The following is a 56,020-nucleotide window of genomic DNA, read 5'->3' as shown; positions in this document are numbered from 1 at the left end:
CCGCGCTGAAGTGGATGAAATTTTCATCGGGCGTATCTTGCACCACTCGCAGGACGTTAGCGCCGAGTTTTGAAAACAAAAAAGGGACGATCTCTCGTCCCCTTTGTTTCGTAGCATCGCCATTCATGGCGACCACGCCAATTACTGCAGCAGCGAAATATCCGCCACCTGCAGGAACAGCTGGCGCAGCTGTGCCAGCAGCGTCAGACGGTTAATTCGCACCGCCTGATCGTCAGCGTTCACCATCACTTTATCGAAGAAGTTATCTACCGCTTCACGCAGCTGCGCCAGTTCAACCAGCGCATCCTGATAGCGACCTTCTGCAAAGTACGGCTGCAGCTTGTCGCCCAGCGCGGTCACGAAGGTCGCCAGTTGGATCTCTTCGTTCTCTTTCAGCAGGGAAGCCTGCACGCTGTCGTTCAGGGTTTCGGTCGATTTCGCCAGGATGTTCGACACACGTTTGTTGGCAGCAGCCAGCGTGGCGGCCGCTTCCAGCGTACGGAAGTGCGAAACCGCCTTCATGCGCGCATCGAAATCAGCCGGACGGGTTGGACGACGCGCCAGCACCGCCTGAATGGTGTCAACGCTGTGGCCCTCTTCCTGATACCAGGTACGGAAACGGCCCAGCATAAAGTCGATCACTTCATCGACCACTTTGGCGTTGCTCAGCTTGCTGCCGTACAAACGCACCGCTTCTTCGGTCAGCGTTTGCAGATCGAGCGGCAGATTTTTCTCCACGATGATACGCAGCACGCCCAGCGCAGCACGGCGCAGTGCGAACGGATCTTTGTCGCCTTTCGGATGCTGACCGATACCGAAGATACCCGCGAGGGTGTCCATTTTGTCGGCAATCGCCACGGCGCAGGCCACAGGATTTGACGGCAGATCGTCACCGGCAAAGCGCGGCTGATACTGCTCATTCAGCGCAACCGCCACATCTTCCGCTTCGCCATCGTGGCGCGCGTAGTGCATGCCCATCACGCCCTGCGTGTCGGTGAACTCGAAGACCATGTTGGTCATCAGGTCACATTTCGACAGCAAGCCCGCGCGGGTAGCGTGGTTCACATCAGCGCCAATCTGCGCGGCAATCCAGCCAGCCAGCGCCTGAATGCGATCTGTTTTATCACGCAGCGTACCCAGCTCTTTCTGGAACAGTACGGTTTCGAGACGCGGCAGATTATCTTCCAGACGCTTTTTGCGGTCGGTGTTGAAGAAGAACTCGGCATCCGCCAGACGCGGGCGCACCACCTTCTCGTTACCGGCGATGATCTGCTGTGGATCTTTGGATTCGATGTTGGTGACGAAGATGAAATTCGGCAGCAGCTTGCCCGCCGCGTCGTACACCGGGAAGTACTTCTGGTCACCTTTCATGGTGTAAACCAGCGCTTCAGCTGGCACCGCGAGGAACTTCTCTTCGAATTTCGCCGTCAGCACCACCGGCCACTCCACCAGCGAGGTCACTTCTTCCAGCAGGCTTTCGCTCAGATCGGCGATGCCGCCAATTTTCTGCGCTGCCGCTTCCGCATCCGCTTTGATTTTGGCTTTACGCGCCGCGTAATCCGCCACCACTTTACCGCGCTCCAGCAGCAGCTGCGGATATTGATCGGCGTTGTCGATGGTGAATTCTGGCTCGCCCATAAAGCGATGACCGCGAATCACGCGATCGGATTTAATACCGAGAATCTTCGCGGGAATCAGCTCATCGCCGAGCAGCAGCGTAACGGTGTGCACCGGACGCACAAACTGCACGTCGCTCGCGCCCCAGCGCATCAGCTTAGGAATTGGCAGCTTGCTCAGCGCGGTAGCCACCATAGCGGGCAGCAGCGCCTGCGCGCTTTCGCCGGTGATGGCAGCGCGATGCACCAGCCATTCACCTTTATCCGTGCTCAGACGTTCAGCCTGCGCCACGGTGATGCCGTTACCACGCGCCCAACCTTCGGCCGCTTTGGTGGCGTTGCCATCGGCATCAAACGCGGCGGCGATAGCCGGGCCACGTTTTTCAACTTCGCGATCCGGCTGCGCGGCAGCCAGCTGGGCCACTTTCAGCGCCAGACGGCGCGGAGCAGCAAACCAGCTCACTTCGCCGTGCGCAAGACCGGCGCTATCAAGTTCAGCGGTGAAATGCGCAGCAAAGGCTTCCGCCAGACTGCGCAGCGCTTTCGGAGGCAACTCTTCGGTGCCAATTTCCACCAGGAAAGTTTTATCGGTCATGGCTGCCTCTTACTTGTTTTTATTGCACATCGGGAAGCCAAGCGCCTCACGGGACGCATAATAGGCTTCCGCCACGGCTTTCGTCAGGGTGCGGATACGCAGGATATAACGCTGGCGTTCGGTAACCGAAATCGCTTTGCGGGCATCCAGCAGGTTAAAGCTGTGCGCCGCTTTCAGAATGCGCTCGTAAGCCGGCAGCGGCAGCGGTTTTTCCAGCGCCAGCAGCTGCTGCGCTTCTTTCTCATACTGCTCGAAGCAGGTGAAAAGGAAGTCAACGTCAGCGTATTCAAAGTTATAGGTCGACTGCTCCACTTCGTTCTGATGGAACACTTCGCCGTAGGTGGTTTTACCGAACGGACCGTCGCTCCACACCAGATCGTAAACGCTGTCTACACCCTGAATGTACATCGCCAGACGCTCCAAGCCGTACGTGATCTCGCCGGTTACTGGCTTACACTCGAGGCCGCCAACCTGCTGGAAGTAAGTGAACTGCGTCACTTCCATGCCGTTCAGCCACACTTCCCAACCGAGTCCCCACGCGCCCAGCGTTGGGTTTTCCCAGTTGTCTTCGACAAAGCGAATGTCGTGGATGGTGGGATCCATACCCAGCTCTTTCAGCGACCCAAGGTACAGCTCCTGAAGGTTGTCCGGGTTGGGCTTAATCACCACCTGGAACTGGTAATAGTGCTGTAAACGGTTCGGGTTTTCACCGTAACGTCCGTCGGTCGGACGACGAGATGGCTGCACGTAAGCGGTCGCCATCGGCTCTGGGCCTAAGGCACGCAGACAGGTCATCGGGTGTGAGGTGCCGGCGCCCACTTCCATGTCCAACGGTTGGACAATGGTGCAGCCTTGACGCGCCCAGTAATCCTGCAAGGTCAGGATCAGGCCCTGAAAGGTCTTGGTATCAAACTTTTGCATGTTGAATTCGCACGCGATACGGATCGGTTAAAAAAAGAGTGCGCCAGTATACCCTTTGACCGCGGATTGTGCAGCCGGAAATCCAGGCCAATGCGCAGGCGATTACGGCAAGGTTTAGCGGGCAAAAACAGAACAATAAGAAAATCGTATACGATTCACACTCATCGCGAGCACTCAACATAAAATTTTCATTAAAATCTTACATATCAAAATCTTGATCGATATATCAGCAAATCCTATTACGTGATGAATATCACCTTTTTGACCCAATGGTTAAAAATCGCGCGTTGACACTCGTATAATCGTATACGAAATTGCGGTGAAACAGTTTTGCTTGAGATTTCACCATGAAGATTGCGTTGAGTTATCCCGGCATGAACGCCAGCGACCGCCCAATGGGGCCTGCGCCGCTCTCCGCCGCCGTGCTGCACGAACCGATGTTGTTCATTTCCGGCCAGGTGGCGATTGAGCCCTACAGCGGCGAGATTATGGGCAACGACATCGCCAGCCAGACGCGTCAGGTGTTGAAAAACGTCGGCGATCTGCTGAGCGAAGCGAATATGACCTTCGACAACGTGGTCCGCGTCACTGTTTACCTGACCGATCTCAGTACGTTCAGCGCGATGAATGCCGCTTACAGTGAATTCTTCCGGTTCCCCTTCCCGGCGCGCGCCACCGTGGGCATTCAACTCAACCATCCTGACCTGCTGGTCGAGATGGAAGTGACGGCGATGCGCTGATGCATATTCATATCGAGAACGACGCCAGCGCACCGCGCGCACTCCATCTCTCTGTCGAGCAGCTGCAACTGCAGCTCGACGCGCATCCGCCGTTGCGCAGCCACTTCACGCTGAGCGAAAACCGCGATCCGGCACACACCGCCGACTTTCTCGCCCGCTGCGACATTCTGTGGAGCGGCCGTAAGCTGGCGCTCGATCAGTTCAGCACGCCGCGTCTGGGTTGGGTGCAGGTGATGTCCGCTGGCGTTGAGCAGTGGCTGGCGCACTGGCCGCAAGGCGTGACGCTCACCAATGCTTCTGGCGTACACGGCGATAAAGGTGCCGAGTTCATTTTGATGGCGGCGCTGATGTTCAACTTCGGCATTCCCGGTTTTCTGCAGGATCAGGCGCAGCGTGTGTGGCGTCCGACCTTTGGCGGCTGCGCACGCGGCAAAACCGTGCTGCTGCTGGGCGTGGGCGGCATTGGCGCCGCGGCGGCAACTCTGCTGACGGCACAAGGCTATCGCGTGATTGGCGTGACGCGCAGCGGCCAGTGCGATGCCAACGTGGCTCGCTGCATCCGCATTGATGCGCTAGACGAGGTGTTGCCGCAGGTGGATGTGGTGGTGTCGACGCTGCCGCTGACACCACAAACCCGCAATCTGTTCGATCGCCGCCGTCTCAATCTGCTGCCCGTACGCGCTGGCATCGTGATTGTTGGCCGCGCTGATGTATTTGATTACAGCGCGATGCGCGAAAAACTCAACGCAGGCGAACTGGCCGGCGCGGTGCTGGATGTCTATCCGCAAGAGCCGCTACCGGTCGACGACCCGCTGTGGCACACGCCCGGCGTAGTGATGACGCCGCACTGCAGCCTCGACGATCACAGCGCCTACCTCGCCGGTTGCCTTGACGTGTTTATCGATAACCTGGCGCGCTTCCGCCACGGACAACCGCTGCGTAATCAGGTTGATCCGGCACGAGGTTATTAACCCCCGATATTTCCGTAGGGTCGCCATTCATGGCGACCACCTAAAAAAGCACCAAAGACGTTCATAAATCACAAGGTCATCGCTTTCTCATTCACCAGCATCAGGGGAACCTTATTATGAAATTTGCACGCACTGCTTTGTTAATCTCTGGTCTCAGCGGCAGCTTACTGGCGGGCATCTCCAGCGCCCACGCAGCCAGCACCGATCCCATCACGCCTGCCGCCAGCGACTTCGCGGCGATGGCGCAGTGCAAAGCACTGCAAACCAAATATCCCTCGCTGAAAGGCAAAGATCTGGTCGTCGGCCTCGGCGGCTACACCAAAGGCTTTGAAGCGCCATCGGAAAAAGATCCCAGCATCATTGAAGGACTCGATCCTTCCCTGTTCGAGCGCATCAGCAGCTGCCTCGGCGCGAAACACAGTTACCAAAGTGGCTCGTTCAACGTGCTGCTCACCTCGATCGCCAGCGGACGCGCGGATATCGGTCCGATGCTGTACGTCACCGAAGAACGCATGAAGCAGATCGCCTTCGTCGCCTCGATGCAGGTGCAGGATGGTTCGGTGCTGGCACAGGGCAACCCGAAGAAAATCAACAGCGTCGATGATCTGTGCGGCCAAACCGTCGCCGCCGCTGCGGGTTCGTACGAAGCCAACAAACTGGTGCCGGAACAAAGCGCCAAATGCAGCGCCGCCGGTAAGCCCGAAGTCAGCATGTTGATGGTGCAGAACACCGACAACAGCATTCAGGCGGTGAAAAGCGGTCGCGCGGACGTCTATCTGACCGAAGCCGGTTCCGCCGTTGCCATCGCCAAAGCGGACAAATCGCTGCAAAGCGGCTTCACCGTGGATCTGCCGATCATGGTTGGCTTCCCGATCGCCAAAGACAACGCCACGCTGCGCGCGGCGGTGCTGGACGCGATGAAGGTGATTCAGGAGAGCGGCGCACAGAAAAAACTGCTGGATTACTGGGGCCAGGGCAGCGCTGCCGAACGTCCGGTGGTTGCGCGTGGTTAATGCATAAACTCAGCCGCCTCGGTGACTAATCCGAGGCGTTGAGGAGGATAACGCCTTGGATGATTTTCTTAAGTATCTGACTTTCCCCTACTTATGGGAAGGCGCTGTTATCGCCGTGCAGCTGCTGGTTGGCGCGCTGGCGGGCGGCATTGTGATTGGTTTTTTCCTGGCGTTAGCCAGCAGCTCAAAGCACGGGTTTATTCGCGTGCCGGTGAAAATTTACATCTATACGCTGCGCGGCACGCCGGTGCTGCTGCAGCTGATTTTGCTGTACAACGTGCTGCCGGAATTTGGTCTGCGTTTGAGCCCATTCACCAGCGCGCTTATCGCCCTGATGATCAACGAAACCGCCTTCTGCGCCGAAATCATTCGCGGCGGCATTATGGCGACCGATCGCGATCAAAGCATGGCGGCGCAGGCGTTCGGTTATTCGCGCAGCAAAGAGATGATTCACGTGGTGATCCCGCAGGCGCTGCGCGCCATTCTGCCCACCATGGGCAATGAAACCGTCGGGCTGCTGAAATCCACCTCGCTGGCTTCGGTGGTGGGCGTCAATGAGCTGACGATGCGCGGCCAGGCGATTGTGTCGCAAAACTTCCTGTTTATTCCGGTGCTGGTCGCGTCGGGCGGCATCTATCTGATTCTTTCCACGCTGCTGGCGGGCGGTCAGTGGTGGCTGGAGAAGTTCTACAACCTTGATGAACGTGCGCGACGGGCACGCGCGCGCCTGGCGAAACTGCCGCCGGAAGCAGACGTGATGCCGATGCAGCTACCAAAACGGCGCTGGGATACGCAAACCGCTGCGCCGGTGCTGGAAGTGAATCAGCTGTGCGTCGACTACGCCGGTAAAGCGGTACTGAAATCGCTGTCGTTAACCGTCCGTCGCGGCGAAGTGGTGGTGCTGCTTGGTCGCTCCGGTTCGGGCAAAAGTACGCTGCTGAAATCGATTCTGGCGCTGACGCCACGCAGCAGCGGCACCATTCAGACTGAAGGCCACTTCATGGGCAGCGACGAAAACGGTCGCGCGCTGGCGCAGCGACATCTGCCGGTGAACCGCGCCAAGTCGGGCATTGGCATCGTGTTCCAGCACTTCGCGTTGTTTGATCATCTTACCGCGCTGGAAAACGTGATGAGCATTCTGCTGCGCGTGCAGGGCGCACAGCCGGAAATCGCGCGCGGCAAAGCGATGCGCGCGTTGAAAATGGTAGGACTCGGTGATTTCGCCGCCTCGCTGCCGCACGAACTCTCTGGCGGACAGAAACAGCGCGTCGGCATTGCGCGCGCGCTGGCGGCAGAACCGCAAATCCTGCTGTTTGATGAACCGACTTCCGCGCTCGATCCCGAACTGGTGCGCGAAGTGAACCAAACCATGCGCAGCCTGGCACAGACCGGCATCACCATGATCATCAGCACCCACGACATCGCGTTTGCGGCGGGCGTTGCCGATCGCGTGGTGTTCCTGCAGGATGGCGCGCTGATTGAAGAAGGCCCGCCGACGATTCTGCAAAATCCGCAAACGCCGGCTTTTGCCACCTTCCTTGAACATGAAAATGCTGCGGAGGCGCCACATGCCAACGCGCTTTGAACTCACGGCACGCGAGCGCCTCGGCGATGCGCTGTTCCGCTATATGCAGGGCCAACCGGCCGATGCGCTGGGTAATGAACCCGATGCCAATCAGCAGGCGCTACGCCGCTTTCGTCTGTTACCGCGCGTGTTGCAGGGCAATGAAAGCATCGACACGCAGATTTCCCTGCACCAGCAAAACTGGTCCGCGCCGATTGGCGTCGGCGCGTTTGCCGGTGACCGAATTTTTCACGAAGAAGGGGTGCTGCCGATTGCGCGCGCCTGCAAACGTCTGCAACTGCCACTGGTGATCTCCGAAGAGAGCGTCACGCCGCTGGAGCAGATTGGTGCCGAATACGACCGCTGCTGGCTGCAACTGCGCGCGGCGGGCGATGTCGGCCGCATCAAAGCCTTAATCGATCAGGCCGCGCAGGCCGGATTCAAAAATATCGTGCTCACGGTGCTGGCGCCGGTGCATCCGGTGGCCGGATTACAGCCCGGCGGCTTCTCTATTGGCGATGCCCTGAAACAGCGCGGCTGGCACACCATCGGCGGCACGCAGCCGGGCGTTGCGCCGCTGCCGGCTTTCCCGGTGTGGCGCTGGCAGGAGATTGATGAGGTGGCGGCGCACTGCGCCGATCGCCAGCTTCCGCTGTGGCTGAAAGGCGTTCTGCATCATGACGATGCGGCACAGGCCGCGCAGCACGGCGTCAGCGGTTTGATTGCCTCTAACATTGGCCTGCGCCAGAGCGCGCGCTGGGCTACGCCGGTCGATCAGCTGCCCGATTTGCAGGCGGTGACGCGGCTGCCGCTGCTGCTGGATGGCGGCGTACGCTGCGGCAGCGATGCGGTGGTGGCGCGCTGTCTTGGCGCGTCGCTGTCGCTCAGCGTGCGCCCGATCATCAGCGCGTTAGTGGCGGGCGGCGAGAGCGCGGTGTTCGATCTGCTTTCCGGCTGGATCAATGAAGTTACGGCCATTAGTCACTGGTGCGGCGTCAGCGATATGGCGGCACTCAACGGCAGCTTTATCACCGAGGAGCGCCACTGATGCAGACACTGATTTTCAATCAAGGCGATGCCAGCGAATCCCGCATCTATTACTGCGCGCACTATCTGGCGCACAGCCTCGGCCTGTTCGCCGCACAGCAGCTGCAGGTGATCTTCACCACCAGCGAATCAGGCGGGCATACGGTACAAGGCGGCCAGGTTCCCGCAGTGCTGAATCGCGACGCCGATCTCACGCTGGGCGGCCCGATGGTGGTGATGAAGCATTTTCAGCAGCACGGCGCAGAGTTGCAGTGTTTCTGCGCCTCGGTGGCGGCCAATCCGTGGTTTCTTGCGGCGGCGCAGGCGCAGCCCGATTTTCAGCTCAGCGATCTGCGCGGCAAACGTGTGCTGGATGTCGGTAATGTCGGCACCGCCACGCTGACGTTCCGCTGGCTGCTGGCGCGTCACGGTTTGCAGGATGACGTTGAGCTGATCGCCGGCAGCGGCGATCAGGCGCGGGATTTCGCCGCAGTTGCCCAAGGTGCAGCCGATTATGCGCTGCACGCCATGCATATGCTGGCGCCCGCCATCGCCGCCGGACAACTCCACAGCATCAGCAGCCTCGCCAGCGTGTGCGGCCACCTACCCTGGAGCGCCTACATTGCACGCGCCGATGTATTGCAGGAGAGAGCCGCCGCTTTCGCCGCCTTCTCCCGCGCCATTGCCCAGGCGCTGACGTGGATCGCCAACCATGACGCCACTGCACTGGCGCAACAGGTGCAGGCGTTTTACCCCGATTATCCGCGCGAGGCGCTGGTGCGCGGCCTCGCGGCCTATCAACAGGCCGGTGTCTTTGCGCCAGATGGCGTCATTCCGCGCGCCGAATTTGCGCATTTTAGCCAGCTGTTAAGTGCTATCGGCTGGCTCGATTCGTCACAGCCGGTGCCGTACGCGGCGCTGGTGACGCAGGCAGGAGCAGAGCAATGAAACAGCTAATTATTAATGGTTTGGTGGTCGGTGAAAGCGGCGCGGCGCCTGCCGATCTGTTACTGGAAAACGGCAAAATCAGCGGACTGCTGACGCCTGCCGCGCTTACCGACGGCGTTGACGAGGTAATCGATGCACGTGGCTTGATCATCGTGCCCGGCGCCATTGACGTGCATACCCATTTCACCGGCTCGCACGATTTTCCCGAACAGGAGCTGCGTGAAGGCACGCGCGGTGCGGCGGCGCACGGCGTCACCACCATCGTCGAGATGCCGCATTCTCTGCCACCGGCGACATCGCTGGTTAACTTCAGCGCCAAAAAAAGCTGGCTGGCTGACAACTGCTCGGTGGATTACGCCCTGTGGGCTGGGTTAGACGGAAACAACGTGCATGAACTGGCGGCGCTGAATCAGGCGGGTGCGCTGGCCTTCAAAGCCTTCCTGTGCAGCGGCGCACCCAACGGCGACGCCACCGACGAGAAAGGTTTGCCGCGTCTCGACGATGACGGCCTGCTGCGCGCCATGCGCGAGCTGGCCACGTTCGACGGGCTGATTGGCGTGCACGCTGAGAATCACGAGATTTTGATCGGTGCTGGCAGCGAACAGCGCCGCGCCGGACGCAAAGATGCGCGCGCTCATGCGCTGGCGGGGCCGGAAATCGCCGAGATCGAAGCGGTAGGACGCGTGTTAGCGATTGCCGAAGAGACCGGCGCGCGCTGCCATATCGTGCACGTCAGCTCGGCGCGCGCGGCGGAAACCATTGTCGCTGCCAAAACCCGCGTACGCGCCAGCTTCGAAACCTGTCCGCACTATTTACTGCTCGACGAAGACGATCTGGTGCGCATCGGCCCCAACGCGCGCTGCGGCCCGCCAATCCGCCCACGTCCGGTGGTGGATGCGCTGTGGCAGGTGCTGCTGCGCGGCGATATCGACATGATCGCCTCTGACCATTGTCCGTACACGCCCGCACAAAAACAGGCGGGTGAAGCCAGCATCTGGGAGGCGGGCATGGGCCTGACCGGCGTGGAAACCCTCAGCCCGATGTTCTTCAGCGCGGCCCATATTGAACGTGGCGTGGCGCTCAGCGAGTTTGCGCGCATGACCGCCAGCGGCCCGGCCAAAGCCTTCCAGCTGTGGGGCAAAAAAGGGGCGATTGCGCCCGGCTTCGACGCCGATTTGGTGTTCTACGACGCCAGCCAAAGCTGGACGGTGCGCGGCGCCAATTTTCAGGGACTCGGCAAGTGGAGCGCATTTGAAGGGATGCGCTGTCAGGGTAGAGTGGTGCGCACATTGATTCGTGGCGTCACGGTATTCCAGGATGACCAGATGCAGGTTGAACCCGGCTTCGGTCAGTTCGTGACCCGACAGGTTTAAACAGGATAAACAACATGGCAGGAAAACCCTCTACCGCTCGTCGTAAAAACAGCGCCCCGCTGGCGCAGGACGCGGCCACCGATAACAGCTGGAATAGCGCGCGTCCGCGCACGCTGGTCGATCACGCCGTGGATGCCATTCTCAGCGCCGCCTCGCGCGGCCTGATCCTGCCCGGCGACCGCATCGCAGAACCCGAGCTGGTGGCGAAACTCGGTATGAGCCGCGTGCCGATCCGCGAAGCGCTGCGCATTCTGGAGAGCCAGGGCATTGTCACCAGCGAGCCGTATAAAGGTATCCGCCTGATGGAGATTTCGCATCAGCGGCTGGAGCAGATTATCGATGTGCGCATCCCGCTGGAGACGCTGGCCTGTCGCCGTGCGATTGAGGCCGGACGCAACAGCGCTGAGCAGCTTAATCAGCTCTATCAGGGCGTGGCGCAGATGCAGGCGATGATGCAAAGCGATAACGTTTACGGTTTTGCCTCCGCCGATACCGATTTCCACCGCACGCTGTGCAGCTTCGCGCACAACCCGGTGCTGAGCAATTTGTGGGAGTCGATTGCCCGTCAGCTGACGGTGATTTTCGGCCTCTCCACCATGGGCAAATCGATGAGCGACATCATTGAGGAGCATCAGCGGCTGATTAATGTCTTTGCCGATGGCGACATCGCCAAAATGACCGACGAGGTTGAGAACCACATCCGCATTCAGGCGCTGGACGTGGATTACGAAACCCTGATAACACAGCGCCGACAGCACCGTTCCGCTCTCGGCTAATTTCGCCTTGCCTTTACACCAGGGAAAACACCATGAAAATCATTAACGTTGAGGCGTTTTACCTGCGCCTGCCAGTGATTGAGCAGCGCACCGACAGCTCTCAGGATGCGCTGCTGATCAAAATCACCACCGATGCCGGCATCACCGGCTGGGGCGAAGTGGATGGCAGCCCGTATGTCACCAAAGCCATCATTGAAGCGCCCTATTCGCACACCATGGTCACCGGCCTGAAGTCGCTGTTAATCGGCGAAAACCCGCTGGAAACCGGCCGTTTATGGAAGAAGATGCACAAAGCCACCCTCTATTACGGCCGCAGCGGCGCGGTACTACAGGCGATGGCCGGCATCGACATCGCCTTGTGGGACATCAAAGGTAAAGCACTCGGCAAGCCGATTGTTGAACTGCTGGGCGGCGCCATGCGCGACAAAATGCGCGTTTACTCCTCCAACATGTTCCAGTTCAGCGTCGAAGAGACGGTCGCGCGCGCGCAGCATGCGATGGATACCGGCCATAGCGGCGTGAAGTTTGGCTGGGAGCCGTTTGGCACTGACGAAGCGCTGGATCTGCGCTATCTCGACGCCCTGCGTAAAGCGATGGGCGACGATGTGGATCTGATGCTGGATGTCGGCCACGTGTGGGATGCCAAAACCACCATTCGCCGCAGCCAGCGCTATGAACACCTCAATCTGTTCTGGATTGAAGAGCCGCTGCATCCCGATAACTACGCGGGTTACGGCCAGGTTTCCGCCGCCTGCCAGCAGCATATCGCCGCCGGTGAGCAAGAGTGTTCGGTAACGGGTTTCCAGCGCCTGATAGATGAAGGCGGCATCGATATCGTGCAGATCGACCTGACGCGCACCGGCTTTACGCAGGCAATGGAGATCGCCAGCTACGCGCACAGCCGTGGACGCAAAGTTTGCAACCACAACTTCACCACCGACATTAATACCGCCGCCTCGCTGCATTTCCTGTGCGCGATTGAGAATGCGCTGGTGATGGAGTATTGCGTCGAGCCGGGCGAAATCAGCCGCTCGCTGGCGAAGAATCCGGTGCGCATCGCCGACGGTTACGCGTGGCTGCCGAGCGAGCCGGGGCTCGGCGTTGAACCCGACGAAGCGGTGATCGAGAAATTTTTGGTGCGCGGTTAACCAGGTCGCCATGAATGGCGACCCTACGGCGCATCGGCACTGTTTTTGTAGGGTCGCCATTTATGGCGACCTGGTAACAGAGTGATCTGAATTACAACGCAAAAGGTTGTTGGCGCGCGGCTCACTGGCTACCCTTCTTCGCAGCGAATGCAAGAGGGTGCCATGCAGCAAAAAATTTACTGGATCGACAACTTACGTGCGGTTGCCTGCCTGATGGTGATCGTCATTCACACCACAACCTGGTACATCACCGGGCCGATGGCGGTGACAGGCCTGAGCTGGGATGTGGCGAACCTGCTTAACTCAGCGTCACGCGTCTGTGTGCCGCTGTTCTTTATGATTTCAGGCTATCTGTTTTTCGGCGAACGCAGCGCACAAGGGCGGCATCTGCTGCGCATCGTGCTGTCCCTGCTGTTCTACAGCGCGGTGGCGCTGGCCTATATCACCTGGTTGACGCCGATCAGCGAAGGACGGTCGCTGCTCAAACTGCTGCAAAAACCGGTGTTCTATCACCTGTGGTTCTTCTTCGCCATTATCGGCATCTACCTGTTATCCCCGCTGATTCAGGTGAAAAGCGTGGCACCGCGCTATGTCGCGATACTGGTGATCGTGCTGGCGGTGCTGGCGAATCCGAATACCGTGAGCCAATCGCTGGGACCGTTCCACTGGCTGCCGGTGAATCTCTATGTCAGCGGCGACAGCATTTACTACCTGCTGTATGCGCTGCTCGGGCGTGCGATTGGCTGCATGGAGACCGACAAGCGCAGCGTCAGCTGGCTGGCGGGATTGGGCTTTGTGGCCTGCGTGATTGGCATTGCGCTCGGCACCAAACAGATGCTGAAAATCAACGGCGCGTTCAACGATACCTGGTATCTCTACTGCGGGCCGCTGGTGTTTGTTGCCGCCATCAGCCTGTTGATTCTGTTCAAAAACACCCTGAATCAGCGCGCGCTGCCGGGGCTCGCCACCCTCTCACGCTATTCCCTGCCGATCTACGGTTTTCACGCGCTGTTTATCCACTTTCTGCGTACCCATCACTACGACGACATGTCGCGCCCGTGGCTCGATTTGCCGTGGGTGATGGGCACGACGCTGATTGGCAGCCTGCTGCTGGCGATGGGATTACAACGCGTGGATAAGCGTCATCTGGTGAGCTGATCGTCCCAGCGCTGGTGCGCGCGGCGCAGCTGGCGTGCTGAGGAGAATCCAGCGGCCAGCGCCGCCTTCTCCGCCGCTTCGCCCTGCTGCTGGCGTTGCCGTGCAATCACTAAGCGCAGCTGTTCGTGGTACTCGCGCACGCTGATGCCCAGATGCTGGCGGAACAGGCGCGTCAGATGGCGCTCGCTGACATGCGCCCGCTCGGCCAGTGCGGTAAGCGACCAATCGTGTTCGGGGTGAGCAATCATTACATCCTGCGCGCGATGAATCGCCGGATGCATGTGATTGCGATAGCGCAGCCACGGCGACAGCTGTGGATCGTCGCCGGAACGGCGGAACCACACCACCATTTCGCGCGCCACTTTCAATGCCTGCGGCGCGCCGCACAGCCGATTGATGAGATGCAGCGCCAGATCGATGCCCGCAGTAATGCCCGCGCTGGTCCAGATGCCGCCATCTTCGACGAAAACCCGGTTATCTTTTACCAACGCCGCTGGCGCTGCCGCTTTCAGGCGCGGTAACACATCGTGATGCGTGGTGCATTGGATGCCATCCAGCAACCCCGCCTGCGCTGAAAGCAGTGCGCCGGAACAGATGCACACCAGCGTGATGCGCTGATCGGTAATCGCCGCCTGCTGCTGGCGCAGCCAGTCACGCGCTATCGCGGCCGGTGCGGTATCAAAACAGACGCGCGAATCGTGTACGCCAGGCACCACCAGCAGGCTGTTTGCCGGCAGTTGCGCGGGCAAGGGCGCGATGTCGGCGAGGGTCATGCCGGTGGAGCACAGCACGCTTGGCTGCGGACCGATGTAGTGCAGCGCGAAGTGGCCGTCGGCCAGCTGCAGGGTTTCAGCGGGGCCAGTGAGATCCAGCGCCATCACGCCGGGAAGCACGAGAAAGAAGACGGACTGCGGCATGTTGGGCTCCGGTTGGTGCGGCGTTCGGCCAGGTTGGCATAAATGCCAACCCTACATGTAGGGTCGCCATTAATGGCGACCAAATCAGGCCACTCGATTCAACAGAATCACCCAATCATACCCGATAAAAACCCCAACACCCTGCCAAATCCAGCCATCACTCCTCCACATCAAGACATCAACGGCTGCAGCTGCTGATACAAACGCGCAAACACTTCGCGCTGTGGCTGATACGCCTGATGCCGCGCCGCATCCGGTTGATGCCGCTGCGCCAGTTCCAGCGGCGGCCATTCGCTCGCCGGATCTACCGCCAGCTGCGCCAGTCGCGCCGCACCCAGCGCCGGGCCGACTTCGCCGCCGTGGCAATAATCCAGCGTTTGCCCGCTGATATCCGCCAGCATCTGACGCCAGTACGCACTTCGCGCGCCGCCGCCAATCAGCATCACGGTTTTCGGCTGCACACCGCACTCATGCACCGCATCCATGCCTTCGGCCAGCGCGAAGCCCACGCCTTCCAGCACCGCGCGCGCCAGTTCTGGTCGGCCATGCTGATGCGTTAAACCAAAGAACGCGCCCTGCGCCTGCGGATTGTTATGCGGCGTGCGCTCGCCAGAAAGATAGGGCAGGAACCACACTGGCGGCACATCGCTGCGCGCTTTTTCCGCCTCACTTAGCAGTTGCGGCACATCGGCACAGCCGGTTAGCGCCGCCGCCCAATGGAGGCAGGAAGCCGCGCTCAGAATCACCGACATCAGATGCCAGCGCTGCGGCAGCGCGTGGCAAAAGCTGTGCACCGCACGCTGTGGATTGCTGAGATAGCCGTCGCTCACCAGGAAATAGACGCCCGACGTGCCGAGCGACAGCATGCCTTGTCCCGGCTCAACCATGCCGACACCCACCGCGCCCGCCGCGTTATCGCCGCCGCCTGCCACCAGCGGCACGCTTGGCATGCCCCAGCGCGCGGCGACATCTGGCAACAAGGTGCCGGTGATCTGATTGCCTTCAAACAGTTGCGGCATCTGGCTGCGTTGCAAATCGCAGGCGTTGAGCATCTCATCGCTCCAGTCGCGCTGCGCCACATCCAGCCACATCGTTCCCGCCGCGTCCGACATGTCGCTGGCGAACTCACCGCTCATGCGGAAACGCAGATAATCTTTTGGCAGCAGCACTTTAGCTACCTGAGCAAACACCTGCGGCTCATGCTGTTTTACCCACAGCAGCTTAGGCGCGGTAAAGCCAGGCATCATCAGGTTACCGGTGATGCGACGCGAATCCGGCACGCGCTTCTCCAGTTCCTGACACTGCTCGCCGCTACGCCCGTCATTCCACAAAATCGCCGGACGCAGCACCCGATTCTCGCTATCCAGCAAGGTGGTACCGTGCATCTGCCCGCTCAGGCCAATCGCCTTCACGCCGCTGAGATCGTGCTGCTGGGCCAGCGCCTGCATGGCACGATCGGTCGCCCGCCACCAGCTTTCGGCATCTTGCTCGCTCCATAACGGCTGCGGCCGCGACACCTCCAGCGGCGCACTCTCCACTGCAATCACTTTGCCGTGCGCATCCAGCAACGCCACTTTCACGCCGGAGGTGCCTAAATCGATGCCGATAACCATGCTGCGCTCCTGAAAAGTTAAAAATCAAACAAGTAGTGATTCACCAGATTCTCCAGCTGTTCCTGGCGTCCACTGCGATGCTGTGGATTAAATTGCTGTTGCTGTGCCTGATCCGCCAGCGCGGCGAGAGAAAATTCCCCCTTCAGGATCTGCTGTCCGAACTCGCCGTTCCAGCCGCTGTAGCGCTGCGCCACACGCTTATCCAGCTCGCCGTTCGCCACCATGCGTGCCGCGACTTTTAACGCCAGCGCCATGGTATCCATTGCGCCAATATGGCCGTAGAACAGGTCGTATTTATCAGTGCTCTGGCGGCGGACTTTGGCATCAAAGTTTAAGCCGCCGGTGGTGAATCCGCCCGCTTTGATGATTTCGTACAACACCAGCGCATTCTCTTCGACGCTGACCGGGAACTGGTCGGTATCCCAGCCACACTGCATGTCGCCACGGTTAGCATCCACCGAGCCAAAAATGCCCAGCGCGATGGCCGTTGCGATCTCATGATGGAATGAGTGCCCCGCCAGCGTCGCATGGTTGGCTTCCACATTCACTTTGATCTCTTTCTCCAGCCCGAACTGCTTCAGGAAGCCATAAACTGTCGCGACATCATAGTCATACTGATGTTTCGTCGGCTCCTGTGGCTTGGGTTCAATCAGCAACATGCCGTGGAAACCGATCTTATGTTTGTGCTCCACCACCATCTGCATAAAGCGGCCAATCTGCTCGCGCTCCTGACGCAGGTCGGTATTCAGCAGGGTTTCATACCCTTCACGCCCGCCCCACAGCACATAGTTCTCACCGCCCAGAGTTTGCGTGGCCTGCATGGCGCTGCACACCTGGCTGGCGGCCCAGGCAAAAATTTCCGGATCCGGATTGGTCGCCGCACCCGCACCGTAACGCGGATGGGTAAAGCAATTGGCAGTCCCCCACAGCAGTTTCACGCCGGTTTCCTGCTGTTTTTCCAGTAATTTATCGGTCATCACCGCGAAGTTTTCACGATAGCTTTTCAGCGAATCCCCTTCCGGTGAGACATCCACATCGTGGAAGCAGTAATAAGGCACATTCAGTTTATGGAAGAACTCAAAGGCGACATCGGCCTTTTGCTTCGCCAGCTCAAGCGCATCACCCGGCTTCTGCCATGGACGATCAAACGCGCCAACGCCAAACATATCCGCGCCGTTCCAGCAGAAGGTATGCCAGTAACAGGCTGCAAAGCGCAGATGCTCCGCCATGGTTTTACCGAGAATCACCTCGTCCGGGTTGTAATGACGAAACGCCAGAGGATTGCGGTTATTACTCCCTTCATAACGAACGCGATCAAGCTGGTCGAAATAGGCGTGCATAGTTAGCTCCTTAGCATGAGGACCCGAATGGTCAGCTTTGAGCGGTTATTGTGATGATGTAATTTACTGCTGCTCAATTACGATATTTAACACTCAACGTAAGATAATTATTATTTGTGCGCCAGCTCGCAAAATAATGTCGTTATTTTCATTCAGCCTCTCTCACGTCGTTTTTTCTGAAAGCGTTGAAATATCGATCGCGCTCATAAAATCGCAAATAAACCAAAAAACGTAATAGCCGGATAAAAATCAGTAATTGATGTCATCTGAAACTCAGGGCAACAATTCATCGGCCTGGTTATCAGCCTTACAACGACAACAGCCTCAACCTACAGGATTAATACCATGAACATGAAAAAATCACTGTTGGCCGCCTGCGCGGCTCTGGCCCTGTTTAGTCACGCGGGTAGCGCTAAAGAAGTCAAAATCGGTATGGCTATTGATGATTTACGTCTGGAACGCTGGCAAAAAGATCGCGATATCTTTGTGAAACAAGCCGAATCGCTGGGCGCCAAAGTGTTTGTGCAATCGGCCAACGGCAACGAAGAAACGCAGATGTCGCAAATTGAAAATATGATTAATCGCGGCGTCGATGTATTGGTCATCATCCCTTATAACGGCCAGGTTTTAAGTAACGTGGTGGCGGAAGCGAAACGTGAAGGCATTAAAGTGCTGGCGTATGACCGCATGATTAATAACGCCGATATTGATTTTTATATCTCATTCGATAATGAAAAAGTGGGCGAATTACAGGCCGAAAGTATTGTGAAGCAAGTACCAAAAGGTAATTACTTCCTGATGGGCGGCTCGCCGGTGGATAATAACGCACGCCTGTTCCGTGCCGGCCAGATGAAAGTGTTAAAACCTTATATTGATAATGGCAGCATTAAAGTGGTCGGCGATCAGTGGGTTGATGCCTGGCTGCCGGAAAATGCCCTGAAAATAATGGAGAACGCCTTAACGGCAAACAGCAACCACATTGATGCCGTTGTAGCGTCGAATGATGCCACCGCAGGCGGTGCGATTCAGGCATTAAGCGCGCAGGGCCTTTCCGGCAAAGTCGCGATCTCCGGCCAGGATGCCGATTTGGCCGCCATCAAACGCATTATGAACGGCACGCAAACCATGACGGTTTACAAACCCATCACTGAACTGGCGACCGAAGCGGCCAAAATCGCGGTGGAACTCGGTGACAACAAACAACCCGCCAGCAACAGCAAGCTGAATAATGGCCTGAAAGATGTGCCATCGCGCCTGCTGAATCCTATTCCGGTGAACAAAGACAACATTGAAAGCACGGTAGTCAAAGACGGCTTCCACAAGCAGAGCGAACTCTGAGGCGCAAGCCCGCAAAGGAGAGAGGCCGATGTTGCTGGAAATGAACCATATCACCAAACGTTTCGGCGTGGTGAAAGCACTGGATGACGTGAGCCTGCAGCTGGAAGCCGGTGAAGTGATGTCGCTGTGCGGCGAAAACGGCTCGGGGAAATCGACCCTGATGAAGATCCTGTGCGGGCTGTATCCGCACGGTGACTTCGAAGGCAGTATCCATTTTGCGGGCGACGAGATTCAGGCGCAGACCATTCGTGATACCGAACGCAAAGGGATCGTGATCATCCATCAAGAGCTGGCGCTGGTGCGGCAGCTGACGGTGATGGAGAACATTTTCCTCGGCGCAGAGCTGGGACGTTTCGGCATGGTAGATGACGAAACCATGACGCTGCGTTGCCAGCAGCTGCTGGAGCGGGTCAAGCTGCAGGTATCGCCGGATACGCGCGTCGGCGAACTGGGATTAGGCCAGCAACAGCTGGTGGAAATTGCGCGCGCCCTGAATAAACAGGTGCGCCTGCTAATCCTCGACGAGCCGACCTCTTCGCTCACCGAACAGGAAACCGAGGTGCTGCTGAGCATCATCAAAAACCTGCGTGAACACGGCATCGCCTGCATCTACATCTCGCACAAACTCAATGAGGTAAAGGCGATTTCGGACACCGTCTGCGTGATCCGCGACGGTCAGCATATCGCGACCCGCGCGGCCGCCGGGCTGAGTGAGGATGACATCATCACCATGATGGTCGGGCGCGAGCTGACGGCGCTCTATCCGCATAGCCCTCACGAGATTGGCGAAACCGTGTTGCAGGTGGAGAACCTCACGGCGTGGCATCCCATCAACCGCCATATCCGCCGGGTGGATAACGTCTCTTTTAGCCTGAAGCGCGGCGAAATTCTTGGCATTGCCGGGCTGGTCGGTGCCGGGCGAACCGAAACCGTGCAGTGTCTGTTTGGCGTTTGGCCGGGACGCTGGCAGGGCGATATTCATATTAACGGCAAGAAAGTCCGTATCAAGGACTGCCGCGCCGCCATCGCGCACGGCATCGCGATGGTGCCGGAAGATCGCAAAAAGGATGGCATCGTGCCGCTAATGGGCGTGGGCAAAAATATCACGCTGGCCGCGCTGGACCAATTTAGCCCCCGGCTTTCGCTGCTGGATGACGCGCAGGAACAACAAGCAATTAATCAGGCCATTGCGCGCCTGCGGGTGAAAACCTCGTCGGCGGAACTGCCGATTGGTCGCCTGAGCGGCGGCAATCAACAGAAAGCGATCCTCGCTAAATGCCTGCTGCTCAATCCAAAAATCTTAATTCTTGATGAGCCTACACGCGGCATTGATGTGGGCGCGCGCCAGGAAATCTATCTGCTGATCAATTCGCTAGTGCAGCAAGGGATTGCCGTGATTGTCATTTCGTCTGAGCTGCCCGAAGTGTTGGGCCTGAGCGATCGGGTTTTGGTGATGCATGAAGGCAAAATCAAAGCCGATCTGATTAACGATAACCTGACTCAGGAGCAGGTGATGGAAGCCGCCCTGCGGAGTGAACACTATGTTTAAGACCGAAAGTACGCAACGCGGCCTCACTACGCCGGGTAAAGGTGCGCCAGGTAAATTCTCGCTGCCAAATCTGCAGGTGCTGGTGATGCTGGGGGCGATTGTGCTAATCGCCCTGTTCTTCACCTGGACCACCGACGGTGCCTGGCTCAGCGCACGTAATGTTTCCAACCTGCTGCGCCAGACCGCCATCACCGGCATTCTTGCGGTCGGCATGGTGTTCGTCATTATCTCTGCGGAGATCGATCTCTCGGTGGGTTCAATGATGGGATTGCTCGGCGGTGCCGCGGCCATTTTTGACGTCTGGCTCGGTTGGCCGCTGCCGCTCACCATCGTCGTGACTTTGGTGATGGGTTTGCTGCTCGGCACCTGGAACGGCTGGTGGGTCGCCTATCGCAAAGTCCCGTCGTTTATTGTCACGCTGGCGGGGATGCTGGCGTTTCGCGGCATTCTGGTCGGCATCACCGACGGCACCACGGTGGCGCCCACCAGCCCGGCGATGTCGCAGATTGGCCAAAGCTATCTGCCTGGCGGGATCGGATTTGGCTTCGGCTTTGCTGGCCTGGCGCTGTTTATCCTCTGGCAATGGCGCTTGCGCCTGCGTCGCCAACAGCTTGGTCTGGCGCAAACCTCTGTCAGCGGTGCGCTGGTGCGACAGGTCATCACCGCTGTTCTGGTGTTAGGCGCGATCTGGCTGCTCAACGATTATCGCGGCGTGCCAACGCCGGTCTTGCTGCTGGCGCTGCTGCTGCTCGCCGGCATGTTTATGGCGACCCGCACGGCCTTTGGTCGCCGGATTTATGCCATCGGTGGCAACCTGGATGCCGCGCGCCTTTCCGGCATTAATGTGGCCCGCACCAAGCTGGCGGTTTTCGCCATCAATGGCGTGATGGTGGCGATTGCTGGCCTGATCCTGAGCTCACGCCTTGGCGCGGGTTCGCCTTCGGCAGGCAACATTGCCGAGCTGGATGCTATCGCCGCCTGTGTGATTGGCGGCACCAGCCTGGCGGGCGGCGTTGGCTCGGTGGCGGGCGCGGTCATCGGCGCATTTATCATGGCGTCGCTGGATAACGGCATGAGCATGATGGATGTCCCGACCTTTTGGCAGTACATCGTCAAGGGCGCCATTCTGCTACTGGCGGTGTGGATGGATACTGCGACGCGCCGACGGGTGTAATCGCGTGGGGGATCACAATGTGGTGCAAATTCTTTCTGCTGTCCGTCGTGCCATGCTATGCAAGGTGCTGTCGATTTAGGAGAGTGCGCCACGATGCATGAGAAACGCTTTCGCATTACGTTGCTGTTCAACGCCAATAAGGTCTATGACCGCCAGGTGGTTGAGGGCGTCGGTGAGTATTTACAGGCATCACAAACGGATTGGGACATTTTCATTGAAGAGGATTTTCGTTGCCGCATCGACAATATCCGTGAATGGCTGGGCGATGGAGTTATCGCCGATTACGACGATCCCTCGATTGAAAAACTGCTGGCGAACGTGTCGGTGCCGATTGTCGGCGTCGGCGGATCGTACCATCAGCCGCAGGACTATCCGCCGGTGCATTACATCGCCACCGACAACGCCGCGCTGGTCGAGAGCGCCTTTTTGCATTTGAAAGAGAAAGGCGTGAACCGCTTTGCTTTCTATGGCTTGCCCGCAGCCAGCGGCAAACGCTGGGCGCAGGAGCGTGAACATGCGTTTCGCCAGCTGGTGGCGCGCGAGCGTTATCAAGGCGTGGTTTATCAGGGTATGGAAACCGCGCCGGAAAACTGGCAGCACGCTCAGAACCGCCTGGCTGACTGGCTGCAAACCCTGCCGCAGCAAACCGGCATCATCGCCGTCACCGATGCCCGTGCGCGCCATCTGCTGCAGGCCTGTGAATACCTCAAAATTCCGGTGCCGGAAAAGCTCACGGTGATCGGGATTGATAACGAGGAACTGACGCGTTATTTGTCGCGCGTGGCGCTCTCATCCGTGGCGCAGGGTTCACGCCAGATGGGTTATCAGGCGGCAAAACTGCTGCATCGCCTGCTGGATAATCAGCCTCTGCAACTGCAACGAATTCTGGTGCCGCCGGTAAAAGTGATTGCGCGCCGCTCCACCGATTTCCGCTCCTTGCACGATCCTGCGGTGATTCAGGCGATGCATTACATCCGCTTTAACGCCTGCAAAGGCATTAAAGTTGAACAAGTGCTGGATGCCATCGGCATCTCGCGATCGAATCTGGAAAAACGCTTTCGCGATGAAACCGGCGACACCATTCACGCCATGATCCACCGCGAAAAGCTGGAGAAAGCGCGCGAGCTGCTGGCGTGTTCTTCATTGAGTATCAATGAGATCTCACAAATGTGTGGCTACCCGTCGCTGCAATATTTCTATTCGGTTTTTAAAAAGAGTTACGCCAATACGCCGAAGGAGTATCGGCAACTTCACGGTGAAAACGTGCTGTGACGCACGGCTGAGATCAAGAATTCCGCCGCGATTGTCGCTATACTCCTGCGGCATCTTCAAAGGAAGATCGTCGTCTCCGGTGAGGCGGCCGGATTTCAAATCCGGTTGGGGCCGCCAGCGGTCCTGGGCAGGTTCGACTCCTGTGATCTTCCGCCACTTTTTTGTTTCATTCAGCTAACTCAACAACCCCGCCCCCACATTCACTGACAATCCCAAAATCGCCAGATTGAATACAAACGAAATCACCGACTGTAACAGAGCGATTTGCCGCATATCCGTGGTGCCCGTTGCCACATCGGCGGTTTGCGATGCTACCGCGATGGTGAAAGAGAAGTAGAGAAAATCCCAGTATCCCGGCTGCTCGGGCTTTTCAGGAAAGATCATCGGCGTGACATCCTTGCTGCGCCGCAGATAGTGATGATGCGCGTAATGCATGGCGAATGACGTCGGAAGCAGCGCCCAGGAAACCACCAAGGTTGCCGCGGTCAGCAGCAGATGCAGAATGCGCGGCGTTCCCGTTAGGCTCTTCAGCGTGGTGAGTTCCATCAGAATCGCCAGAATGCTGACCAGGCAGGTGAGCGTTACCATACTCAACACCAGCGTCGCGCTTTCATCCTCGATTTTAGCAATATGCGGAATATCTTTGGCCTCGGTGCCTAGCATGCGCAGCCACAGAAAAGCGAGATAGAGCCATGCCAGCACGTTCCAGCCAATCAGCAGACGCTGCAACATGCCCAGGTGCGCAGGCAGGAAGAAATAACAGGCCACGCCAGCCACAATCGAAATCAGCAAACGCAGACGCGCGCGAAGGTAATGCATCAGAGAAAGGCTCATGGTGTCAGAGGCTTAGTGAAGGAAGGTGGATAGGTTAACTGTAGACGCTGATAAAGAGGTTGTAATTGCGGAGCACCCCAACCACTTATCAAATCTGCTGCGCTGCAGTTGATAAAATAATCGCCAATCGACTAATGAGCTTCATTGCGTCTCTCTGGCATACTGTGCACCAGATCCTAAAAGAGCGGAGGCGACATGTCAGAGGAGCAATCCACACCATCACCAGCAGGCGAATTTGTCATGTTCGCAAGCGGCGATGGGAAAGTGCGGGTTGAATGTCGCTTTGAAAACGAAACTCTGTGGCTTTCTCAGGCCATGATATGTGAGCTGTTTAATAAAGCGAAAGCGACCATCAGTGGGCATATCAAAAACATCTTCGAAGAGGGTGAACTGCTGGAAAATTCAGTTGTTCGGTTTTACCGAACAACTGCCAGCGATGGAAAAAATTATCAGGTTCAATACTTTAGCCTGCCAATGATTCTCGCCATCGGTTATCGCGTCCGCTCTGCTCGCGGTACTCAGTTCCGCCAATGGGCAACGCAAACCCTGCAAGAATATTTGGTCAAGGGCTTCGTGATGGACGACGAGCGGCTGAGAAATCCGCCGGTTGGTTCATCCGCAGTACCTGACTATTTCGATGAAATGCTGGAGCGTATTCGCGACATTCGCGCCAGTGAGCGTCGGATGTATTTACGCGTTCGCGAGATTTTTGCCTTAGCGGCTGACTATCAACCTTCCCTGAAAGAGACAACGCAGTTTTTTCAAACCATTCAGAACAAATTGCACTTTGCGTGTACCGGTTATACCGCGGCCGAGCTGATTCATTTGCGCGCCAACGCCAGCCAACCTCATATGGGTTTGACCAGTTTCAAAGGTGAAGAGGTGCGCAGAAGCGATGTCACCGTGGCTAAAAATTATCTGGTTCAGGACGAAGTGAGCGAGCTCAATCGCGTGGTCACGATGTGGCTGGATTTCGCCGAAGATCAGGCGCGCCGCCGCCAGCAGATTTTTCTTAGCGATTGGCAGAACAAACTCGATCAATTTTTGCAATTTAACGATCGCGATGTGCTGCAAGGTGCGGGTTCAATCAGTAAGAAAATGGCCGATGAAAAAGCGCAGGCTGAATACGGTGAATTCGCCGAGCAACAGCGTCGTTTGAAAGAATCAGAAGGTGAAAACAACATTGCCAGTCTGCTGCAGTGGCAGACAAGCCCTAAGAAATCGAAATGATCGCCGCTGGGCCGCATCCCGCCATTTCGCTCCTCAACTTATACGCGCCCACTCTTTACTTCCCCACCAATCTCCGCCACTTTGCTCCTTCATCGCTTTGTGGAGCCTGGCATGCTAATCCATCCAACCGATACTCTGACTTTTTCAGGTAATCCGCGTCAGGCTGAGCTGCGTCAGCGCCTACTGGAGCCGGATGCGCCGAAAGTGATTGCCGCTGCGTTAGCGAAACAGCTGGACCGTGAAACCTTCACCCATCGCCACGCTGCGGGGCAACTCTTCTGTTTGAAGCAGGGATTGATGACGGTAAAAACGCCGTCCGGTATTTTCGCCAATCCGCCGCGACTGGTTGGCTGGATTCCGCCCTACTTTGAACATGCAATCATCGGGCCGGGCCCGGTGCTTGGCTGGACGGTATTGGTGGACGATGCGCTGGCCGCGCCATTGCCGGATCATCCCGTCCTGCTTTCCTGCCCGTCGGTGCTGGAGCCGCTGGCGGAAAGACTGGCAACCTTGTCGCCCGAACACTGGGGCAGCGCGCGCTACAATCGCCTGTGCGAGGTATTTCTGGATGAGTTATATGAATCGACCGAACATCCGCTGACGTTACCGCTGCCGGCAGAACCGCGCTTGCTGCAGATTGCGCGCCTGTTGATGGACGATCCCGCCGATACGCGTACCGGACCCGAACTGGCGCGCTGGGCGGGGCTCAGCCCGCGCAGTCTGAGCCGTCATTGGGCCAGCGCGGTCGGCATGAGTTTGACGCGCTATCGCCAGGTTTCACGTTTACTCAAATCACTGGAAGGATTGGCGGCAGGCAAAAGTGTGCAGCAAGTGGCGTGGCAGGTCGGATTCGACAGCGTTAGCAGCTACATCAGCGCTTTTCGCAGCGCGTTTGGCTCAACGCCCGGCAAATACTTTACGCCGCCAGCCGACTCTGCGGATGCAAAAACAGCAAACTAGCAGGCCCATCAATGTCCGGCAAACTGTGCTGATATTTGCGTCGGAACGCGCCGGGCGGCAGATCGCACATGCGGCGGAAAGTGCGGCAGTAAGTTTGCTGCGAGTCGAAGCCATATTTGATGGCGATATCCATCAGCGGCATATTGCTGTTCAACAGCGCAATCACCGAAGCCGTTAACTTGCGCTCGCGAATATAGGTACCCAGCGCGACGCCGGTGTAACTGCGAAACAGTCGCTGCAGATGCCACTGCGAATAGCCGGCGCGGCGCGCCACGGTTTCCAGAATGAGTTTCTGCTCAATGTTGTCCTCAATCCAGAGCATCAGTTGTTGCATAAAGGCGGCGTGCATATCCATCTTTCCTCCTGATGTCGAAATGAATACCGTGATACCGATAAATCGTCGCACTGATCGTAGCGGCGCGATTTATCGCGCAATAAATTGCGCCGCTACGATCAGTGTGCTCTGAAACTTCGGTGTCAGCGATTAACTGATAAGCATTATAAGAAGAAGCTAACTGGCTATGTGATGGTCAAAAGCCAATAAATAACGATAACTCGCCAATTTGGCGCTTTATCATTCAGGCCGAATATTTCATCATCTTTGCTGATCAAGAGAATGGAGAACACCATGAAAGGAATTTACCCCGCGCAGAGGAGCGATTTTGCGGCGATAACCATTGTGTGGGAAGCCTCGGTGCGGGCGACGCATCATTTCCTGCAAGATGCGGATATCCGCGCTCTGCGCCCGTTGGTGCGCGAGCAATATTTGCCGATGGTTGAGCTGCGTGTTTATCGCGATGAACAACAGAACATCGTCGGTTTTCTCGGCGTAGCGGAAAATCGGCTGGAAATGCTGTTTGTCGCGCCGCAAGTGTTTGGTCTTGGCATAGGCAAACAGCTACTGCGCTACGCCATCGAACAAATGAATGTCAGCGAACTGGATGTGAACGAGCAGAATCCGCAGGCGCTGGGTTTCTATCAACATCAGGGATTTGTTATCACCGGCCGCTCGCCGCTGGATGGTCAGGGAAATCCTTTTCCGCTGCTTCATCTGCGCTATGCGCCGTGATTTAAATGGTCGCGCCCATTGAAAGGCGATAATGCAGGTCGACCTGCTCGATGGTGGGCTGCTGGTTGATCTTTTTCAGGATGATCTCCGTCGCCACTTTTCCCATCTCAAAGCGCGGCGTGATCACGCTAGCTAAGCGTGGCGTGGTTGCCTGACCAATTTCCAGCCCGTGAAAACCGGCAATCGCCATCGCTTGTGGCACGGCAATGCGCGCCGCCTGACACTCCTGTAGTACGCCAACCGCCAGATCGTCATTGGTACAAAGAATCGCATCCATCTCCGGATAGAGCTGGCGCGCCAGCGTCATCATGCCGGTGCCAATCGATACCGAAGAGACCTTGTTCGGCACAATCCGGCCCGCAGGCAACCCGGCCGCTTCAACTGCATCGCGATAACCGGCGTAGCGTTGCTCATCACGGCGATCGGACATCGAACCAAAATAGATAACGCGCTGTTTGCCGCTGGCCAGCAGCATCGCCGTCATGTCGTAGCCGGCGCGATAGTTGTCGAAGCCCACATTGATGCGTCCACGCGCCTCGGTCAGCCCCATCACTTCCGCCACCGGAATGTTGGCGGCGTTTAGGTATTTTTCTGCGCGCACGGTGTGCACAGATTCGGTCAGGATCAGCCCTTTGATGTTAAAGGCCAGCACCGTGGCGATCTGCTCCTCTTCACGCTGGGCGTTGTAGTCGTAATTGACCACCAGCGTTTGATAACCGTGCGCGCTGGTCACCGATTCAATACCCGCCAGCAAGTCGGCAAAGATTTGATTATTAAAAGAAGGAATTAACACGCCAATGCGCGGTGGGTTCTGTTTGGTCGCTGCGACATTTTCGCTATCCGCGACGTAGCCAATTTCGGCAATCACGCTGGCGATTTTCTCCGCCGTTTCCGTTTTGACCTTTTCCGGCGTGCGCAGATAGCGACTTACCGTCATTTTGGTGACGCCCGCCAGGGTAGCAATATCGTCCAGAGTGATGCGCTGCGTTTTCATTACGGCGTCCGCAAAGAGGGGCTGATAATCAACGTATTATGCCCGTTGCCTGTTAAAAAATGAAACGCACCCGTGCGCTCCGTCGGGTGAAATAAACTCGGTAAACCCGCGTGTTTAACAGAATGAAAATTCCAATAAAAAGCAAATTTTGCAATGCCCTTACAAAGTGAATTGATGAAAAACCTATCATTTCATTGGGCTATAAGCATACCCCTGACGACTTATTCGGCAATTTTCGCCACCCCCTTCACACTTTTCGGAAAAAATGATCCAAATACCATCATTTAGAACATATATTCCAACACGAAGACCTCGCGTGAATAAAAGTTGAACATCGAAACCTACACCACCCTCTTTCTGGACAAGTAACGTTCAGGCCGTAGAGACAAGGGGCTATAACAATGGATACCAGGCAAAAACGCTACAACATGAAGTATGTCATTCTCTGCTGTACTGTCGCGGCATTCGGCGGTCTGCTGATGGGATATGACTCTTCCATTATCTCCGGTGCAATCGAACCCTTAAGTGAATATTTCCAGTTAACGCCCGCTGAAACCGGCTGGGCCGTTTCCAATATCCTGCTCGGCAGTTTGATCGGCTGCTTTATGGCACCGCGCCTCAGCGACAAGCTGGGACGTAAAAAATCCCTCGCCATCACCGCCCTGCTGTTTACCGTTTCGGTGATCGGCACGGCGCTGGCGCATAACTTCACCGTGTTCGTCATCTTCCGCATGATTGGCGGATTAGCGATTGGCCTGGCCTCGGTGATTTCGCCTATCTATCTGGCCGAGCTGTCGCCTTCGAAGTTTCGTGGCCGTACCACCGCGCTCTATGCGGTGTGCTGCGTCGGCGGACAATCGGTGGTGTTGCTGACCAACTACTTCATCACCAAATCCACCTTGCCTGATGTGATGATCAACATGGGCTGGCGCTACATCCTCGCCACCGCGCTGGTGCCGTGCGCGCTGTTTATTTTGTTCATCGCCTTTATCCCGGAATCACCGCGCTGGAACGTGCTGAAAGGCAAGTACGATGAAGCGCTGGATACGCTGACCAAAATCTCTAACCGCGAACATGCCGAGAGCGTGTTCAACGAAATCAAACATTCGTTTTCTGATAAAACCGCGCAGCAGCACAAATCGCGTCTGCGTCTGGATAAAACCACCATTCCATTGCTGATTGTCGGCATCGGTTTGGCGGTGGGTAACCAGATCAGCGGTATCAACGTGATTCAGTACTTTGGGCCAACCTTGCTGAAAAACGTCGCGGGCAGCACTGACTCAGCGCTGCTGCAAACCTTCTGGCTGTCGATTTGTCAGTTTATTGGCGTGCTGGCGGGGATGATGCTGATCGATAAAGTCGGTCGTCGTAAGCTGCTGCTGCTGGGCGCAATCACCTCTTGCGTGTGCCTGACCTACTCCTTCATCGCCTTCTATTACCACTTGCCGGGTATGCTGGCGGTTATTGGCCTGTTCGCTTACATGATTTTCTTCGGTATGACGTGGGGGCAGATCGTCTGGACGGTACTGGGCGAAGTGTTCCCAACCGAGATTCGTTCGATTTGCGTGGGGATTTCCATCTGCGCGATGTCGATGGCTAACTTTGTTATCAGCAGCACCTTCCCGATCATGAACAGCAGCCCGATGCTGCTGGATATGTTCCACGGTGGCTTCCCGCTGTTGCTGTTCGCAATCTTCTCGCTGGGTATGTACTTCTTCACCTTCCGCTATCTGCCAGAAACGGCCGGCGTGTCGCTTGAGAAGATTCATGCGCTGGTGCTGCGTAAATTTAACGTCGAAGCAGAGTTGCCGGAGACGACGTCCACCGTGAAGGCGAGCGAATCATTTGATATTCCACGGCATTAATCGGTAAGGATAGGGATCTGCAGGGCGCTCTCTATGGCGCCCTTGTTAACTCAGGCGTTCGTACTGCTCAATCACCGCCAGCGCTAAGCCGTTGGCCGGATCGATACGCAGCGGCAAGAAATGCAGCGCGGTATGGGCGAAGGTAAAGGCCAGCGCACCGGCCTGCGCCGCCTGCTGCACCGCCTGCACAAACGCTGGCTGCGCATTCCACGGCCCATCAATAATGATGCTGGCCGGATTCACCAGCTGCATCACCTGACTCAACGCGTTGCCCAAGTGGGTGCCCGCCTGCGTCATCACCTCTTTCAGGATTTCCGGTTCGCTCTCGCCATTCTGCCAGCGCAGGCCCGGTTTACGTTTTGCCAGCTGCTGCTGAATGGCCGGTTTGCTCACCAGCGTTTCCAGACAACCTAAGCGACCGCAGCTACAGCGTTCGCCGTTGGGTTGCACGATAAGATGGCCGATCTCGCCCGCCGTCCAGCTGCTGCCGGTAAACACTTCGCCGTGTTCCACCAGCGCGCCACCTAATCCTTCAGAAATTCGCAGATAGAAATGGCTTTGCGACTTATTCAGTTCGAGTTGCTGCACCGAAAGCAGCGCCGCCGCTTTGACGTTATTCATGATACGCAGCGGCAGCGGCATCTCGTGGCTGAGGATGGTCATCACATCCACATCCTGCCAGCCCAAATGCGCGGAAAAATGCACCCAGCCGCGATGCGGATCGATGATGCCAGGGAAACCAATCGCCACGCCGAGCAGCTCGGGATGCGCCGCGTGCAAGGTCTGGCACACTTCCACCAGCTCATGCAGCAACTGCTCGGGATCGCTGGTTTCGGTGCGCCAGGTTTGCTCGGCAATCACCTGCGAGAAATAGTCGCACACGCGCCAGTGAATCGCCTGGCGCTCCACCATGATGCCCGCGCTTTTCAGCTTTTCGGCGCGCAGCGAGATTTCGATTTTCGGTCGTCCCGCTGACGCCACGCTAACCGGGCCGAGCTCATTGATCAGCCCGGCTTCCAGCAAATCATCGACAATCAGTGAAACGGTGTTTTTGCTCAGCTCGAGCGCTAATGCCAGATCCTGGCGGGAGGTGATGCGGGTGGTGCGCAGTTGCATCATCACCCGCTTCAGGTTGTTCAGGCGAAGTAGTGCTGGACCTTTACCGGCTGCTTTCATAGCACTCCTCAATACTCATCACCGCGCACACGGCTGCGATAACTTTCCCAGTCAAAGCGCACCCACAAGCTGTTGCCGAGGCGCATACGGTCCATCACGCGTTCACCCAGCAGCGAATTCATGCCGGCGGGATCGAGGTTCGATAACATGCCCGTTGGGCGTTTCGACGATGAGCGGCGATCAACAATCTGATTGATGATCACTTTTTCATAGCGCGATTCACTCTGCATGCCGATCTCATCGATCACCAGCAGATCCACATGGCTGAGATCGTGCAGCAGGCGCTCTTCAGTTAAATCGCTGCCGCCGCTGAAAGTGCCTTTCATGCTCGACATCAAGTCGGCCACGGTCACAATCAGCACGCTTTTACCGCGAATAATCAGATCGTTACCAATCGCCGCGGCAAGGTGGTTTTTACCGGTGCCGGGACGACCGGAAAAAACAAAACTGGAGATGCTGTTTTCAAATCCGGCGGCGTATTCGCGCGCCATGGCCAGCGCTTTGCGCTGCCCATCATTTTCCACGCGATAGTTGTCGAACGAGCAGTTCATGTGCAGCTCGCGGATGCCCGAGCGCCCCATGATGCGCTGCATTTTCATCGCGCGGTTTTCTCGCACAATCGCTTCCGAGCGCAAGCGGCCCTGTTCCTGGTTCCAGGCCAGCAGCTCCGCGCCGTTTTTGAATTTCGGCTGCACTTCGGACGGCATCATCTTTTTCAGGCGACTAAAAAGATCGTTCGGCGTTTTCATTACTCACCTCGGAATCCATCGGGAATATCGTAATCAGTATTGCTGATTTGCGTGAGATCGCGCTTTGGCTGTCCGCCATTGGCGGCGCGATTCATCTGCACGCTGCGCGCTAACTTCTGCTGCCACTGCACATGATGGAACAAACGGCCTTCCGCCTGCCAGTACGCCACAAACGTGGCCAGCTCGGCGGCGGTAACCGGTTCACTTAACGCCACGCCCCAGATGGCGGCCTGACGCTGAAAATCGCTATCGGGCTGCCAGCCTTCATACATTGCGAACTTGCCCACCGGCGTGGCGATGGGCGCGCTTTCGGTCTGAAACAGACTCTCATCCAGCGTGACATCATTGGGCTGCTGCGCGGCGGCTTCCAGCGCCAGCAGCTGCGCCAGACGCTGCGGCGTGAGCGCATAAAACGCCGGCGTATTGTTATGCAGCACCGCCAGCGTGCCGTTATCGGCCTGCTGCAGCACGGCGAGCGGGTCATGGCAGAAGCCATCCAGCCCCACCAACGTTGAAGATAAGATTTTGACTGACATGAAGAAACCTGACGTTAACCAGCATGGTGCGCCGGGCGGTAAATTCAGCCCGGCGTTATGCGGTAAGTGTACCTGTTTTAGGACAAGTGATCGTCAAAAAGGTCGCAGCGATTAGCGTGGCATCGTCAGCGGTTCGGCGCGATCCACATGGCGTGACGCGTGCGGCACCCGAACCGCGACAGGCTGCGGCCGGGTTTGCCAAAGATAGCGAGCCGATGCGATCAGGCACAGGCTGTAGCCAAACATCTCGCTGCCCTCTTCCGCCATGTTTTTTACCACGCGGTTATAGCCATCGAGCATCAGATGTTCCCACAGCTGATGCATGCCAAACAGGCGCGAAAACACCAAAATAGCCAGTAAACCTGCGGCCATCATCTGCCAGCTGCGATGCTGAACCAGCGACGCCAGGCCGGGCAGGATCTGGCGCGGCTGGCGGAAGGCCATCGCCAGACAGGCCGCCGTCGTCGCCAGCGCAAACCACAGCCATGCGCCGTGCCTGATGAAATCGAACAGGAAGTCCATCTCACGAATCAGCATGCAGCTGTAAAAACCGCCGATCAGGATCAGCACGCTGCGTTGTGATGGTCGCTGCCAGGCCGAGAGGAAATAGAAGGTGGCGATGAGCAAGAGCATCAGCTCCTGGGTGATTTCGGTGAAGGAGGTTTCGTGCAGGGCATCGTTCATCCAGTTGACGTCGATATAGATCATCGCCATACAGAAAACGAGCACCAATCCACTGATGAAAAAGGCCGTAACTTCACGGCTAATAAGAATAATATTGTTGCGCATATTGTGACCAAAGTAATGATTAGCGCGCTTAGTATATGGACCTCAGGTTTTGTCACTTCTCTTTTTATGCCGATTAGAAGCTGGCGCTGACGCCCAGGCTATAAATAAACTGCTCGCCGCTGGTCACTGCGCCCGTTTGCGCAAAAGAAGCAAAGGCCGCCATATTTTGCCCCAGCGGCATATTTGCGCCGACGCTGACATCCACCCAATTGTTTTCCCGTCCGTTGATATCCTCGGCTCGTTCGCGGGTGGGCGATGGCAACTCTTCATTTACCAGATGGCTGTAACTTACCTGCGCCCACGGCGATATCCCACTAAAGCTAGAATCCACGCGCCAGCCAACGGAGGCAATGTGCTCGGCGTTGTTGCTATCCACTCCTGCGCACTTCGGACAGCTCAAAGTCGAATCATCTACCGCAAACTGCGCCACCGGCCCGGTGCTCACCGCTTTACTCATCGGCATCGACCAGCCGGCAGAGTAGCGATTAACAAAAGGCGTAGCGCCGACGCTGGCGGTTTCACTGTGCATCACCAGCGCGTAGTCATTCGGCGAGTTAAGCGCGGCGTCAAACAGGTTGGCATCGGGGTTTTCTGTCAACATCAGGTGATTACTGGAAATTTTTTCAGCAAGTATGGCGTTGTAATTGGGCGCGCTATTCTGGCTCGATTGATCAAAGGCAAAGGCATTCCCGGCCAGAAAAAATAGCCACCAACCGCCAAAAGCCAGCGCAATTTTATGCTGGCCTGTCCGCTGACTTTTCTGCAACATGAAAGACTCCTGACGAGCCGGGAAGAGATGGGCGTTTAGGTTTTATAAGATCTATATCGGCGCCCCTTGTATAACTATTAATCGCTTTTGCCATTCGTCAAGGGAACTACCGCTATTTCATAGGCTAAGGGAGTGATGCAATGCAACGTTGTGGCTGGGTAACTGAGGATCCACTGTATCTGGCGTACCACGATAAAGAGTGGGGCGTGCCGCAAACCGATAAGCGAGTCTTATTTGAAATGGTCTGTCTTGAAGGCCAACAGGCCGGACTTTCATGGATTACGGTACTGAAAAAACGCGAAAACTACCGCCGCGCGTTCCATGAATTTGATCCCGCAGCCGTGGCGTTGATGGATGAAAGCGACATGGCACGGTTGATGCAAAATGCGGGACTGATTCGCCATCGCGGCAAGCTGGAAGCGATCATCAACAATGCGCGTGCCTTGCTGGCGCTGGAAGCCACCGGAGAGGAGTTTTCACGCTTTATCTGGTCTTTTGTCGACCATACGCCGATTTTGCACCGTTACGCTAACTACAAAGACGCGCCAACCACTTCCGAGCCCGCGATTGCGCTATCGAAAGCACTTAAGAAGCGTGGTTTTAAATTCGTCGGCCCCACAACCTGCCACTCATTTCTACAGGCCTGCGGCTTAATTAACGATCATCAAACCAGCTGTTTCTGCCATCCTGATAATCTTTAAAGCAAAAGTTTACAAATTAAGACTGACCCTCACGCATTTCCCCATAATTGAACGGCATAATAGTGCCGTTTTGGGACTTTTCCCTGTTTAAATCTGTGAGGGATTTTTCATGAATAAGCGTATTTTGGCGCTGACCTTGTTATTGAGCGGCAGCCTCGCGCTGTCGGGTTGTACCACCAATCCGTATACCGGCGAATCGCAGGCGGGTAAATCGGGCATCGGCGCCGGCTTAGGCGCGGTGCTGGGCGCGGGCGTGGGCGTGCTGTCGTCGTCGAAGAAAGATCGCGGTAAAGGCGCGCTGATTGGCGCGGCATCCGGTGCTGCACTGGGCGGCGGCGCGGGTTATTACATGGATGTGCAGGAAGCGAAACTGCGCGACAAAATGCGCGGCACCGGCGTCAGCGTGACGCGTCAGGGTGACAACATCGTGCTCAACATGCCAAATAACGTCACCTTTGATTCTAACAGCAGCAACCTGAAACCGGCGGGCGCTAACACCCTGACCGGCGTCGCGATGGTGCTGAAAGAGTATCCAAAAACCGCCGTGAATGTGGTGGGCTACACCGACAGTACCGGCACGCGCGCGCTGAATATGCGCCTGTCACAGCAGCGCGCCGACAGCGTGGCCAGCGGTCTGATTCTGCAAGGCGTGGCGCAAAACCGTCTGCGCACCCAAGGTTTAGGCCCGGATAATCCGGTTGCCAGCAACAGCACCGAAGACGGTAAAGCACAGAACCGTCGCGTTGAGATCACCCTCAGCCCACTGGGCTAAAAGTAAAGAGCCGATCTGCACGAACAGATCGGCTTTTGTCACATTTTTCCGCCTCTTTTGACACCATCTTTGTTAGAAAAAGCTAAAAAATTCGTAACCGATAGAGCCGCCTTTTCCTTTATGCTAGCGTGATCAAAAATTGATCAGTGGGACGCTATCATGTCACTCAAAGCCATCGCCGCTACCCTTGGCCTCTCAGTTACTACCGTGAGCCGGGCGCTAAATGGCTATGACGATGTAGCGGCAGTCACGCGTAAACGCATTGAAGACGAAGCGAATGCGCGCGGCTATCGCCCCAACGACGCTGCCCGCCGCCTGAAAACCGGGCGCGCCAATGCGGTCGGTCTGCTCTTTCCCATCAGCCACGCCTCGCTCAATGACAGCTATTACAGCCAAATGCTGCTGATGCTGGATCAACGCCTCGCCCAGCACGATATTGATTTGCTGTTGCTGCCTGACAAACCGCAAGGGCAACAGCGTAAGCTGATCCGCATGCTGCGCAGCGGCGCCATCGATGCGCTGATTTTAACCCACACCCTGCCGCAGGATGCGCGACTGCAACGCTTGCAGCAGAAGGGTTTCCGCTTCCTGACGCTCGGCCGCAGCGAGCTGCCGCTGCCGTACGCGTGGATTGATTACGATAATCACGCCGGTACCTTTCTGGCGGCAGAACACTGCCTGCAACAAGGGTGGCCGCGTCTGGCCTATCTCGGCAGTAACGAAACGGCGACTTACATCCTCGATCGCCGCCAGGGTTTCATTGATGCACTGATTCAGCATCAGGCGCCGGTCGATCAATCCCTGATGGCCGCGCTACCCGCCACGCGCCGCTCCGGCTATCAGCAAACCAATGCCTGGCTGGCCCAAGGCGACGCGCCGCAGGCGATCATCACCGATTGCAGCACGCTGGGTGAAGGTGCCGCGATTGCGCTGCAGCAGGCGGCCCGCCTGAAGGGCGCGCAGGCGATTCCGCTGTATGTGTATGATGGATTGCCGCCCGATTCGATTGTCGATCAGCCGGTGAACTCCATTCTGCAATCATCGCAGCAGCATATTGGCGAGCGCATCGCCGAAATGGTGCTGCAACTGCTCGATGATGTGCCGCCGAGCGAGCTGCAAACGCTCTGGCAACCGGTGCTGCGACTCACTTCTGACGCGCAATGATTGCGCCAGGCGCGAGCTGTGTTAGTCTTCGCCTGTTTCTTTTCAGCAGGTGTAAGCAATGAAAACCAGGCCGCCACGAGCCACAATCAGTGACGTTGCCCGTACGGCAAAAACCGGTAAAACCAGCGTTTCCCGCTATCTGAATGGCGAAGTGAATCTGCTCTCGCCCGATCTCAAAGCCCGTATCGAACAGGCCATCGCCGAGCTCAACTATCGTCCCAGCCAGATGGCGCGCGGACTGAAACGCGGCCGCACGCGTTTGATTGGCCTGATCATTGCCGATATCACCAATCCTTACTCGGTTGACGTGCTGAGCGGCATCGAAGCGGCGTGTCGTGCGCAGGGCTTTACCCTGCTGATGTGTAACACCAACAATGAAGTCGATCTCGAACAGCATTACCTGCAACTGCTCAGCAGCTATCAGGTGGAAGGCATTGTGGTTAATGCCGTGGGCATGCATGAAGAAGTGCTCAATCGCCTGCAACAGTCGATGCTGCCGATGGTATTGATTGACCGGAAAATCCCCGATTTCGCCTGCGATATGGTGGGGCTCAACAACGTTGAAGCCTCCACGGTTGCGACCCAACATTTGCTGGATAACGGCTATCAAGCCCTGCTCTTCCTTAGCGAGCCGCTCGGCAGCGTCAACACCCGCCGCGAGCGCCTGCGCGCCTTCTACGACACGGTAAAAAACGCGCCAGAGATTGCGGCAGAGAATGCCGAGATAGCGCTGCATCAGCCCGACGCGCTGGAAAAACAGCTGCGGGAATTCCACCAGCGCCATCCCGACAAACGCTGTGCGGTGATCGCCGCCAACGGCGCGCTGACCTTGCAAGTGGCGCGCGCGCTGCAGCGCCTTGCGCTGCGCTGGGGCGAAGCGATTGGCCTGCTGGGCTTTGACGAACTGGAATGGGCGGCGCTGGCGGGCGTCGGCATCACCACCTTGAAACAGCCCACCTGGCAGATTGGTTACGCCGCGCTGGAGCAGGTTATCGCGCGCATTGAGGGCAGCGAGCAATCGGTCAGCGAACAGCTCTTCTCCGGCGAACTGATCGTACGCGGCTCCAGCCAGCCGCTGCGCTAAGCCAGCCTTTTATGGCTCACTTCGTGAGCATGATCATAATTTCACGGTCTGCGCCTTTCCTTTGGAACCGGTTCCATTTAGGTTTTTTATAACGAATGGGATGTGGTCATGCCCGGAGAAACGTGATGAAACCAGAAATTATTGTTGTAACTGCCGCTTACGGCGCGCAGAAAGTAGCGGAATTGGGTGGACAGGCCGCGCTGTTGCCGCTGATCAAACAGGCCGGCGCGGATGGCGTCGAAATCCGTCGCGAGCTGTTCAACGAAAATGAACTCTGCCTGCTGCACGCGCTCGGCAATGCAATTTCCCAGCATCAGCTGAGCGCCAGCTATTCCGTGCCGGAAGCGTTGTGGCTGGATGATGGTGCGCTGAATCCGCGTCTGGCGCAGTTCCTGCAGGAAGCCGAACAAATCGGCGCTCAGCGCCTGAAAGTGGCGCTTGGCCATTTTGTTGAACTTGATGCGCGCGCGCTGCTCGATGTACTTAAAGCATCAACGGTGACGCTGGTGGTTGAGAACGATCAAACGCCAGACAGCAAACTGGCGCCGATGCTGCGCTTCTTCCATCAGGCTTGCGATGCCGCATTGCCGCTGGATATGACCTTCGATATGGGCAACTGGCAGTGGACCGGCGAAGACGGTTTGCAGGCCGCCGCGCAACTCAGTCGCTACGTTAGCTACATCCACGTTAAAGCGGCGGTGCCACACGGCGCTACTTTCCGCGCGATCGCGCTGGATCAGGCCGACGATAGCTGGCGCACGCTGCTGAACGCGCTGCCAACCGACGCACCGCGCGGCATCGAATTCCCGCTGGAAGGCGCGGATTTGCTGGCGGTCACTCGCCATTACGTTGACCTGCTGCGTGCAGCGTAAGGAGCCGATGATGACGCAAAAAACGCTGGATGTGGTGACGATTGGTGAAGCGATGGCGATGTTTATCGCCCAGCAAACCGGCGATCTCGCCGCAGCGGAAGGCTTCGTCAAACGCATTGCCGGTGCCGAACTCAACGTGGCGATTGGCCTGGCGCGCCTCGGTTTGCAGGTCGGTTGGGTGAGCCGCGTCGGCGACGACAGTTTTGGTCGCTTCACACTGCAACAGCTGGCAAAAGAGGGCGTCGATCACCGCTGCGTCACCACGGACGCACGCTATCGCACCGGCTTCCAGCTCAAGTCCCGCGTCGATGACGGCTCCGATCCGGAAGTCGAATATTTCCGCAAAGGCTCCGCCGCCAGCCATCTGTCGCCCGACGATTTCAACGACGACTACTTTGGCAGCGCGCGCCATCTGCATCTGAGCGGCGTGGCGGCGGCAATCTCTGACAGCTCGCTTGCCCTGGCGCAACACGCGGCAAAAGAGATGCGCGCGCGGGGCAAAACCATCTCCTTCGATCCCAATCTGCGTCCGGTGTTATGGCGCAGCGAAGAGGAGATGCGCAAGCAACTCAATCATCTGGCGGAATACGCCGATTGGGTGCTGCCGGGCGAGAAAGAGGGTTTGATTCTCACCGGCTACCGCCAGCCGGAAGCCATCGCCGATTTCTACCTCGATAAAGGGGTGAAAGCGGTGGTGATCAAAACCGGTGGCGACGGCGCCTGGTACAAAACCGCCGACGGCCAGCAAGGCCAGGTCGCACCGATTCGCGTCGAGAATGTGGTCGATACCGTGGGTGCCGGCGACGGCTTTGCCGTTGGGCTGATCAGCGCTCTGCTGGAAGGCAAATCCCTGCCGCAGGCGATTCTGCGCGGTAATAAGATCGGCTCGCTGGCGATTCAGGTCGCTGGCGACAGCGAAGGCCTGCCGACGCGCGCGGCATTGGGCGATTACTGATAACAGCACAATCCCGTAGCGGCGCGATGCATCGCGCGCTTTTCGCAGCGGCTTTGCTGCCCGAAGCGCAATAAATTGCGCCGCTAGGGGTCCGTACGAAACCAAATAGCTGTACCCACTACAACAATATCGCGAGACGCATCCACTGAATGCGTCCACCTCAACCAGAGGAGTCACCCATGAAATCGCAGACAATCGCGCCAAAACGCTGGTGGTTTATCATGCCCATCGTGTTTATCACCTACAGTCTGGCGTATCTGGACCGGGCGAACTTCAGTTTCGCCTCTGCCGCAGGGATAAATGACGATCTCGGCATCACCAAAGGCATGTCATCGCTGCTGGGCGCCCTGTTCTTCCTCGGCTACTTCTTCTTCCAGATCCCCGGCGCGCTGTACGCCGAACGTCGCAGCGTGAAGAAGCTGATTTTCTGGTGCCTGATTTTATGGGGCGGCTGCGCCTCGCTGACCGGTGTGGTCAGCAACATTCCGATGCTGGCGGCGATCCGCTTTGTGCTCGGCGTGGTGGAAGCGGCGGTAATGCCGGCGATGCTGATCTATATCAGCAACTGGTTTACCAAATCCGAACGTTCGCGCGCCAATACCTTCCTGATCCTCGGTAATCCGGTGACGGTGCTGTGGATGTCGGTGGTTTCCGGCTATCTGATTGAGTCCTTTGGCTGGCGCGAGATGTTTATCATTGAAGGCATCCCGGCAGTGATCTGGGCGGTGGCCTGGTGGTTCCTGGTGCAGGACAAACCTGCCCAGGCCAAATGGATGAGCGAAAGCGAGAAAGCCGCGCTGCAGGCGCAGCTGCAAAAAGAGCAGGAAGGGATTAAAGCGGTACGTAACTACGGTGAAGCGTTCCGTAATCGCAACGTGATCCTGCTGTGCCTGCAATATTTTGCCTGGAGCATCGGCGTGTACGGTTTTGTGCTGTGGCTGCCGTCCATTCTGCGTAACGGTTCGCAGATGGGCATGGTGGAAGCCGGTTGGCTGTCTGCGGTGCCGTATCTGGTGGCGACCATTGCGATGATCGTGGTGTCGTGGGCGTCAGATAAAACTCAGAACCGTAAACTATTTGTCTGGCCGCTGCTGCTGATTGGCGCGCTGGCGTTCCTCGGTTCGTATCTGGTGGGTTCCAGCAACTTCTGGCTGTCGTATACGCTGCTGGTAATTGCCGGTGGGGCGATGTATGCGCCTTATGGTCCGTTCTTCGCCATCATTCCGGAGATGTTGCCGCGCAACGTCGCCGGTGGTGCGATGGCATTAATCAACAGCATGGGCGCACTGGGTTCCTTCGTCGGATCGTGGATTGTAGGCTATCTTAATGGCGCGACCGGTTCGCCTGCCGCCTCCTACATTTTCATGGGTGCTGCGCTGCTGGCTTCGGTTTGGCTGACGTTGATCGTCAAACCAGCCCAGAACAAAACGCCGCCGCCCGTTCACGGGGCGAAGCACGCGTAATCGATTCGGGAGGCCTTAAAGCCTCCCCTACATTTTAAAGGGAGCAAAAGATGAAACCTGCTGTGATTCTTTATAAGAGCCTGCCAGATGACCTGCGCACCAAACTGGATGCCCATTTCACCGTCACTGAAGTGCATGACATTTCCCCGGAAACTATCGAAAAGCACGCGGCACAGTTCGAACAGGCGCAAGGTTTGCTCGGCTCTGGCGGCAAAGTGGATGGCGAGCTGCTGGCAAAAATGCCCGCGCTGCGCGCCTGCTCCACTGTGTCGGTGGGTTACGATAACTTCAACGTTGATGCGCTGAATCAACGCAAAGTGCTGCTGATGCACACACCAACCGTGCTGACCGAAACCGTCGCCGATACCATGATGGCGCTGGTTCTGAGCACCGCGCGCCGCGTGACCGAGCTGGATAAGTGGGTCAAAAACGGCGAGTGGAAAAAGAGCATCGGCCCGGATCATTTCGGCATTGATGTGCACCACAAAACCCTCGGCATTCTCGGCATGGGCCGCATCGGCCTGGCGCTGGCGCAGCGTGCGCACTTTGGCTTCGGCATGAACATTCTCTACAACGCGCGTCGTCAGCATGAAGAGGCGGAAACCCGCTTTGGTGCGCGTGCCTGCGATCTGGAAACCTTGCTGAAAGAGAGTGATTTTGTCTGCATCAGCCTGCCGCTCACTGAACAGACGCACCATATGATTGGCGCGGCGCAGCTCAAGCTGATGAAGCCAAGCGCAATTCTGATCAACGCCGGTCGCGGTCCGGTGGTGGATGAGCAGGCGCTGACTGCGGCGCTGAAAGACGGCACTATCCACGCCGCCGGTCTGGATGTGTTCGAAGTTGAACCGGTGCCTGCCGATGCCGAAATTTTGACACTGCCGAACGTGGTCGCGCTGCCGCACATCGGTTCCGCCACCCATGAAACCCGTTACGGCATGGCGCGCGACGCGGTCGATAACCTGATCGCCGCCCTGAGCGGCAAAGTCGAGAAAAACTGCGTTAACCCGCAGATCCAAGGCTAAGCTTGCCTTTTACCCATTGCGCCTGCCAGCGGCGGGCGCTATGGTGGTTCCCCATTCGATTTCACAACGTTTTAACTTCCTATGTCCTTTTCTCAGTTCGGCGACAAATTTACTCAACACTCCGGCATCTCACGTCTGATGGAAGACATGGGTGAAGGCCTGCGCACGCCCGGCACCATCATGCTTGGTGGCGGTAATCCGGCGCAGATCCCGGCGATGAATGACTATTTCAACCAGTTGCTGATGCAGATGCATCAGGACGGCCAGCTGAGCGAAGCGCTGTGCAACTACGATGGTCCGCGCGGCAAAGCGCTGCTGCTGGATGCGCTGGCGAAGATGCTGCGTGAGGAACTTGGCTGGCCATTAACCGCGCAAAACATCGCGCTGACCAACGGCAGCCAGAGTGCGTTTTTCTATCTCTTCAACTTGTTCGCCGGACGTCGCGCCGACGGCAGCAAAAAGCGCGTGCTGTTCCCGCTGGCACCGGAATATCTCGGCTACGCCGATGCCGGTCTGGAAGAGGATCTGTTTGTCTCCGCCAAGCCAAACATTGAGCTGCTGCCGAAAGGCCAGTTCAAATATCACGTTGATTTCGACCATTTACCGCTGAATGACGATGTCGGCCTAATCTGCGTTTCGCGCCCGACCAACCCAACCGGCAACGTGATCACCGATGATGAACTGCTGCAGCTGGATGCGCTGGCGCAGCAGCACGGCGTACCGCTGTTGATAGATAACGCGTACGGCGTGCCGTTCCCCGGCATCATCTTTAGCGAAGCGCGCCCGCTGTGGAATCCCAATACCATTCTGTGCATGAGCCTGTCGAAACTCGGCCTGCCCGGCGCACGTTGCGGTATTATCGTCGCCGATGAGAGCACCATCACCGCCATTGGCAACATGAACGGCATTATTAGTCTGGCGCCGGGCAGCATCGGTCCTGCGATTGCTAATGAGATGATCGTACGCGGGGATTTGCTGCGGCTGTCGGAAGAGGTGATTAAGCCGTTCTATCAGGCTAAAGTGAGCGAGACGATTGCGATTCTGCGCCGCTATTTGCCGGAAGATCGCTGCCTGATTCATAAACCTGAAGGTGCGATTTTCCTCTGGCTGTGGTTCCGCGATCTGCCGATCAGCACCGAAACGCTGTATCAGCGCCTGAAAGCGCGCGGCGTGCTGATGGTGCCCGGCCACTTCTTCTTCCCCGGTCTGGAACATGAATGGCCGCATACCCATCAATGCATGCGCATGAACTATGTGCCGGATGCTGAGAAGATTGAGCGCGCGGTGCAGATATTGGCGGAAGAGTTGGAAGCCGCATTTAGCGATTAATCGGCCAGGTCGCCATAAATGGCGACCCTACAACTCAATTCGCCGGCAACGACAGCTGGCACCACTGCGCCAGCTGCTGAATCGCCTGCTCCACTTCGGCATTCCAGCCAAACCCGGCGTTGAGTCGGAAACAGTGATCGTAGCGGTGATCGGTGGCGAAAATGTGGCCCGGCGCGATACCGATACCCGCGTTGCGCGCCTTGAGAAACAGCGCGCGCACATTCAGCGCACCGATCGGCATTTCCACCCATAACACATAGCCGCCTTCAGGATCAGACACCCGCGTGCCCGGCGGGAAGTAGCGCAGCACCGCCTGACGCATATGCTGGATTTGATTCTTCAACTCGCGCCGTAGCTTACGCAGATGCGCATCATAGCCGCCGCTGCGCAGCAGTTCGGCAATCGCTGCTTGCGACAACACCGACGTGCCCATGCTGGTGGTGTATTTCAGCGAGGCGATTTTGCGCATGTAGTTGCTGCTGTGCACCCAGCCAATGCGAATACCCGGCGCAACCGTTTTCGAGAAGCCGCTGCACAAAATAGCGTTCGGGCTGAAGGCGCGCATCGGGAACGGACGGCGCTCGCCAAACGCGGTATCACCGAAGATATCATCCTCAATGATCACCACATCGTTCTCGTCGGCCTGACGCGCGATATAGGCTTTCTGCTCGTTGGGAATGCTTTTGCCGAGCGGATTATTGATGTTGTTGATGGTGAGATACGCCTGCACCGCTTTGCGCTGGAACAGTGAAGTGAGTTTTTCCACATTGACGTAACCTTCCGGCCCCGCTTCCACCTCAATCACCCGCAGATTGAGGTTATGCAGCATCTGCAGCAACACGAAATAGCACGGCGATTCCACCGCGACGATATCGCCGGGCCGCGTGGTGGCGCGTAGCGCCAGCGAAATCGCTTCGATGCAGCCGTTGGTGATCAGGATGTCATCCGCATTGATATTGCAGCCATAATCCACCGCGCGGCGTGCAATTTCATTTTTCAGCGGCGCATAACCGGTGCCTTTTACGGTATTCCCCAGCAGCGCCGGTTTGCTGTAACCCATCTGGCGCATCAGCAAACCAATCTTCTTCACCGGATAGAGTGAAAGGTCGCCGTTGGCCAGATCCAGCCGCACGCGGCAGTCTGAACCGAGCATCGCCAGATGCAGCTCGGTCTGCTCATCGAGCGGCGCCACTTCGCGCGCTTGCTCGTTGATGAGCGTGGGAAAGGTTTTATTAACAGGCCGCGGTGCGACAAAAAAACCGGACTTGGGACGCGCCACCGCGTAGTGCTCATCCTCAAGCGTGCGTAATGTTTTCAGCGCGGTGGTCATGCTGACGCTGTACTGCGTCGCCAGCGTGCGCACCGACGGTAAACGGCTGTCGGGCGGCAGCGAACCGCTGTGAATGGCTTGTTTTATCTGCTCTGCGATTTGACGGTAACGACTGCCCTGTTCCGTTTCACCCGCCATCTGTTCCACCCTATTTCGTCCGGATCTGTGCGTTTTCTCCAGATTACATTCAAAGTACTTTAGGCTGCATTAGTTAATTGATAACCCGCGCAATCGTCTTTAAGGCATTCATTCCGTAGCACCTTCGTGGCCCATTTCCCGTCTGATGCCGCCAGCACGGCAGCAGCGACTTTTTAGCCAAAGGATGAAGTGAAAATGAATAATCTGTCCACCCTGATGCGAGAGATTAGTGGATATCTCACCCCCACGATTATTGATTCCGCGCAACACTGTTCACGCCGTTTACTTGCCGCGCTCCCGGATGCCACTCACCCGGAGAATAACCGCGTGCTGCTGGCCTACGGCGGCGGCAAAGACAGCAGCTATATGGTGGCGTACGTGCGCTACATTCAGGGGCTGATCTGGCAGCAACATGGCAGCACCTTTCAGCTGCGCATCAGCACCAATCGCCATGCGGCAATGAACGACAGCGTAATGGAGAATATCGATCGCGTGTATCGCGCGTTGCACATCCACGATGATGACTTTACCGAATGTCTGGTGACTGACGGCCTGCAAATCCGCCACTTCGATCGCCATTTACCGATGCCAGACAGTGTGCGCCAGCAGAATCGCAACGATGTGCTGATGAATGGCCATCGCTTCCGCGCCGATGCGCGCTCCACGTTTTGTAACGCCTGTAATCTCAGCATGGTCAACTCGTTTGGCCTGGCGGCGCATTACGACGGCGGCGTTGATGTGATCATCACCGGCGATTCGCCGCAGGAGCAAACCGCTTATCTGGCGTGGGCGCGCCATCTTTCGCGGCTGTTTGCGGCGCCGGTGGCGGATAAATCGCGCGGCTTTAGCGGCTTCCTGCAGACGCTGGATGGCGTGGCCGAGCGCTATTTCGCCGATATCTACGGTGCCGATCAGGTGACGCCCGCGCATCGTATTACCTGGCAGCTGGAACGCGATCCGCTGTTCTTCAATATCTATCAGGACACTGCGTATGAAGCAGGCGCGCACTGGGCGCTGCTGACTGAATTTATGCATTTCCGCTTTGATGAACTGATGTTCAGCTTTTCCGAATCGGACTGCGGTAACCCGACGTTAATGGCACATATTCGCGGTCTGCGTGCGGAGACGCTGTTGCAGCGCAGCTACGCCGAAGGCATTCGCGAATATGTGCGCTTTGCGCTCGGGCTGATGGTGAAAAAAGATTTCCCGCCGCAGCTGATTGATGAGATGGCGGCACGTTATCAGGACGATGAGGCGATTAAGCGCGCCCGCCAGCGCGCCGCGCAGTTCGCCGAACAGGCATTTGGCCTCAATGAAACCCAACTGGTTTGCATGATCTATTCGCCGTTTATCGCCGAAGGCAATCAGCTGAAAAGCTGGTTGCAGCAGTTGGTCGATGCGCCGGACGAAGCGGCAGTGCGCGCCTTGCTGCGCGGCGAGAGCGACGACCTGGGGCTGGCGCAGCAGCTGGAGCAACGCTCTGGTTTGACCGTGGCGCAGATGCGTCACTGCTGGCGTAGCAAGCAGGTGAGTTCACTGCTGGACGAACAGCGCGGCGATGCGCTTTCGCGCGTGCTGCGTTTTGATCCGCACAAAGCAGTGATTCAGGTGAATAACGGGGTCATGCAAGACGTCGTCACTGAAGTGATCTCCGGGCGTTAACCCGGTAAGGCAACGCGATGAGAAAGATTTTCCTGCAGATTGGCGCCACCCGCGACGGACAAAATCCTTACTGCGCGGTGGCCAAGCGCGACGGCTACTTTACCGTGCTGGCGGAGATGGGCGATTTCGTCGATTACCAATCGCTGAGCATCCCGTTGCCGTTCGATCTGATTGTGCGGCTCGATCGCCCGGAAAATCCGTGGGATGTACTGCAAGCCTGTTTGCATGCCGGGTTGATGGAGCATCCTCACGTGGTGCTGGCGGGCTTTGAAGTTTACAACGCCAGCGCCGGTCGCGTACGCGAACTGCTGGCGGGGCCCGACGCCGGTGCCAGCTTTATTCCGCCGGATAAGTACGCGCAGCGTATGGCGTTGCGCAAAGCCTGGCAGCACTTTCCGCAGCCGGAGTTTCGCTTTTTTGCCTCGCCGCTCAGCATTCGGGATGCGCGAGACGCGTTGCTCTATCCCTGCGTGATCAAGCCGGTTGACGGCGGCGGCGGTCTTGGCGTCTGGCTGGTGAAACAGGCCAGCCAGCTTGATGCGGTGATCGGCAAGCTGGTCGACACCATGAATTACGGCGGGCGCGGCTTCAGCGGTTTTATCGTGGAGAGCTGGCTGGCGGGCGATGAGTATTCGCTGCAAGGCGTGGTGGCGAACGGCCATGCGGTGGCGCTGACCTGCTGCCAAAAGGTGATCGAACACCATAGCGATGCCGAGGGCTGCGTTAGTTTTTACGAATCCGGCCATGTGGCGGTCGCCGCGCAGCAACTGCCCGCCAGCTTTAGCAGCCTGATGAGCTTCTGCTGCGAAACCTTCGGCTATCGTCAGGGCGCATTTCACATCGACTTCATTTTGGTCAACGGCGAACCGCATTTCCTTGAAATGGGCTTCCGCCTTTCCGGCATGGGCGTGGTGAATCTGGTGCAGGAAGTCACCGGCATCAACTGGGCGGAAGTGGCGTTCCACATCGAAGCCGGTCACGGCATGCCGCCGCTGCATTTTCCGGCGCAGCCGCAGGCGGTGGGCCGCGTGCGTTTGCGTCAGCGCCTGCAGTATGACGCGGCTGAGCGCTGGATCGCACAGCATCAGCGCGGTCAGCTGTTGCCGCCGCTCAATCTGCCCGCGCTGGCAGTTTCGCCACGCTCTTCGCTGTATGCCGATTTAACCCGCCACGCCGGCATTCTCGCCACCTTGCGTCTCGCAGCCACCAGCCGCGACGACATTCTGGCGGTGTTCCATCAGATCCTTGAGGCCTCATCGCTCACCATTCGGAGAGATTTACTATGTGCAGAATGATTGTGGCGCACGGCCAATTTGATGCCGCCGCAGTGCTGGACGCCGCGCGTGCCATGAGCTGCGGCGAAACCGCCACGCACGAAGGTCCGATTAAACAGCATCCCAACGGTTGGGGCTGTTTATGGCTGGAGCAAGGGCACATTCGCACGCTGCACGGCACCGGCACGTTCGCCGATGCGCTGCCGACCATTGATGTTGATCGCCTGCGCGGCCGCTTTCTGGCGGTACATGTGCGCCACGCCACGCTGAGCAAAAATCACGGTATCGAATTTTCCCATCCGCTGTGGCGCACCAGCGGCGACACGCAGTGGTACATGATGCATAACGGTTTTTTGCCCACCGTTTATCAGCAATTGGGCATGGCGGAGTCGCGTTTCGATTCCGCGGAGTATCTCGAATATATGGTGGATCGCGCCACGCCCGCCGATTTCACCCGCGATTATCTGCGCGACAAGATGGCGCAGGTCGCGCCGGGCGGCAGTTCGGCCAACGCCATTTTTGTCACCCGCGATAAAGCCTGGGCGTGGCAATGGCATCCCGACGACACGCCCTATCCCAACTATTTCACGCTGCACCGCTTACAGAAAAACGACACCACTTTCATCTCTTCTGAACCTATTTCAGCACTGGGCACGGCGTCTGAATGGCGTCGTATGAACAACCATGAACTTCATGAATTTCCAATTGGGGAGTGATCAACATGGCGATTTTCAATCAGATCCGCGTTATTCATCCAAACATGTTTGTGGAGAGCACCTGGCTGGATGACATCGTGACGGCGCGCGTGCCGCTGCTGGTGTTACGTAACTTCCTCAAGCCGGACGTGCGCGCAGCGGTGGTGGAGGATTTGCAGCAGTGCCGCGAACAGGTGCGGGTATCGCACTATTCAAACGGCGCGCTGACCACGCTCGGCCCTTATCTGGCGAAGCACACCGCTGCGCCGGAAAACTACTTCACCGAGCTGCGCGATATTCAGCACGCGCTGCCGTCGTCGCTGCACTGCCTGCGCGATCAGATCTATAACTGGGTGCAGCACGCGCTGCGCCTGGAAAGCCTGCAAACCGCTAATGAGCCCGAACTTGGCGATTACGCCGGTTCGATTGTGCGCTTCCACGCTGACGGCGTCGCCAATCCCCTGCATAACGACAACATCGTGCGCGATGCCGCCGGCAGCGGATTGGCGGTGACCCGCATCTTGCACCAGCTGAGTTGCGTGGTTTGTTTGCAGGAGTGCAACGCCGGCGGCGCGCTGCGCATCTTCAATAAGAAGTGGCAGCCGGTAGATGAATGGTACAAAACGCCGGGCGAACTGGGTTATCAAACCGGCGTCATCGAGCACAGCGAGGTGTGTGAGTTCTCACCGCGCAGTGGCGATATCTATCTGTTTAACCCGGCGTTTTATCACGAAATTGATCGCGTGGAAGGCGACACGCGCATCACCATGGGCTTCTTCTTTGGCCTGACCGACAAAAAAATGAAACACGCCATCGCCTGGAGTTAACGCCAGGTTTTCGACGAGGAGACGAACATGAATACCTATGAAAAAGTAGCGGCCCTGCTGGATCACCATCAGGCGCGTTATCGTGTGGTGGAGCATGAAGCCATCGGCCAGACCGACCTGATTAGCGAGATTCGCGGTAACGATCTCAATCAGGCGGCCAAAGCGATGGTGCTGGAAGTGACGATGCCGGATGGCGCGGATGCGCGCTATCTGCTGGCGATTGTGCCGGGCGACTGCAAGATCAACTTCAAAAGCGCCGCACGCGCCATTGGCGGCAAGAAGTCGAGCTTTGCGGCGCCAGAGAAAGCGCAGGAGTTAACCCAGTGCGTAATGGGCGCGGTGCCGCCGTTTAGTTTTGATGACCGGCTAGCGCTGCGCGTCGATGTGCGCCTGCGCGATGTCGGCACGCTGTGGTTTAACGCCGGGGCACTGGATCGCTCCGTGGCTTTACAGGTGGATGATTTCTTTAAGGTTGTCGGTGATGAATGTTGTGCCGAGATCGCAACACCGGTGACGGCAACCGCCTGATCGCGGCAGTAAGGACTGTGTATGTCAGTGAAAGATATGTTGTTAGCCCTGCTGGTTGTGGTGGCGTGGGGCGTGAATTTTGTGGTGATTAAGCTGGGCCTGCAGGATATGCCGCCTTTTTTACTGGCGGGATTGCGGTTTAGCCTGGTGGCGTTTCCGGCGATCTTGTTTGTGAAGCGTCCGGCGATTCCGCTGCGCTGGCTGATCGTCTACGGCATGACCATCAGCTTCGGCCAGTTCGCCTTTCTGTTCCTCGCCATCAAGCTGGGCATGCCGGCAGGATTGGCGTCGCTGGTGTTACAGGCGCAGGCCTTCTTCACGCTGCTGTTGGGGGCGCTGTTCCTGGCGGAGAAGTTACGCTGGAATCATATCGTCGGCATTTTGGTGGCGACGCTCGGCATGTTTATGCTGGCAACCGCAGGCATGGCAGGCCAAACCACAGCGGGCATTACGCTCACTACCATGATGCTGACGCTGGCTGCGGCGCTGTCGTGGGGCCTCGGCAATATCACCAACAAAATCATTTTGCGTAACCGCAAAGTGCCGGTGATGTCGCTGGTGGTGTGGAGTGCGCTGGTGCCGATCGTACCGTTCTTTGCCTGCTCATGGCTGTTCGATGGCGAAGCGGCGATTATCACCAGCCTGCTGCACATTTCACTGCAAACGGTGTTGGCGCTGATCTATCTCGCCTTTATCGCCACCATTGTCGGCTACGCGATATGGGGTAATTTGCTGAGCCGCTATGAAACCTGGCGCGTGGCACCGCTGTCGCTGCTGGTGCCGGTGGTGGGGATTCTCAGTGCGGCGCTGATTCTCGGTGAAACCTTGTCGATTCAGCAGATGATCGGCGTTTCAGTGATCATCCTCGGCCTGCTGGTGAATGTGTTTGGCGGCATGGTCAGTCAGCGATTATTGGTACGCACCTAAACAAAAACGCCGCTTTTCAGCGGCGTTTTTTTAACTCACATCCTGATTACAGAATTTCGATACGACGCGGTTTCGCCTCTTCCGGGACAATGCGAATCAGATCGATGCTCAGCAGACCATTTTCCAGACGCGCATCGCGCACCGTGATGTGATCGGCCAGCTGGAATTTGCGCTCGAAGTTGCGCTCGGCGATACCCTGATACAGGTATTTACGCTCCGGCTGCTCTTCAGGATGTGCGCCGCGCACCACCAGCACGTTGTCATGCGAGGTGATATCTAACTCGCTCTGGGCAAAGCCCGCCACGGCAATGGTGATACGGTAGAAATTCTCATCCACCAGCTCAACGTTATACGGAGGGTAGCCACCATTGGCCTGGTTTTGGTTGGACTCAAGCAGGTTAAACAGGCGATCGAAACCAATGGCAGAACGATAAAGTGGGGTGAGATCAAAGTTACGCATAATAAGACTCCTGATATTCAGCAAGTTTAGGCAACCTTCCACCATGGACAGGTTGTGCAATCCGTTGCTGTCCCTTCCGGCAACAGCAACAAGACCGTTCCTTAAAAGTGGGTGCAGCCTGGTCGCTTTCAAGGGCTGATGCGTATTTTTTTACAGCAAATCTGGCGATATGACATACACTCAGGGGACCAATCGCCTGAGATCCAAGACGCAGCCACAGAGCTTTGCTTAACGTCAGGTGACACACTCCAGCCAGGGCCATGCCATGACTGAAGGGATGATGATGATGAATATGATGAAACGCTTTCCACTCACAGCTGTGCTGGTTTGCAGTACCTTTGTTACTTCAGGTTGCTCCAGCGTTATGTCTCACACCGGCGCCAGTCAGGGCTACTATCCCGGCACGCGCGCCAGCGCAGAGATGATCACTGACGATAACACCAGCTGGGCGATCAAGCCGCTGGCGCTGATCGATCTCCCGTTCTCAGCGGTGATGGACACCGTGCTGCTGCCGTGGGATTACTTCCGTTCTGACGACGATAAAAGTAAGGATTCGATTCACGAGCGCGTGATGCAGAGCGAAAAAATGGCCGGCACGCAAGCCAGCCTGGCGACCGCCGCGTCTATGCCCGCGCAGCCGCACTGACGCAAAACAGCTGCCGCCAGCCGTCCACTTCCCGCATATAAGCGATCTTTTCGCCATCCGGCGACCAGACCACTGCATCACCGGATGGCGCATGATCGCTGCGTAGCGTTAAGCGCGTACAGGCTCCCGTCGCCATTTCACAGCGCATCACACTGTTATCACAGATAAAGCATATCGCGCCGCCTTGTGGATGCCAGCTAAAGGCCGACTGAATGCTGCTCGCCAGCTGCGTCACCTGGCGTGGCTGGCCGCCATTCGGTGAAACCGTCCACAGCTGAATCACGCCATGTTCGTCCGCCAGCAAAAAGGCGATGGCGCTGCCATCCGCGGAGGCGCGCAGCCAGTGGCGCGGTTGCAGTGCCAGGCCATGGGTGTGCGTGATGCGTCGCTGCTGCACGCCAGCTGGCGGCGCAGGCAATTTATCCGCCGTGCCCTGTAAGGGCGAAGCACCCGCTTTGGCGTAATCGGCTAACGCGGCGGGCAGATCCACCACAAACACTTCTGGCACTTTGTCGCCGTTGGCGGCGCGCGTATCGCCGATAAAGGCGATGGCCCAGCGCTGCCAGCTGCCATCCGTTTTCTGATAGCCTTGATTCCCGATCCAGCACTCTTCATAGGCACGATCAATCTGGTCGCTGCCCGGCTGAGGATCGCGCTGCGTCTGGCTGACCAGCACGCAATAATGGCTGCCCTCATATTCACGCGGATGCTGTTTAGGCGGACACACCGGATGCAGCGGCACGGCTATGCCGACGTTACGCAGGTCTTCGCCGGCATCCTTTTCATGCATCACATGATCGTTGTAGGTAAAACTCAGGCGCGAACCATCCGGGCTGAAGACGTGGACATGCGAGCCACCGCGCAGCGCGCCGGGCGTGTAAGGCGCGGTGATATCGCAGGCATCGAGGTTCTCAGCGATGCCATGCTGCACGATCACGCCGCGTCGGTGATGAAAATCGTAGCGCCAGTGCGCATCCGGATGTTCCGGACCATGAATGCAAACGTAACGCGGCGGCAGATTCGGACTGACGGTGACGACGCCAACGTGTGCGCCATCGCGCGCCTGATACAGCACTTCAACGGCACCGCTCGCCACGTTGACGCGCTCGATAGTCAGGCTGGTAAAAGAGGCGCCGGAAGGTCGCACATCAAATGCCAGCCACTGGCTGTCGCCGGTCCAGACGTTGATGTTGGTGAGTTGATGATGACGCGCGGCAAAGGTGATTTGTTTTTCTGACATTAGGCAACCTTCCATCTAACAGTTGCCGGATAAATTACGTGATTTGGGGGGGCGATGCGAATAAACACTGTTGCGGTTATCAGCAAGGTCGCCATAAATGGCGACCCTACGACACGGTTTTGTAGGGTGCGCATTTATGCGCACCTGGTCGCGAGCGGGTTAACCTACGCGTTTTACATCTCCGACCAGCAGGATGTAGGACAGCGCGCCGATCAGCGCTACCGCCGAGATATACACCAGCGCCGGTGCAAAGCCGTAATCCTGCGCCAGATAACCCACCACCAGCGGCACGGTGATGCCGCCCAGGCCGCCAACAAAGTTGAACATGCCGCCGGTCAAACCAATCAGGCGCACCGGTGCCAGCGAGGAGACCAGCGACCAGGTAATTGAGGCGAAGCCATTGCCGAAGAAGGCGATCGCCATCAGCGTCATAATCCATATCGGATCGTTGGTGTAGTTCGCGCCCATGATGCAGGTGGAGATCAGTAGACCGCAGATGATCGGCGTTTTGCGCGCAAAGCCCAGCGAACGGCCACTGCGCACCAGACGATCGGCGACGATACCCGAGAGAATCACGCCAACGAATGCCGCGAGGAAGGGCACTGTGGTCATGAAGCCCGCGGTGAGCGCCGCGATGTGTTTTTCCTGCGTCAGATAGTTCGGGAACCAGGTCAGGAAGAACCACAGCGTGGATGTGACGGCGAACTGGCCAAGATAGACGCCGCACAGCTTGCGGTGGAACACCAGTTTCCAGTCGGCGGCGGTAAGTTTGGTGCGGGCTTTCTTTTCGCTCGGCGCATCGCCATCCACCATCGCGCCACCATCACGGATGTAATCCAGCTCGGCTTTATTGATGCCTTTGCTTTGGCTGGGTGCCTGATAGAACTTAATCCAGATGAACGACCAGATGATGCCGATGCCGCCGGTAATAATGAAGACCCAATGCCAGCTCAGCAGTTCCTGAATCCAGATCAGCAAGGGCGTGAGGAACGCCAGACCAACAAACTGACCGGACGTGTAGAAGCCGACGGCGGAAGCGCGCTCCTGCTCCGGGAACCAGCTGGTCACCAGCCGGTTATTGGTCGGGAAAGCCGGCGCTTCAAATATGCCGGTAATCGCACGCAGACCAATTAATGATAATAAGCCGGTGGCAAAACCCTGCAATAACGTCGCAACCGACCAGCCAAAGATGGCAATAAAATAGGTTAAGCGTGAACCCACGCGATCGAGGAACCAGCCGCCGGGAATCTGGCATAACGTATATAACCAGGCAAAGGCCGAAAATACATAACCCATTTGCGCTTTAGTAATACCGAACTCTTCCTGAATATGCGCGGAAGCGACGGCTAAATTAGCGCGATCGACATAACAAATGACCACCGTAATAAATATCATCAGCAGCGTGATATAACGACGGCGCGTCGGTTTGGCGTGAACAGCAGAGAGATCCATGGTGTTTCTCCGTAATCGGTTTTGCCGTTTGGGCACGACAGAGCACGCCCCGGCAAATATAGGGTAGCGATATCAAAGGTAAAACCGCTTCAGCGGTAAATAAGCTGTGCCGGGAAACAGGCTGAGCGCAGCCCTGTGCCTTATTTCACCGGCATATAATTATCGAGATTTAATAAAATTTAATACCCTAAAGAATTCGAGTTGCAGAAAGGCGGCAAGCGAATGAATCCCCCGGAGCTTACACTAGTAAGTGACTGGAAGAATGAGCGCAGCCAACGCATCTGCAGCTTGAATTATGACGGGTATTTACCATTCAGCGACTGAACCGTCCGGGAATCGCCATAGTGGATTACGCCAGTCGGGGGCATTTTTACTGCGCTCGATCACCAGCTCTTCGTTAATTTCCACGCCAAGGCCCGGTTTATTTAACGGATAGAAATGACCATCATCCATTTTAAAATCGTCTTTATTGATCACGTAATCGAGCAGTTCGGCGCCCTGATTATAGTGAATCCCCATGCTTTGCTCCTGGAACACCGCATTGCGTGACACGAAGTCAACGTGCAGGCACGCAGCCAGCGCAATTGGGCCGAGCGGACAGTGAGGCGCCAGCGCCACATCGTAAGATTCGGCCATCGCGGCAATTTTGTAGCACTCGGTGATACCGCCCGCGTGTGACAGATCCGGTTGCAGAATCGCCAGTCCACCCGCTTCCAGCACGCGTTTGAACTCGAAGCGCGAGAACATGCGTTCGCCAGCGGCGATCGGAATATGAGTCTGCGCCGCCAGACGCGGATAATATTCCGCCTGCTCCGCCAGCACCGGCTCTTCGATAAACAGCGGGCGATACGGCTCCAGCTCTTTAATCAGCACTTTTGCCATTGGCGCGCTGACGCGGCCGTGGAAATCGAGGCCAAATTCAATCTCTTTACCGAAGGCTTCACGAATTTGCGCCACGGTATTCACCGCGTCATCCACTTTGCGCGCGTTATCAATAATGCCCATCTCTTCGCAGCCGTTGAGTTTGAAGGTATCAAAACCGATGGTGCGCAGTTTCTTAATGCCGTCAATCACATCGGCCGGACGATCGCCGCCCACCCAGCTGTAGGCTTTGATGCTGTCACGCACTAATCCGCCAAGCAGTTGATAAACCGGCACGCCGAGCGCTTTGCCTTTGATATCCCACAACGCCTGATCGATACCGGCGATGGCGCTCATCAGGATCGGGCCGCCGCGATAGAAGCCGCCGCGATACATCACCTGCCATAAGTCGTTGATGCGTGCTGGATCCTGACCAATCAGGTATTCCGACAGCTCATGCACCGCCGCTTCCACGCTGCGCGCGCGGCCTTCAATCACCGGTTCGCCCCAGCCAACGATGCCTTCGTCAGTTTCGATTTTCAGGAACATCCAGCGCGGCGGCAGGCGGTAAGTGGTCAGTTTGGTAATTTTC

Annotated in this window: 54 protein-coding genes and 1 tRNA gene (3 of these 55 cut by a window edge); 36 read left to right on the top strand and 19 right to left on the bottom strand. The window is 57.3% G+C overall.

The features are described 5' to 3' along the window. Positions 1-73, top strand: the 3' end of a protein-coding gene (locus tag K5Y32_RS20855) for a type II toxin-antitoxin system RelE/ParE family toxin (protein ID WP_233501802.1). Its footprint begins 173 nt before the window's first position; the window shows 73 of its 246 coding nt (coding positions 174-246); the start codon falls outside the window, past its left edge; it ends in the stop codon at positions 71-73. Positions 74-141: 68 nt separating this feature from the next. On the opposite strand, the gene glyS is transcribed toward K5Y32_RS20855, so the two are convergent. Both glyS and glyQ read right to left on the bottom strand, forming a co-directional pair. Beyond that, the gene (gene glyS / locus K5Y32_RS20850) at positions 142-2,211 is read right to left on the bottom strand and encodes a glycine--tRNA ligase subunit beta (RefSeq protein WP_192414342.1); all 2,070 of its coding nucleotides are present in this window, start codon (positions 2,209-2,211) and stop codon (positions 142-144) included. A 9-nt stretch (positions 2,212-2,220) separates the two neighbouring features. Then, on the bottom strand, positions 2,221-3,132 hold the full coding sequence (glyQ, locus tag K5Y32_RS20845) for a glycine--tRNA ligase subunit alpha (protein ID WP_008105242.1): 912 nt from the start codon (positions 3,130-3,132) through the stop codon (positions 2,221-2,223). Positions 3,133-3,479: 347 nt separating this feature from the next. On the opposite strand from glyQ, the gene K5Y32_RS20840 reads away from it, so the two are divergent. The 10 genes from K5Y32_RS20840 (at position 3,480) to K5Y32_RS20795 (ending at position 13,849) form a co-directional block, all read left to right on the top strand. Further along, positions 3,480-3,872, top strand: coding sequence for a RidA family protein (locus K5Y32_RS20840; RefSeq protein WP_222185658.1), 393 nt, complete (start codon positions 3,480-3,482; stop codon positions 3,870-3,872). Next, positions 3,872-4,843 carry a D-2-hydroxyacid dehydrogenase gene (locus tag K5Y32_RS20835; RefSeq protein WP_222185657.1) on the top strand — a complete coding sequence of 324 codons (972 nt, stop codon included), beginning with the start codon at positions 3,872-3,874 and terminating at the stop codon, positions 4,841-4,843. Before K5Y32_RS20840 ends, K5Y32_RS20835 begins: the two co-directional genes overlap by 1 nt. Before the next feature lie 116 nt (positions 4,844-4,959). Beyond that, on the top strand, positions 4,960-5,856 hold the full coding sequence (locus tag K5Y32_RS20830; protein ID WP_222185656.1) for a transporter substrate-binding domain-containing protein: 897 nt from the start codon (positions 4,960-4,962) through the stop codon (positions 5,854-5,856). 55 nt (positions 5,857-5,911) lie between these two features. Further along, the gene (locus tag K5Y32_RS20825; RefSeq protein WP_222185655.1) at positions 5,912-7,441 is read left to right on the top strand and encodes an amino acid ABC transporter permease/ATP-binding protein; all 1,530 of its coding nucleotides are present in this window, start codon (positions 5,912-5,914) and stop codon (positions 7,439-7,441) included. Then, on the top strand, positions 7,425-8,468 hold the full coding sequence (locus K5Y32_RS20820; protein ID WP_222185654.1) for an alpha-hydroxy acid oxidase: 1,044 nt from the start codon (positions 7,425-7,427) through the stop codon (positions 8,466-8,468). Before K5Y32_RS20825 ends, K5Y32_RS20820 begins: the two co-directional genes overlap by 17 nt. Continuing rightward, a complete protein-coding gene (locus K5Y32_RS20815; protein WP_222185653.1) occupies positions 8,468-9,394 on the top strand; it encodes an ABC transporter substrate-binding protein in 927 nt (308 codons plus the stop codon). The genes K5Y32_RS20820 and K5Y32_RS20815 overlap by 1 nt, the downstream gene beginning before the upstream one ends. Further along, positions 9,391-10,767: a dihydroorotase family protein gene (locus K5Y32_RS20810; RefSeq protein WP_222185652.1), complete on the top strand. Its 1,377-nt coding sequence runs from the start codon at positions 9,391-9,393 to the stop codon at positions 10,765-10,767. Before K5Y32_RS20815 ends, K5Y32_RS20810 begins: the two co-directional genes overlap by 4 nt. A 14-nt stretch (positions 10,768-10,781) precedes the next feature. Then, on the top strand, positions 10,782-11,543 hold the full coding sequence (locus K5Y32_RS20805; protein ID WP_101763851.1) for a GntR family transcriptional regulator: 762 nt from the start codon (positions 10,782-10,784) through the stop codon (positions 11,541-11,543). A 32-nt stretch (positions 11,544-11,575) separates the two neighbouring features. Then, positions 11,576-12,691: a mandelate racemase/muconate lactonizing enzyme family protein gene (locus tag K5Y32_RS20800; RefSeq protein WP_222185651.1), complete on the top strand. Its 1,116-nt coding sequence runs from the start codon at positions 11,576-11,578 to the stop codon at positions 12,689-12,691. A 162-nt stretch (positions 12,692-12,853) separates the two neighbouring features. After that, positions 12,854-13,849 carry an acyltransferase gene (locus K5Y32_RS20795; RefSeq protein WP_222185650.1) on the top strand — a complete coding sequence of 332 codons (996 nt, stop codon included), beginning with the start codon at positions 12,854-12,856 and terminating at the stop codon, positions 13,847-13,849. Here the strand turns inward: K5Y32_RS20795 and K5Y32_RS20790 are convergent. From K5Y32_RS20790 to xylA, 3 genes are all read right to left on the bottom strand, one after another. After that, a complete protein-coding gene (locus K5Y32_RS20790; protein WP_222185649.1) occupies positions 13,834-14,766 on the bottom strand; it encodes a GlxA family transcriptional regulator in 933 nt (310 codons plus the stop codon). The genes K5Y32_RS20795 and K5Y32_RS20790 overlap by 16 nt on opposite strands. Before the next feature lie 170 nt (positions 14,767-14,936). Continuing rightward, a complete protein-coding gene (xylB, locus tag K5Y32_RS20785; RefSeq protein WP_222185648.1) occupies positions 14,937-16,379 on the bottom strand; it encodes a xylulokinase in 1,443 nt (480 codons plus the stop codon). Positions 16,380-16,396: 17 nt separating this feature from the next. Further along, positions 16,397-17,719 carry a xylose isomerase gene (gene xylA / locus K5Y32_RS20780; RefSeq protein ID WP_222185647.1) on the bottom strand — a complete coding sequence of 441 codons (1,323 nt, stop codon included), beginning with the start codon at positions 17,717-17,719 and terminating at the stop codon, positions 16,397-16,399. A gap of 345 nt (positions 17,720-18,064) precedes the next feature. On the opposite strand from xylA, the gene xylF reads away from it, so the two are divergent. From xylF to K5Y32_RS20755, 5 genes are all read left to right on the top strand, one after another. Further along, complete coding sequence (gene xylF / locus K5Y32_RS20775) at positions 18,065-19,057, top strand: D-xylose ABC transporter substrate-binding protein (protein ID WP_222185646.1); 993 nt, start codon at positions 18,065-18,067, stop codon at positions 19,055-19,057. Between the two features lie 28 nt (positions 19,058-19,085). Beyond that, the gene (locus K5Y32_RS20770; protein WP_222185645.1) at positions 19,086-20,606 is read left to right on the top strand and encodes a xylose ABC transporter ATP-binding protein; all 1,521 of its coding nucleotides are present in this window, start codon (positions 19,086-19,088) and stop codon (positions 20,604-20,606) included. Further along, on the top strand, positions 20,599-21,780 hold the full coding sequence (gene xylH, locus K5Y32_RS20765; protein WP_222185644.1) for a xylose ABC transporter permease XylH: 1,182 nt from the start codon (positions 20,599-20,601) through the stop codon (positions 21,778-21,780). The genes K5Y32_RS20770 and xylH overlap by 8 nt, the downstream gene beginning before the upstream one ends. Positions 21,781-21,873: 93 nt before the next feature. Then, positions 21,874-23,052, top strand: a complete 1,179-nt coding sequence (gene xylR / locus K5Y32_RS20760) for a D-xylose utilization transcriptional activator XylR (RefSeq protein WP_061719296.1) — start codon at positions 21,874-21,876, stop codon at positions 23,050-23,052. Between the two features lie 61 nt (positions 23,053-23,113). Then, a tRNA-Sec gene (locus K5Y32_RS20755) sits at positions 23,114-23,208 on the top strand. An 18-nt stretch (positions 23,209-23,226) separates the two neighbouring features. Here K5Y32_RS20755 and K5Y32_RS20750 read toward each other — a convergent pair. Continuing rightward, entirely contained in the window at positions 23,227-23,886 is a 660-nt protein-coding gene (locus tag K5Y32_RS20750) for a DUF1345 domain-containing protein (protein WP_222185643.1), read from the bottom strand. Between the two features lie 195 nt (positions 23,887-24,081). Between K5Y32_RS20750 and K5Y32_RS20745 the strand changes: the two genes are divergently transcribed. Both K5Y32_RS20745 and K5Y32_RS20740 read left to right on the top strand, forming a co-directional pair. Then, on the top strand, positions 24,082-25,116 hold the full coding sequence (locus K5Y32_RS20745) for a virulence RhuM family protein (RefSeq protein ID WP_222185642.1): 1,035 nt from the start codon (positions 24,082-24,084) through the stop codon (positions 25,114-25,116). A 111-nt stretch (positions 25,117-25,227) separates the two neighbouring features. After that, positions 25,228-26,076, top strand: coding sequence for an AraC family transcriptional regulator (locus K5Y32_RS20740; protein WP_222185641.1), 849 nt, complete (start codon positions 25,228-25,230; stop codon positions 26,074-26,076). Here K5Y32_RS20740 and K5Y32_RS20735 read toward each other — a convergent pair. Next, a complete protein-coding gene (locus tag K5Y32_RS20735) occupies positions 26,033-26,431 on the bottom strand; it encodes a helix-turn-helix domain-containing protein (RefSeq protein ID WP_222185640.1) in 399 nt (132 codons plus the stop codon). The two genes, K5Y32_RS20740 and K5Y32_RS20735, sit on opposite strands and share 44 nt — an antisense overlap. Before the next feature lie 273 nt (positions 26,432-26,704). On the opposite strand from K5Y32_RS20735, the gene K5Y32_RS20730 reads away from it, so the two are divergent. Then, positions 26,705-27,145, top strand: a complete 441-nt coding sequence (locus K5Y32_RS20730; RefSeq protein WP_222185639.1) for an acetyltransferase — start codon at positions 26,705-26,707, stop codon at positions 27,143-27,145. Between the two features lies 1 nt (position 27,146). Here the strand turns inward: K5Y32_RS20730 and K5Y32_RS20725 are convergent, their stop codons facing one another. Further along, a complete protein-coding gene (locus K5Y32_RS20725) occupies positions 27,147-28,139 on the bottom strand; it encodes a LacI family DNA-binding transcriptional regulator (protein ID WP_101763867.1) in 993 nt (330 codons plus the stop codon). A gap of 401 nt (positions 28,140-28,540) precedes the next feature. On the opposite strand from K5Y32_RS20725, the gene K5Y32_RS20720 reads away from it, so the two are divergent. Continuing rightward, positions 28,541-30,004, top strand: a complete 1,464-nt coding sequence (locus K5Y32_RS20720; RefSeq protein ID WP_101763868.1) for a sugar porter family MFS transporter — start codon at positions 28,541-28,543, stop codon at positions 30,002-30,004. A 45-nt stretch (positions 30,005-30,049) separates the two neighbouring features. On the opposite strand, the gene K5Y32_RS20715 is transcribed toward K5Y32_RS20720, so the two are convergent. From K5Y32_RS20715 to K5Y32_RS20695, 5 genes are all read right to left on the bottom strand, one after another. Then, positions 30,050-31,180, bottom strand: a complete 1,131-nt coding sequence (locus tag K5Y32_RS20715) for an ROK family protein (RefSeq protein ID WP_101763869.1) — start codon at positions 31,178-31,180, stop codon at positions 30,050-30,052. 8 nt (positions 31,181-31,188) lie between these two features. Beyond that, the gene (gene dnaC, locus K5Y32_RS20710) at positions 31,189-31,929 is read right to left on the bottom strand and encodes a DNA replication protein DnaC (protein WP_007893471.1); all 741 of its coding nucleotides are present in this window, start codon (positions 31,927-31,929) and stop codon (positions 31,189-31,191) included. Continuing rightward, positions 31,929-32,465 carry a primosomal protein DnaT gene (gene dnaT / locus K5Y32_RS20705; protein WP_101763871.1) on the bottom strand — a complete coding sequence of 179 codons (537 nt, stop codon included), beginning with the start codon at positions 32,463-32,465 and terminating at the stop codon, positions 31,929-31,931. The genes dnaC and dnaT overlap by 1 nt, the downstream gene beginning before the upstream one ends. A 111-nt stretch (positions 32,466-32,576) precedes the next feature. Next, positions 32,577-33,254 (bottom strand): hypothetical protein, encoded by a 678-nt coding sequence (locus K5Y32_RS20700; RefSeq protein WP_222185638.1) that lies wholly within the window; start codon positions 33,252-33,254, stop codon positions 32,577-32,579. A 73-nt stretch (positions 33,255-33,327) separates the two neighbouring features. Continuing rightward, positions 33,328-34,023, bottom strand: coding sequence for an autotransporter (locus K5Y32_RS20695; RefSeq protein ID WP_222185637.1), 696 nt, complete (start codon positions 34,021-34,023; stop codon positions 33,328-33,330). Between the two features lie 140 nt (positions 34,024-34,163). Here K5Y32_RS20695 and K5Y32_RS20690 point away from each other — a divergent pair, with 140 nt between their 5' ends. The 9 genes from K5Y32_RS20690 (at position 34,164) to K5Y32_RS20650 (ending at position 43,388) form a co-directional block, all read left to right on the top strand. After that, positions 34,164-34,724 carry a DNA-3-methyladenine glycosylase I gene (locus K5Y32_RS20690; protein ID WP_101763874.1) on the top strand — a complete coding sequence of 187 codons (561 nt, stop codon included), beginning with the start codon at positions 34,164-34,166 and terminating at the stop codon, positions 34,722-34,724. A 109-nt stretch (positions 34,725-34,833) separates the two neighbouring features. After that, complete coding sequence (locus K5Y32_RS20685) at positions 34,834-35,496, top strand: OmpA family lipoprotein (RefSeq protein WP_101763875.1); 663 nt, start codon at positions 34,834-34,836, stop codon at positions 35,494-35,496. 159 nt (positions 35,497-35,655) lie between these two features. Then, entirely contained in the window at positions 35,656-36,660 is a 1,005-nt protein-coding gene (locus K5Y32_RS20680; protein ID WP_222185636.1) for a LacI family DNA-binding transcriptional regulator, read from the top strand. Between the two features lie 58 nt (positions 36,661-36,718). Beyond that, entirely contained in the window at positions 36,719-37,744 is a 1,026-nt protein-coding gene (locus K5Y32_RS20675; RefSeq protein WP_101763877.1) for a LacI family DNA-binding transcriptional regulator, read from the top strand. 125 nt (positions 37,745-37,869) lie between these two features. Further along, the gene (locus tag K5Y32_RS20670; RefSeq protein ID WP_192236812.1) at positions 37,870-38,616 is read left to right on the top strand and encodes a sugar phosphate isomerase/epimerase; all 747 of its coding nucleotides are present in this window, start codon (positions 37,870-37,872) and stop codon (positions 38,614-38,616) included. A gap of 10 nt (positions 38,617-38,626) precedes the next feature. Next, the gene (locus tag K5Y32_RS20665) at positions 38,627-39,571 is read left to right on the top strand and encodes a sugar kinase (RefSeq protein WP_222185732.1); all 945 of its coding nucleotides are present in this window, start codon (positions 38,627-38,629) and stop codon (positions 39,569-39,571) included. Between the two features lie 179 nt (positions 39,572-39,750). Continuing rightward, positions 39,751-41,034, top strand: coding sequence for an MFS transporter (locus tag K5Y32_RS20660; RefSeq protein ID WP_101763879.1), 1,284 nt, complete (start codon positions 39,751-39,753; stop codon positions 41,032-41,034). A 50-nt stretch (positions 41,035-41,084) separates the two neighbouring features. Next, complete coding sequence (gene ghrB / locus K5Y32_RS20655; protein WP_192236811.1) at positions 41,085-42,059, top strand: glyoxylate/hydroxypyruvate reductase GhrB; 975 nt, start codon at positions 41,085-41,087, stop codon at positions 42,057-42,059. Between the two features lie 81 nt (positions 42,060-42,140). Continuing rightward, positions 42,141-43,388 (top strand): valine--pyruvate transaminase, encoded by a 1,248-nt coding sequence (locus K5Y32_RS20650; protein WP_222185635.1) that lies wholly within the window; start codon positions 42,141-42,143, stop codon positions 43,386-43,388. A 34-nt stretch (positions 43,389-43,422) separates the two neighbouring features. Here K5Y32_RS20650 and K5Y32_RS20645 read toward each other — a convergent pair whose 3' ends face one another. Next, a complete protein-coding gene (locus tag K5Y32_RS20645) occupies positions 43,423-44,856 on the bottom strand; it encodes a PLP-dependent aminotransferase family protein (RefSeq protein ID WP_222185634.1) in 1,434 nt (477 codons plus the stop codon). 195 nt (positions 44,857-45,051) lie between these two features. Between K5Y32_RS20645 and K5Y32_RS20640 the strand changes: the two genes are divergently transcribed. From K5Y32_RS20640 to K5Y32_RS20615, 6 genes are read left to right on the top strand one after another with little or no spacing between them, the layout of a single operon-like run. Then, positions 45,052-46,518, top strand: coding sequence for a hypothetical protein (locus K5Y32_RS20640; protein WP_222185633.1), 1,467 nt, complete (start codon positions 45,052-45,054; stop codon positions 46,516-46,518). Positions 46,519-46,535: 17 nt separating this feature from the next. Beyond that, on the top strand, positions 46,536-47,813 hold the full coding sequence (locus tag K5Y32_RS20635) for an acetyl-CoA carboxylase biotin carboxylase subunit family protein (protein ID WP_222185632.1): 1,278 nt from the start codon (positions 46,536-46,538) through the stop codon (positions 47,811-47,813). After that, the gene (locus K5Y32_RS20630; protein ID WP_110868247.1) at positions 47,801-48,508 is read left to right on the top strand and encodes a class II glutamine amidotransferase; all 708 of its coding nucleotides are present in this window, start codon (positions 47,801-47,803) and stop codon (positions 48,506-48,508) included. The genes K5Y32_RS20635 and K5Y32_RS20630 overlap by 13 nt, the downstream gene beginning before the upstream one ends. A gap of 5 nt (positions 48,509-48,513) precedes the next feature. Beyond that, positions 48,514-49,314 carry a hypothetical protein gene (locus K5Y32_RS20625; protein WP_222185631.1) on the top strand — a complete coding sequence of 267 codons (801 nt, stop codon included), beginning with the start codon at positions 48,514-48,516 and terminating at the stop codon, positions 49,312-49,314. 27 nt (positions 49,315-49,341) lie between these two features. After that, entirely contained in the window at positions 49,342-49,842 is a 501-nt protein-coding gene (locus K5Y32_RS20620; protein ID WP_101763886.1) for a YbaK/EbsC family protein, read from the top strand. 21 nt (positions 49,843-49,863) lie between these two features. Further along, positions 49,864-50,769, top strand: coding sequence for an EamA family transporter (locus K5Y32_RS20615; RefSeq protein ID WP_110868246.1), 906 nt, complete (start codon positions 49,864-49,866; stop codon positions 50,767-50,769). A 46-nt stretch (positions 50,770-50,815) separates the two neighbouring features. On the opposite strand, the gene ibpA is transcribed toward K5Y32_RS20615, so the two are convergent. Then, positions 50,816-51,229, bottom strand: coding sequence for a small heat shock chaperone IbpA (ibpA, locus tag K5Y32_RS20610; RefSeq protein WP_101763888.1), 414 nt, complete (start codon positions 51,227-51,229; stop codon positions 50,816-50,818). A gap of 286 nt (positions 51,230-51,515) precedes the next feature. Here ibpA and K5Y32_RS20605 point away from each other — a divergent pair, with 286 nt between their 5' ends. After that, positions 51,516-51,875 (top strand): YceK/YidQ family lipoprotein, encoded by a 360-nt coding sequence (locus K5Y32_RS20605; RefSeq protein ID WP_304622225.1) that lies wholly within the window; start codon positions 51,516-51,518, stop codon positions 51,873-51,875. Here the strand turns inward: K5Y32_RS20605 and K5Y32_RS20600 are convergent. Beyond that, on the bottom strand, positions 51,853-53,115 hold the full coding sequence (locus K5Y32_RS20600; protein ID WP_222185630.1) for a DUF3748 domain-containing protein: 1,263 nt from the start codon (positions 53,113-53,115) through the stop codon (positions 51,853-51,855). The two genes, K5Y32_RS20605 and K5Y32_RS20600, sit on opposite strands and share 23 nt — an antisense overlap. A 159-nt stretch (positions 53,116-53,274) precedes the next feature. Further along, positions 53,275-54,567 carry an MFS transporter gene (locus K5Y32_RS20595; RefSeq protein WP_222185629.1) on the bottom strand — a complete coding sequence of 431 codons (1,293 nt, stop codon included), beginning with the start codon at positions 54,565-54,567 and terminating at the stop codon, positions 53,275-53,277. A gap of 306 nt (positions 54,568-54,873) precedes the next feature. Further along, positions 54,874-56,020, bottom strand: partial view of a galactonate dehydratase gene (dgoD, locus tag K5Y32_RS20590; protein WP_007893527.1) — the 3' portion only. 2 nt of this gene lie beyond the right edge of the window; only the last 1,147 of its 1,149 coding nucleotides appear in the window; only part of the start codon is in view: it crosses the right edge, with 1 base visible at position 56,020; it ends in the stop codon at positions 54,874-54,876. Next, positions 56,019-56,020, bottom strand: a 2-nt sliver of a protein-coding gene (locus K5Y32_RS20585; protein ID WP_061719996.1) for a 2-dehydro-3-deoxy-6-phosphogalactonate aldolase. 616 nt of this gene lie beyond the right edge of the window; just 2 of its 618 coding nucleotides fall inside the window; the start codon falls outside the window, past its right edge — the gene reads right to left on this strand; the stop codon is cut by the window's right edge — 2 of its three bases fall inside, at positions 56,019-56,020. Before K5Y32_RS20585 ends, dgoD begins: the two co-directional genes overlap by 4 nt.

It is taken from the genome of Pantoea sp. DY-15 (genome assembly GCF_019795935.1).
GTDB classification, from domain to species: Bacteria; Pseudomonadota; Gammaproteobacteria; order Enterobacterales; family Enterobacteriaceae; genus Pantoea; species Pantoea leporis.
This window is presented reverse-complemented; position numbering and strand designations above follow the sequence as displayed.

Excerpts from the sequence above, each read along its gene's own strand:
- K5Y32_RS20605 (WP_304622225.1), top strand. The coding sequence starts at position 51,516 with ATGAATATGATGAAACGCTTTCCACTCACAGCTGTGCTGGTTTGCAGT.
- K5Y32_RS20670 (WP_192236812.1), top strand. The coding sequence starts at position 37,870 with ATGAAACCAGAAATTATTGTTGTAACTGCCGCTTACGGCGCGCAGAAA.
- K5Y32_RS20800 (WP_222185651.1), top strand. The coding sequence starts at position 11,576 with ATGAAAATCATTAACGTTGAGGCGTTTTACCTGCGCCTGCCAGTGATT.
- K5Y32_RS20805 (WP_101763851.1), top strand. The coding sequence starts at position 10,782 with ATGGCAGGAAAACCCTCTACCGCTCGTCGTAAAAACAGCGCCCCGCTG.
- K5Y32_RS20815 (WP_222185653.1), top strand. The coding sequence starts at position 8,468 with ATGCAGACACTGATTTTCAATCAAGGCGATGCCAGCGAATCCCGCATC.
- K5Y32_RS20790 (WP_222185649.1), bottom strand. The coding sequence starts at position 14,766 with ATGCCGCAGTCCGTCTTCTTTCTCGTGCTTCCCGGCGTGATGGCGCTG.
- xylB (WP_222185648.1), bottom strand. The coding sequence starts at position 16,379 with ATGGTTATCGGCATCGATTTAGGCACCTCCGGCGTGAAAGTGGCGTTG.
- K5Y32_RS20750 (WP_222185643.1), bottom strand. The coding sequence starts at position 23,886 with ATGAGCCTTTCTCTGATGCATTACCTTCGCGCGCGTCTGCGTTTGCTG.
- ibpA (WP_101763888.1), bottom strand. The coding sequence starts at position 51,229 with ATGCGTAACTTTGATCTCACCCCACTTTATCGTTCTGCCATTGGTTTC.
- glyQ (WP_008105242.1), bottom strand. The coding sequence starts at position 3,132 with ATGCAAAAGTTTGATACCAAGACCTTTCAGGGCCTGATCCTGACCTTG.
- K5Y32_RS20695 (WP_222185637.1), bottom strand. The coding sequence starts at position 34,023 with ATGTTGCAGAAAAGTCAGCGGACAGGCCAGCATAAAATTGCGCTGGCT.
- K5Y32_RS20715 (WP_101763869.1), bottom strand. The coding sequence starts at position 31,180 with ATGAAAGCAGCCGGTAAAGGTCCAGCACTACTTCGCCTGAACAACCTG.
- K5Y32_RS20700 (WP_222185638.1), bottom strand. The coding sequence starts at position 33,254 with ATGCGCAACAATATTATTCTTATTAGCCGTGAAGTTACGGCCTTTTTC.
- K5Y32_RS20820 (WP_222185654.1), top strand. The coding sequence starts at position 7,425 with ATGCCAACGCGCTTTGAACTCACGGCACGCGAGCGCCTCGGCGATGCG.
- K5Y32_RS20595 (WP_222185629.1), bottom strand. The coding sequence starts at position 54,567 with ATGGATCTCTCTGCTGTTCACGCCAAACCGACGCGCCGTCGTTATATC.
- K5Y32_RS20680 (WP_222185636.1), top strand. The coding sequence starts at position 35,656 with ATGTCACTCAAAGCCATCGCCGCTACCCTTGGCCTCTCAGTTACTACC.
- glyS (WP_192414342.1), bottom strand. The coding sequence starts at position 2,211 with ATGACCGATAAAACTTTCCTGGTGGAAATTGGCACCGAAGAGTTGCCT.
- K5Y32_RS20690 (WP_101763874.1), top strand. The coding sequence starts at position 34,164 with ATGCAACGTTGTGGCTGGGTAACTGAGGATCCACTGTATCTGGCGTAC.
- K5Y32_RS20795 (WP_222185650.1), top strand. The coding sequence starts at position 12,854 with ATGCAGCAAAAAATTTACTGGATCGACAACTTACGTGCGGTTGCCTGC.
- K5Y32_RS20640 (WP_222185633.1), top strand. The coding sequence starts at position 45,052 with ATGAATAATCTGTCCACCCTGATGCGAGAGATTAGTGGATATCTCACC.
- K5Y32_RS20685 (WP_101763875.1), top strand. The coding sequence starts at position 34,834 with ATGAATAAGCGTATTTTGGCGCTGACCTTGTTATTGAGCGGCAGCCTC.
- K5Y32_RS20725 (WP_101763867.1), bottom strand. The coding sequence starts at position 28,139 with ATGAAAACGCAGCGCATCACTCTGGACGATATTGCTACCCTGGCGGGC.
- K5Y32_RS20650 (WP_222185635.1), top strand. The coding sequence starts at position 42,141 with ATGTCCTTTTCTCAGTTCGGCGACAAATTTACTCAACACTCCGGCATC.
- xylR (WP_061719296.1), top strand. The coding sequence starts at position 21,874 with ATGCATGAGAAACGCTTTCGCATTACGTTGCTGTTCAACGCCAATAAG.
- K5Y32_RS20810 (WP_222185652.1), top strand. The coding sequence starts at position 9,391 with ATGAAACAGCTAATTATTAATGGTTTGGTGGTCGGTGAAAGCGGCGCG.
- xylA (WP_222185647.1), bottom strand. The coding sequence starts at position 17,719 with ATGCACGCCTATTTCGACCAGCTTGATCGCGTTCGTTATGAAGGGAGT.
- ghrB (WP_192236811.1), top strand. The coding sequence starts at position 41,085 with ATGAAACCTGCTGTGATTCTTTATAAGAGCCTGCCAGATGACCTGCGC.
- xylF (WP_222185646.1), top strand. The coding sequence starts at position 18,065 with ATGAACATGAAAAAATCACTGTTGGCCGCCTGCGCGGCTCTGGCCCTG.
- K5Y32_RS20620 (WP_101763886.1), top strand. The coding sequence starts at position 49,342 with ATGAATACCTATGAAAAAGTAGCGGCCCTGCTGGATCACCATCAGGCG.
- K5Y32_RS20675 (WP_101763877.1), top strand. The coding sequence starts at position 36,719 with ATGAAAACCAGGCCGCCACGAGCCACAATCAGTGACGTTGCCCGTACG.
- K5Y32_RS20770 (WP_222185645.1), top strand. The coding sequence starts at position 19,086 with ATGTTGCTGGAAATGAACCATATCACCAAACGTTTCGGCGTGGTGAAA.
- K5Y32_RS20730 (WP_222185639.1), top strand. The coding sequence starts at position 26,705 with ATGAAAGGAATTTACCCCGCGCAGAGGAGCGATTTTGCGGCGATAACC.
- K5Y32_RS20830 (WP_222185656.1), top strand. The coding sequence starts at position 4,960 with ATGAAATTTGCACGCACTGCTTTGTTAATCTCTGGTCTCAGCGGCAGC.
- K5Y32_RS20635 (WP_222185632.1), top strand. The coding sequence starts at position 46,536 with ATGAGAAAGATTTTCCTGCAGATTGGCGCCACCCGCGACGGACAAAAT.
- K5Y32_RS20745 (WP_222185642.1), top strand. The coding sequence starts at position 24,082 with ATGTCAGAGGAGCAATCCACACCATCACCAGCAGGCGAATTTGTCATG.
- K5Y32_RS20740 (WP_222185641.1), top strand. The coding sequence starts at position 25,228 with ATGCTAATCCATCCAACCGATACTCTGACTTTTTCAGGTAATCCGCGT.
- xylH (WP_222185644.1), top strand. The coding sequence starts at position 20,599 with ATGTTTAAGACCGAAAGTACGCAACGCGGCCTCACTACGCCGGGTAAA.
- K5Y32_RS20665 (WP_222185732.1), top strand. The coding sequence starts at position 38,627 with ATGACGCAAAAAACGCTGGATGTGGTGACGATTGGTGAAGCGATGGCG.
- K5Y32_RS20625 (WP_222185631.1), top strand. The coding sequence starts at position 48,514 with ATGGCGATTTTCAATCAGATCCGCGTTATTCATCCAAACATGTTTGTG.
- K5Y32_RS20835 (WP_222185657.1), top strand. The coding sequence starts at position 3,872 with ATGCATATTCATATCGAGAACGACGCCAGCGCACCGCGCGCACTCCAT.
- K5Y32_RS20645 (WP_222185634.1), bottom strand. The coding sequence starts at position 44,856 with ATGGCGGGTGAAACGGAACAGGGCAGTCGTTACCGTCAAATCGCAGAG.
- K5Y32_RS20720 (WP_101763868.1), top strand. The coding sequence starts at position 28,541 with ATGGATACCAGGCAAAAACGCTACAACATGAAGTATGTCATTCTCTGC.
- K5Y32_RS20840 (WP_222185658.1), top strand. The coding sequence starts at position 3,480 with ATGAAGATTGCGTTGAGTTATCCCGGCATGAACGCCAGCGACCGCCCA.
- K5Y32_RS20630 (WP_110868247.1), top strand. The coding sequence starts at position 47,801 with ATGTGCAGAATGATTGTGGCGCACGGCCAATTTGATGCCGCCGCAGTG.
- dnaT (WP_101763871.1), bottom strand. The coding sequence starts at position 32,465 with ATGTCAGTCAAAATCTTATCTTCAACGTTGGTGGGGCTGGATGGCTTC.
- K5Y32_RS20660 (WP_101763879.1), top strand. The coding sequence starts at position 39,751 with ATGAAATCGCAGACAATCGCGCCAAAACGCTGGTGGTTTATCATGCCC.
- K5Y32_RS20600 (WP_222185630.1), bottom strand. The coding sequence starts at position 53,115 with ATGTCAGAAAAACAAATCACCTTTGCCGCGCGTCATCATCAACTCACC.
- K5Y32_RS20615 (WP_110868246.1), top strand. The coding sequence starts at position 49,864 with ATGTCAGTGAAAGATATGTTGTTAGCCCTGCTGGTTGTGGTGGCGTGG.
- dnaC (WP_007893471.1), bottom strand. The coding sequence starts at position 31,929 with ATGAAAACGCCGAACGATCTTTTTAGTCGCCTGAAAAAGATGATGCCG.
- K5Y32_RS20735 (WP_222185640.1), bottom strand. The coding sequence starts at position 26,431 with ATGGATATGCACGCCGCCTTTATGCAACAACTGATGCTCTGGATTGAG.